Source organism: Rhodopseudomonas sp. P1 (assembly GCF_039642825.1).
Taxonomy (GTDB): domain Bacteria; phylum Pseudomonadota; class Alphaproteobacteria; order Rhizobiales; family Xanthobacteraceae; genus Rhodopseudomonas; species Rhodopseudomonas palustris_H.
The window spans coordinates 2,047,218-2,101,763 of the sequence record NZ_CP088006.1 but is presented as its reverse complement, the minus strand read 5'-3'; the positions used below and the strand labels follow the sequence as shown (position 1 = coordinate 2,101,763).

The 54,546-nt window shown below is 65.9% G+C and carries 60 protein-coding genes (2 of these 60 running past the window's edge); 11 read left to right on the top strand and 49 right to left on the bottom strand.

Translation table 11 applies throughout. The features are described 5' to 3' along the window. A protein-coding gene (locus tag LRC39_RS09770) for a cytochrome c-type biogenesis protein (protein WP_346297116.1) crosses the window boundary here: on the bottom strand, positions 1 to 76 show its 5' end (the start). Its footprint begins 389 nt before the window's first position; only the first 76 of its 465 coding nucleotides appear in the window; the start codon lies at positions 74 to 76; the stop codon falls past the left edge of the window. Positions 77 to 212: 136 nt separating this feature from the next. On the opposite strand from LRC39_RS09770, the gene LRC39_RS09765 reads away from it, so the two are divergent. Both LRC39_RS09765 and LRC39_RS09760 read left to right on the top strand, forming a co-directional pair. Then, the gene (locus tag LRC39_RS09765) at positions 213 to 455 is read left to right on the top strand and encodes a type II toxin-antitoxin system RelE family toxin (protein ID WP_107343890.1); all 243 of its coding nucleotides are present in this window, start codon (positions 213 to 215) and stop codon (positions 453 to 455) included. A gap of 9 nt (positions 456 to 464) precedes the next feature. After that, complete coding sequence (locus LRC39_RS09760; RefSeq protein ID WP_346297115.1) at positions 465 to 941, top strand: helix-turn-helix transcriptional regulator; 477 nt, start codon at positions 465 to 467, stop codon at positions 939 to 941. 1 nt (position 942) lies between these two features. Here the strand turns inward: LRC39_RS09760 and LRC39_RS09755 are convergent, their stop codons facing one another. The 14 genes from LRC39_RS09755 to LRC39_RS09690 form a co-directional block, all read right to left on the bottom strand. Next, positions 943 to 2,925 carry a heme lyase CcmF/NrfE family subunit gene (locus tag LRC39_RS09755; protein ID WP_346297114.1) on the bottom strand — a complete coding sequence of 661 codons (1,983 nt, stop codon included), beginning with the start codon at positions 2,923 to 2,925 and terminating at the stop codon, positions 943 to 945. Continuing rightward, the gene (gene ccmE / locus LRC39_RS09750; protein ID WP_346297113.1) at positions 2,922 to 3,425 is read right to left on the bottom strand and encodes a cytochrome c maturation protein CcmE; all 504 of its coding nucleotides are present in this window, start codon (positions 3,423 to 3,425) and stop codon (positions 2,922 to 2,924) included. The genes LRC39_RS09755 and ccmE overlap by 4 nt, the downstream gene beginning before the upstream one ends. 113 nt (positions 3,426 to 3,538) lie before the next feature. After that, on the bottom strand, positions 3,539 to 4,645 hold the full coding sequence (ccmI, locus tag LRC39_RS09745) for a c-type cytochrome biogenesis protein CcmI (protein ID WP_107355115.1): 1,107 nt from the start codon (positions 4,643 to 4,645) through the stop codon (positions 3,539 to 3,541). Positions 4,646 to 4,807: 162 nt separating this feature from the next. Next, positions 4,808 to 6,211 carry a hypothetical protein gene (locus LRC39_RS09740; RefSeq protein ID WP_346297112.1) on the bottom strand — a complete coding sequence of 468 codons (1,404 nt, stop codon included), beginning with the start codon at positions 6,209 to 6,211 and terminating at the stop codon, positions 4,808 to 4,810. Positions 6,212 to 6,436: 225 nt separating this feature from the next. Beyond that, on the bottom strand, positions 6,437 to 6,901 hold the full coding sequence (locus LRC39_RS09735; RefSeq protein ID WP_107343885.1) for an RT0821/Lpp0805 family surface protein: 465 nt from the start codon (positions 6,899 to 6,901) through the stop codon (positions 6,437 to 6,439). A gap of 96 nt (positions 6,902 to 6,997) precedes the next feature. Then, entirely contained in the window at positions 6,998 to 8,389 is a 1,392-nt protein-coding gene (locus tag LRC39_RS09730) for an ATP-binding protein (protein ID WP_346297111.1), read from the bottom strand. 15 nt (positions 8,390 to 8,404) lie between these two features. Then, complete coding sequence (locus LRC39_RS09725; RefSeq protein WP_011157420.1) at positions 8,405 to 9,079, bottom strand: response regulator transcription factor; 675 nt, start codon at positions 9,077 to 9,079, stop codon at positions 8,405 to 8,407. A 111-nt stretch (positions 9,080 to 9,190) separates the two neighbouring features. Continuing rightward, on the bottom strand, positions 9,191 to 9,763 hold the full coding sequence (locus LRC39_RS09720; protein ID WP_164634687.1) for a 3TM-type holin: 573 nt from the start codon (positions 9,761 to 9,763) through the stop codon (positions 9,191 to 9,193). A gap of 2 nt (positions 9,764 to 9,765) precedes the next feature. Next, positions 9,766 to 10,524, bottom strand: coding sequence for a glycoside hydrolase family 19 protein (locus LRC39_RS09715; RefSeq protein WP_346297110.1), 759 nt, complete (start codon positions 10,522 to 10,524; stop codon positions 9,766 to 9,768). A gap of 123 nt (positions 10,525 to 10,647) precedes the next feature. After that, on the bottom strand, positions 10,648 to 12,015 hold the full coding sequence (locus LRC39_RS09710; protein WP_346297109.1) for a DUF2793 domain-containing protein: 1,368 nt from the start codon (positions 12,013 to 12,015) through the stop codon (positions 10,648 to 10,650). 9 nt (positions 12,016 to 12,024) lie between these two features. Then, positions 12,025 to 15,897 carry a baseplate multidomain protein megatron gene (locus tag LRC39_RS09705; RefSeq protein ID WP_346297108.1) on the bottom strand — a complete coding sequence of 1,291 codons (3,873 nt, stop codon included), beginning with the start codon at positions 15,895 to 15,897 and terminating at the stop codon, positions 12,025 to 12,027. 120 nt (positions 15,898 to 16,017) lie between these two features. Further along, positions 16,018 to 16,563 carry a cytochrome b gene (locus tag LRC39_RS09700; RefSeq protein ID WP_346297107.1) on the bottom strand — a complete coding sequence of 182 codons (546 nt, stop codon included), beginning with the start codon at positions 16,561 to 16,563 and terminating at the stop codon, positions 16,018 to 16,020. A 26-nt stretch (positions 16,564 to 16,589) separates the two neighbouring features. Further along, positions 16,590 to 17,042 (bottom strand): hypothetical protein, encoded by a 453-nt coding sequence (locus tag LRC39_RS09695; RefSeq protein WP_346297106.1) that lies wholly within the window; start codon positions 17,040 to 17,042, stop codon positions 16,590 to 16,592. Beyond that, on the bottom strand, positions 17,043 to 17,516 hold the full coding sequence (locus LRC39_RS09690; RefSeq protein ID WP_346297105.1) for a MarR family winged helix-turn-helix transcriptional regulator: 474 nt from the start codon (positions 17,514 to 17,516) through the stop codon (positions 17,043 to 17,045). A 153-nt stretch (positions 17,517 to 17,669) separates the two neighbouring features. Between LRC39_RS09690 and LRC39_RS09685 the strand changes: the two genes are divergently transcribed. Continuing rightward, positions 17,670 to 18,137: a hypothetical protein gene (locus tag LRC39_RS09685; RefSeq protein WP_264076233.1), complete on the top strand. Its 468-nt coding sequence runs from the start codon at positions 17,670 to 17,672 to the stop codon at positions 18,135 to 18,137. Between the two features lie 36 nt (positions 18,138 to 18,173). Here the strand turns inward: LRC39_RS09685 and LRC39_RS09680 are convergent, their stop codons facing one another. The 4 genes from LRC39_RS09680 to LRC39_RS09665 all read right to left on the bottom strand — a co-directional run bounded on the left by LRC39_RS09680 (position 18,174) and on the right by LRC39_RS09665 (position 21,388). Beyond that, positions 18,174 to 18,599 (bottom strand): GFA family protein, encoded by a 426-nt coding sequence (locus tag LRC39_RS09680; RefSeq protein ID WP_107357462.1) that lies wholly within the window; start codon positions 18,597 to 18,599, stop codon positions 18,174 to 18,176. Positions 18,600 to 18,664: 65 nt separating this feature from the next. After that, a complete protein-coding gene (locus LRC39_RS09675) occupies positions 18,665 to 19,117 on the bottom strand; it encodes an NlpC/P60 family protein (RefSeq protein ID WP_346297104.1) in 453 nt (150 codons plus the stop codon). 39 nt (positions 19,118 to 19,156) lie between these two features. After that, positions 19,157 to 20,068, bottom strand: coding sequence for a DUF2163 domain-containing protein (locus tag LRC39_RS09670; protein ID WP_346297103.1), 912 nt, complete (start codon positions 20,066 to 20,068; stop codon positions 19,157 to 19,159). Between the two features lie 129 nt (positions 20,069 to 20,197). Further along, the gene (locus LRC39_RS09665; RefSeq protein WP_346297102.1) at positions 20,198 to 21,388 is read right to left on the bottom strand and encodes an anaerobic sulfatase maturase; all 1,191 of its coding nucleotides are present in this window, start codon (positions 21,386 to 21,388) and stop codon (positions 20,198 to 20,200) included. A gap of 492 nt (positions 21,389 to 21,880) precedes the next feature. Here LRC39_RS09665 and LRC39_RS09660 point away from each other — a divergent pair, with 492 nt between their 5' ends. The 3 genes from LRC39_RS09660 (at position 21,881) to LRC39_RS09650 (ending at position 25,716) form a co-directional block, all read left to right on the top strand. Then, positions 21,881 to 23,575 (top strand): arylsulfatase, encoded by a 1,695-nt coding sequence (locus LRC39_RS09660; RefSeq protein WP_346297101.1) that lies wholly within the window; start codon positions 21,881 to 21,883, stop codon positions 23,573 to 23,575. Positions 23,576 to 23,592: 17 nt separating this feature from the next. After that, positions 23,593 to 24,588 (top strand): HAD family hydrolase, encoded by a 996-nt coding sequence (locus tag LRC39_RS09655; RefSeq protein ID WP_346297100.1) that lies wholly within the window; start codon positions 23,593 to 23,595, stop codon positions 24,586 to 24,588. Positions 24,589 to 24,708: 120 nt separating this feature from the next. After that, positions 24,709 to 25,716, top strand: coding sequence for a SphA family protein (locus LRC39_RS09650; protein WP_430624930.1), 1,008 nt, complete (start codon positions 24,709 to 24,711; stop codon positions 25,714 to 25,716). 479 nt (positions 25,717 to 26,195) lie between these two features. Here the strand turns inward: LRC39_RS09650 and LRC39_RS09645 are convergent, their stop codons facing one another. From LRC39_RS09645 to LRC39_RS09605, 9 genes are all read right to left on the bottom strand, one after another. Then, complete coding sequence (locus LRC39_RS09645; protein WP_346297098.1) at positions 26,196 to 27,590, bottom strand: hypothetical protein; 1,395 nt, start codon at positions 27,588 to 27,590, stop codon at positions 26,196 to 26,198. A gap of 245 nt (positions 27,591 to 27,835) precedes the next feature. Next, positions 27,836 to 28,474: a TIGR02217 family protein gene (locus tag LRC39_RS09640; protein ID WP_346297097.1), complete on the bottom strand. Its 639-nt coding sequence runs from the start codon at positions 28,472 to 28,474 to the stop codon at positions 27,836 to 27,838. 154 nt (positions 28,475 to 28,628) lie between these two features. Further along, positions 28,629 to 29,216 (bottom strand): phage tail tape measure protein, encoded by a 588-nt coding sequence (locus tag LRC39_RS09635; protein ID WP_346297096.1) that lies wholly within the window; start codon positions 29,214 to 29,216, stop codon positions 28,629 to 28,631. Continuing rightward, positions 29,213 to 29,416: a rcc01693 family protein gene (locus LRC39_RS09630; RefSeq protein ID WP_346297095.1), complete on the bottom strand. Its 204-nt coding sequence runs from the start codon at positions 29,414 to 29,416 to the stop codon at positions 29,213 to 29,215. The genes LRC39_RS09635 and LRC39_RS09630 overlap by 4 nt, the downstream gene beginning before the upstream one ends. After that, positions 29,413 to 29,730 (bottom strand): gene transfer agent family protein, encoded by a 318-nt coding sequence (locus tag LRC39_RS09625; RefSeq protein WP_346297094.1) that lies wholly within the window; start codon positions 29,728 to 29,730, stop codon positions 29,413 to 29,415. Before LRC39_RS09625 ends, LRC39_RS09630 begins: the two co-directional genes overlap by 4 nt. 9 nt (positions 29,731 to 29,739) lie before the next feature. Continuing rightward, positions 29,740 to 30,147, bottom strand: a complete 408-nt coding sequence (locus tag LRC39_RS09620; RefSeq protein WP_264055059.1) for a phage major tail protein, TP901-1 family — start codon at positions 30,145 to 30,147, stop codon at positions 29,740 to 29,742. Positions 30,148 to 30,159: 12 nt separating this feature from the next. Next, complete coding sequence (locus LRC39_RS09615; protein WP_346297093.1) at positions 30,160 to 30,570, bottom strand: DUF3168 domain-containing protein; 411 nt, start codon at positions 30,568 to 30,570, stop codon at positions 30,160 to 30,162. Next, entirely contained in the window at positions 30,567 to 30,887 is a 321-nt protein-coding gene (locus tag LRC39_RS09610) for a head-tail adaptor protein (protein ID WP_346297092.1), read from the bottom strand. Before LRC39_RS09610 ends, LRC39_RS09615 begins: the two co-directional genes overlap by 4 nt. Beyond that, on the bottom strand, positions 30,884 to 31,453 hold the full coding sequence (locus tag LRC39_RS09605; RefSeq protein WP_346297091.1) for a head-tail connector protein: 570 nt from the start codon (positions 31,451 to 31,453) through the stop codon (positions 30,884 to 30,886). Before LRC39_RS09605 ends, LRC39_RS09610 begins: the two co-directional genes overlap by 4 nt. 65 nt (positions 31,454 to 31,518) lie before the next feature. On the opposite strand from LRC39_RS09605, the gene LRC39_RS09600 reads away from it, so the two are divergent. Together LRC39_RS09600 and LRC39_RS09595 are read left to right on the top strand one after the other, a co-directional pair. Next, positions 31,519 to 32,286, top strand: a complete 768-nt coding sequence (locus LRC39_RS09600) for a S1 family peptidase (RefSeq protein WP_346297090.1) — start codon at positions 31,519 to 31,521, stop codon at positions 32,284 to 32,286. A 178-nt stretch (positions 32,287 to 32,464) separates the two neighbouring features. After that, a complete protein-coding gene (locus LRC39_RS09595) occupies positions 32,465 to 32,776 on the top strand; it encodes a hypothetical protein (protein ID WP_107343860.1) in 312 nt (103 codons plus the stop codon). An 83-nt stretch (positions 32,777 to 32,859) separates the two neighbouring features. Here the strand turns inward: LRC39_RS09595 and LRC39_RS09590 are convergent, their stop codons facing one another. The 3 genes from LRC39_RS09590 to LRC39_RS09580 all read right to left on the bottom strand — a co-directional run bounded on the left by LRC39_RS09590 (position 32,860) and on the right by LRC39_RS09580 (position 35,550). Next, entirely contained in the window at positions 32,860 to 33,159 is a 300-nt protein-coding gene (locus LRC39_RS09590; protein WP_430624929.1) for a hypothetical protein, read from the bottom strand. A gap of 197 nt (positions 33,160 to 33,356) precedes the next feature. Next, entirely contained in the window at positions 33,357 to 34,517 is a 1,161-nt protein-coding gene (locus LRC39_RS09585; protein WP_430624940.1) for a DNA-packaging protein, read from the bottom strand. Positions 34,518 to 34,593: 76 nt separating this feature from the next. After that, entirely contained in the window at positions 34,594 to 35,550 is a 957-nt protein-coding gene (locus LRC39_RS09580) for a hypothetical protein (RefSeq protein ID WP_346297089.1), read from the bottom strand. Between the two features lie 173 nt (positions 35,551 to 35,723). Between LRC39_RS09580 and LRC39_RS09575 the strand changes: the two genes are divergently transcribed. Then, entirely contained in the window at positions 35,724 to 35,981 is a 258-nt protein-coding gene (locus LRC39_RS09575; protein ID WP_346297088.1) for a type II toxin-antitoxin system HicB family antitoxin, read from the top strand. A 232-nt stretch (positions 35,982 to 36,213) separates the two neighbouring features. On the opposite strand, the gene LRC39_RS09570 is transcribed toward LRC39_RS09575, so the two are convergent. The 14 genes from LRC39_RS09570 to LRC39_RS09505 form a co-directional block, all read right to left on the bottom strand. Then, positions 36,214 to 36,636: a hypothetical protein gene (locus tag LRC39_RS09570; protein WP_346297087.1), complete on the bottom strand. Its 423-nt coding sequence runs from the start codon at positions 36,634 to 36,636 to the stop codon at positions 36,214 to 36,216. Beyond that, entirely contained in the window at positions 36,611 to 37,105 is a 495-nt protein-coding gene (locus LRC39_RS09565) for a Panacea domain-containing protein (RefSeq protein ID WP_346297086.1), read from the bottom strand. The genes LRC39_RS09570 and LRC39_RS09565 overlap by 26 nt, the downstream gene beginning before the upstream one ends. Before the next feature lie 160 nt (positions 37,106 to 37,265). After that, on the bottom strand, positions 37,266 to 38,255 hold the full coding sequence (locus LRC39_RS09560) for a hypothetical protein (RefSeq protein ID WP_346297085.1): 990 nt from the start codon (positions 38,253 to 38,255) through the stop codon (positions 37,266 to 37,268). Then, complete coding sequence (locus tag LRC39_RS09555; protein WP_430624928.1) at positions 38,252 to 38,752, bottom strand: DUF6932 family protein; 501 nt, start codon at positions 38,750 to 38,752, stop codon at positions 38,252 to 38,254. The genes LRC39_RS09560 and LRC39_RS09555 overlap by 4 nt, the downstream gene beginning before the upstream one ends. A gap of 373 nt (positions 38,753 to 39,125) precedes the next feature. Next, the gene (locus tag LRC39_RS09550) at positions 39,126 to 40,379 is read right to left on the bottom strand and encodes a phage major capsid protein (RefSeq protein ID WP_346297083.1); all 1,254 of its coding nucleotides are present in this window, start codon (positions 40,377 to 40,379) and stop codon (positions 39,126 to 39,128) included. Between the two features lie 167 nt (positions 40,380 to 40,546). Continuing rightward, positions 40,547 to 41,221: an HK97 family phage prohead protease gene (locus LRC39_RS09545; RefSeq protein ID WP_346297082.1), complete on the bottom strand. Its 675-nt coding sequence runs from the start codon at positions 41,219 to 41,221 to the stop codon at positions 40,547 to 40,549. 86 nt (positions 41,222 to 41,307) lie between these two features. Next, positions 41,308 to 41,484, bottom strand: coding sequence for a hypothetical protein (locus tag LRC39_RS09540; RefSeq protein ID WP_346297081.1), 177 nt, complete (start codon positions 41,482 to 41,484; stop codon positions 41,308 to 41,310). 4 nt (positions 41,485 to 41,488) lie between these two features. Next, a complete protein-coding gene (locus LRC39_RS09535) occupies positions 41,489 to 41,689 on the bottom strand; it encodes a hypothetical protein (RefSeq protein ID WP_107355073.1) in 201 nt (66 codons plus the stop codon). A 25-nt stretch (positions 41,690 to 41,714) separates the two neighbouring features. Continuing rightward, positions 41,715 to 42,890: a phage portal protein gene (locus tag LRC39_RS09530; protein WP_346297080.1), complete on the bottom strand. Its 1,176-nt coding sequence runs from the start codon at positions 42,888 to 42,890 to the stop codon at positions 41,715 to 41,717. Positions 42,891 to 43,159: 269 nt separating this feature from the next. Further along, positions 43,160 to 43,483 (bottom strand): hypothetical protein, encoded by a 324-nt coding sequence (locus tag LRC39_RS09525; RefSeq protein ID WP_346297567.1) that lies wholly within the window; start codon positions 43,481 to 43,483, stop codon positions 43,160 to 43,162. Positions 43,484 to 43,582: 99 nt separating this feature from the next. Beyond that, positions 43,583 to 45,133 carry a hypothetical protein gene (locus LRC39_RS09520; protein ID WP_346297079.1) on the bottom strand — a complete coding sequence of 517 codons (1,551 nt, stop codon included), beginning with the start codon at positions 45,131 to 45,133 and terminating at the stop codon, positions 43,583 to 43,585. A 292-nt stretch (positions 45,134 to 45,425) separates the two neighbouring features. Further along, positions 45,426 to 45,590: a Flp family type IVb pilin gene (locus LRC39_RS09515; protein ID WP_263991294.1), complete on the bottom strand. Its 165-nt coding sequence runs from the start codon at positions 45,588 to 45,590 to the stop codon at positions 45,426 to 45,428. A 110-nt stretch (positions 45,591 to 45,700) separates the two neighbouring features. Next, on the bottom strand, positions 45,701 to 47,101 hold the full coding sequence (locus LRC39_RS09510) for a TAXI family TRAP transporter solute-binding subunit (protein ID WP_346297078.1): 1,401 nt from the start codon (positions 47,099 to 47,101) through the stop codon (positions 45,701 to 45,703). A 123-nt stretch (positions 47,102 to 47,224) separates the two neighbouring features. Next, positions 47,225 to 48,814 (bottom strand): MDR family MFS transporter, encoded by a 1,590-nt coding sequence (locus LRC39_RS09505; RefSeq protein WP_346297077.1) that lies wholly within the window; start codon positions 48,812 to 48,814, stop codon positions 47,225 to 47,227. Between the two features lie 208 nt (positions 48,815 to 49,022). Between LRC39_RS09505 and LRC39_RS09500 the strand changes: the two genes are divergently transcribed. Continuing rightward, positions 49,023 to 50,090: a linear amide C-N hydrolase gene (locus tag LRC39_RS09500; protein WP_346297076.1), complete on the top strand. Its 1,068-nt coding sequence runs from the start codon at positions 49,023 to 49,025 to the stop codon at positions 50,088 to 50,090. 70 nt (positions 50,091 to 50,160) lie between these two features. On the opposite strand, the gene LRC39_RS09495 is transcribed toward LRC39_RS09500, so the two are convergent. Continuing rightward, entirely contained in the window at positions 50,161 to 50,460 is a 300-nt protein-coding gene (locus LRC39_RS09495) for a BrnA antitoxin family protein (protein WP_346297075.1), read from the bottom strand. Next, the gene (locus tag LRC39_RS09490) at positions 50,453 to 50,704 is read right to left on the bottom strand and encodes a BrnT family toxin (RefSeq protein ID WP_346297074.1); all 252 of its coding nucleotides are present in this window, start codon (positions 50,702 to 50,704) and stop codon (positions 50,453 to 50,455) included. The genes LRC39_RS09495 and LRC39_RS09490 overlap by 8 nt, the downstream gene beginning before the upstream one ends. Positions 50,705 to 50,836: 132 nt before the next feature. Here LRC39_RS09490 and LRC39_RS09485 point away from each other — a divergent pair, with 132 nt between their 5' ends. After that, positions 50,837 to 52,012 (top strand): serine hydrolase domain-containing protein, encoded by a 1,176-nt coding sequence (locus LRC39_RS09485; RefSeq protein ID WP_346297073.1) that lies wholly within the window; start codon positions 50,837 to 50,839, stop codon positions 52,010 to 52,012. Between the two features lie 302 nt (positions 52,013 to 52,314). On the opposite strand, the gene LRC39_RS09480 is transcribed toward LRC39_RS09485, so the two are convergent. Together LRC39_RS09480 and LRC39_RS09475 are read right to left on the bottom strand one after the other, a co-directional pair. Next, the gene (locus LRC39_RS09480) at positions 52,315 to 53,607 is read right to left on the bottom strand and encodes an MBL fold metallo-hydrolase (protein ID WP_346297072.1); all 1,293 of its coding nucleotides are present in this window, start codon (positions 53,605 to 53,607) and stop codon (positions 52,315 to 52,317) included. Positions 53,608 to 53,632: 25 nt separating this feature from the next. Further along, positions 53,633 to 54,546, bottom strand: partial view of a S8 family peptidase gene (locus LRC39_RS09475; protein WP_346297071.1) — the 3' end only. Its footprint extends 1,126 nt past the window's final position; the window shows 914 of its 2,040 coding nt (coding positions 1,127–2,040); its start codon lies off the right edge, out of view; the stop codon is at positions 53,633 to 53,635.

Sequence of the window (54,546 nt, the reverse complement as noted above, 5' to 3'; positions counted from 1 at the left end):
CTTCCTTCGCGGGATCGGCCATCACCTCGTCGGGCTGCACCGCATGCGCCAGCGGCGCGGCGTATGCCAATATCATCAGGGATAGGGAAAAGGTGCGCAGGAACCTCACATCAAACTCCACCGGTTCGGCCGCAAGGATCTACCAGAATTTCGAGCCTCGCGGCAATCGGACCAGGACTGGACATCAATATCGCATTGTGCGATATTGATGCATGCGTCCCATTGCGTTTACGCCAACAGCGACGCGCCAATGGCTGAAGCTTGCTCCGCAAGTTCGGCTACGGATACGCGCCAAACTCGACGTTTTCGCGGCTTCAGGCCAGGGCGATATCAAAAAGCTCAAGGGCCAAGCCGGCGCCCGACTTCGGGTCGGTGATTGGCGGGTGATCTTCTACGAGGACGACGAACAGATCGTAATCGCCGCAGTCGGTCACCGACGCGAGATCTACGATTGAGAGGGATCGATGAAAGTCAAATTCAAGTCGACGGCGGAAGGCGAAGTGGCGATCCTGCCGCGCGCGGAGTACGAACGCCTCAAGGAGATCGAGCGCGAAAGCCTCGAGGACTCCGGCACCGCGCGGTTGGTCGCCCAAGCGAAGCGCGACGTCGCCGATGGTGCACCGATGCTGCCAATCGAAGTCGTCGAGCGATTGGCTTCCGGCGAAAACCCGATCCGTGTGCTGCGTCAGTTCCGTGGGTTGACTCAGACTGAGCTCGCCACAGCCGAAGGTGTCGGGATCACTCAGAACTATCTGTCCGACCTCGAAACCGGCAAGCGCAAAGGGCCGTTCGAACTGCATCGCAAGATCGCAGCCAGCCTCGGCGTCCCGTTCGATCTGCTCTCGTCAATCGCAGTTTCGATGCAGGAGGCCGACCCGCAGCGCGTTGCGACACAGAGGAAGGCCGTCACGGAGACGCGGCGAAGCCGAGGTCACGAATAGCCTACTCGGCCGGCTGCAGCACGCGCGGCGCCTTGGCGGGCTTCGGCGCGCCGACCCGCAGGCGGCGATCGGACAGCGACAGCAGGCCGCCGAGCGCCATCAGGATCGGGCCGAACCAGATCAGCAGCACCATCGGCTTGTGATAGATCCGCACCGTCACTGCGCCCTGCTCGTTGATGTCGCCGAGCGAGACGTAGAGCTGGCTGAAGCCACGGGTCAGCAGCGCCGCCTCGGTGGTCGACGAGCCGCGGGTGATGAAGCTGCGCTTCGACGGCGCCATGCCGCCGATCAGCCGGCCGTTTTCGGTGACGGTGAACTGGGTCAGCAATTCGCGGTAGTTCGGGCCCGGGCGCTGGTTGGCGCCTTCGAACTTGAACTCGTAGCCGGCGAGCTTGGTGCTGTCGCCCGGCTTCATCGCCGCGATGTATTCGCTGTTCCAGGTGCTCTCGCAGACGATGCCGATCAGCGTCACGCCGAGCGCCGCATGCGCGAACATCGTGCCCCAGGCCGAGCGCGGCAGGCCGGACGCGCGGCGCAGCGAGATCGACAGCGGACCGCGGAACAGCGCGATGCGCTCGGCGATATCGACCAGCGCGCCGACGATCACGAACACGGCGAGCCCGATCGCCAGCGGCGCCAGCACCGCGCCACCATGGACCCAGGCGTACACGAAGGCGACCGCCAGCAGCGCCACCACGCCGGCGGCGATCAGCCGCTGCGCGGCGCCGATCAGATCGCCGCGCTTCCAGGCCAGCAGCGGACCAAATGGCACTGCGACCAGCAGCGGCACCATCAGCGGGCCGAAGGTGAGATTGAAGAACGGCGCGCCGACCGAGATCTTGTCGCCGGTCAGCACTTCCAGCGCCAGCGGATACAGCGTGCCGACGAACACGGTGGCGCAGGCGGTGGTGAGGAACAGATTGTTCAGCACCAGCGAGCCTTCGCGCGAGATCGGCGCGAACAGCCCGCCCTGCTTCAGCGACGAGGCGCGCCAGGCGAACAGCGTCAGGCTGCCGCCGATGAACACGCACAGGATGATCAGGATGAACACGCCGCGCGACGGATCGGTGGCGAAGGCGTGCACCGAGGTGAGCACGCCGGAGCGGACCAGGAAGGTGCCGAGCAGCGACAGCGAGAAGGTCAGGATCGACAGCAGGATGGTCCAGACCTTCAGCGCGTTGCGCTTCTCCATCACCAGCGCCGAATGCAGCAGCGCGGTGCCGGCGAGCCACGGCATCAGCGAGGCGTTTTCGACCGGGTCCCAGAACCACCAGCCGCCCCAGCCGAGTTCGTAGTAGGCCCAATACGAGCCCATCGCGATGCCGAGGGTCAGGAAGATCCAGGCGATCAGCGTCCACGGCCGCACCCAGCGCGCCCAGGCGGCGTCGAGCCGGCCTTCCATCAGCGCCGCGGCGGCGAACGAGAACGAGATCGAGAACCCGACATAGCCGAGGTACAGCATCGGCGGATGCACTGCGAGGCCGATATCCTGCAGCACCGGATTGAGGTCGCGGCCTTCGGCCGGCGCATTGGCGATCCGCGCGAACGGGTTCGAGGTAATCAGGATGAACAGATAGAACGCGGTTGCGACCCAGCCCTGCACCGCCAGTACGTGGGCGCGGAGCGACAGCGGCAGGTTGTTGCCGAACGCAGCGACCAGGCCGCCGAACAGCGCCAGGATCGCCACCCACAGCAGCATCGAGCCTTCGTGGTTCCCCCACACGCCGGTGATCTTGTAGAGCAGCGGCTTCATCGAGTGGGAGTTCTCGTAGACGTTCACCACCGAGAAGTCGGAGGTGACGTGCAGCCACACCAGCGCTGTGAACGACAGGCCGGCGAACAACAGCTGCACCAGCGCGGTCGAGCGCGCCACGTTCATCAGCGCGCCGTCATTGAGCCGGGCGCCGAGCAGCGGAACGGTGGACTGAATCAGCGCCAGGGCCAGCGCCAGAACCAGTGCGTAGTGCCCGGCCTCGGCGATCATTTGCCGCCCTCCGCCGCATTCGCCGAGGTCTGGCCGGCGGTGGTCTCACCGGGCGACTTCTTGCCGTAGTCGTCCTTCCAGTGGCCGTCCTTCTTCAAGGCGTCGGCGACTTCCTTCGGCATGTACTTCTCGTCGTGCTTGGCGAGCACGGTGTCGGCTTCGAACACGCCGGCCTTGTCGAGCGAGCCTTCGGCGATCACGCCCTGCCCTTCGCGGAACAGGTCCGGCAGGATTCCCTTGTAGGCGACCGGCAGGGTGGCACTGCCGTCGGTGACCTTGAACGACACCTTCAGTTGCTCGCCACGCTGCAGCGAGCCGGGCTCGACCACGCCGCCGAGCCGGAACCGTCGGCCGGCCTCGATATGCTGTTCGGCGACCATCTTCGGCGTCGAGAAGAACACGATCGAGTCGCGCAGCGCATTGAGCACCAGGCCCACCGCAATCACGAGCACCACGCCCGCGCCCCCGATCATCAACAACCGCCGCTGTTTACGCGTCATGGTTCGTTCGCCTCGGCGTCCTCTACCGGATGTTCACAAGCGACGCTTCGCGGCGTCGCTCGAGGTGTTTGTCTGACGAAGATGTCGAAACCACATCGTTCGTGCTGCAATCGTCAGCCGTCGAGCCCGAGGCCCTTGAGGCCGTCGTTGAGCTGCTTCAGCCGGTCGGGCTTGTCGGCGACCGCCTGGCGCGCTTCGGTCTGCGCGCTCTTGGCCTTGTCGGTGTCGCCGAGCACCATATAGGCGCGCACCAGCCGCAGCCAGCCGTCGACATCGTCGCTGTTCTGCTTCAGCCGCGCTGCGAGCTTGGCGACCATGCCCTGGATCATCGCGGCGCGCTCGGCTTCGCTCATGTTCTGCACGGCAGCGGCCGCGCCTTCCGGCAGTGCCGGCTGCTTGGCGGTGCCGTCGACGCGGGCGAGCTCGGTCTGCAGCATCGGCCGCCACGGCGCGTCGGCCGGCCCCTTCTCCAGCATCGCGCGCCAGATCGTCGCGGCGTCCTTCGGGCGGCCATCCTGCTCGGCCGCAAGGCCGAGGAAGTAGCGCGCCTTGGCTTCATCCGGATTGAGCGCGACCGCACGTTCGAACTCGGTCTTGGCATCGGCAGTGACAACGCCGCCCGCCGCCGAGGTCAGCACCTCGCCGAGATCGGCGCGGCGGTCGGCGGTCTCGCCGGCGTAAGTAATCGAATTGCGATAGGCGCGCGCCGCATCGTCGAACCGGCCGGTCTTGGCCAGCACCGGTGCCAGCACGGTCCAGCCGCGGCCATCGGTCGGGTTCTTTTCCAGATGCGCCTCGACCTGCGCCACCAGATTGTCGAGCGGCTGCGAACTCGGCGGCGCCTTGGCACGCGCGGCCAGCGGTTCGTCCGGCAGCATCGGCGAGCCGAGCGGCAAATACACCGCGATCGCGAGCACCGGCAGTCCGATCAGCGCCACCACCGCGACCATGCGGCGCAGGCCGCGGCGGGTGGTGGTCGGCGTCGAGCGTTCGGCCTCGGCGCTGGCGAGCAGCCGGCGGCCGATCTCGACCTTGGCGGCGGAGGCTTCGGACGGGCCGATCAGCCCGATCGCGGCGTCGCGGTCGACCTCGGCAAGCTGGTCCTTGTAGACCGCCGCCTCGCTGCCATCGCGCTGCGCCTTGACGCTACGCCCGAGCGGCCACAGCACGGCGAACACCGCCACGGCCGTCATCATCGCGAACACAAACCAAAGCGCCATTCGAGCGAGGTTCCGGGTGAAGACTATGGAGCCGCGGCACCGGCCCGGCAGGTCGAAAATCCGGGCGGGTTACACCATGGTCGGACGATAGCCGCAATTGACATTTGCGGCACCGGATAAGGCGCCGCAGGGGACGAAACTTGATTTGAATCAAAGGGGAGTTCAGCCCGCCCGCGCCGCCGGCTTGCGTTCCACTACAACCATGGCGTTTTCGACCGCGCGACTCATCAGCGAGGCATAGTCGTGGCTGAACAGCAATTCGCAGAACCGGACCGCGGCCTGCGCCTGCTGATGCCGGAACGGCTTCACCCGCGCATCGGATCCGCGCAGCGACTGCACCAGCGCGTCGGTGGATTTCTCGACATATTGCTGCAGCTCGGAATAGGTCCGCTGCGTCACTTCGTTGATCGCCAGTTCGCTGGCATAGGTGCGGCACACCGCGACGAAATCGATCAGCGCGGCAGTCTCGTCGACCTCGAGCTGGTCGAGCCTGGCGCCGCTGGCGATGTCCTTGTCGGGACGCTGGCGCAGCAGCCGGCGCACCCTGCCCGGCACGCTCTCGATCTCCGACTTCACCGCGTTTGAGATGTCGACCCGGATCGCGGCAAGCTGCTTGCCCCACGACGAGTCGCTGCGGATGTCGAGCTCGGTGCGCAGACCGCGAATGCCGTCGTGAATCACTTTGAGATTCTCGGCGACGTTGCCGTAGTGGCCGCGGCGGATTTCCTCGCGCAGATCGGCGGTGAGCCGCGCCAGATCCTGAATCGCCATGGTGACGGCGACGCCGTAAGGCGTGGCGGCGACTTTGATCTCGTCGTCGGAGCCCGCGACCTTGATGGCCAACCGGACGATCTGCCACGGCTGGTTGAGGTGGTTGAGGATCAGCGTCAGCGCGAACGGCAGCAGGATCGGCGTCTGCAGTGCCGGCACGTTGAGCGCCGCGATCATCGAATTGACCTGGCTCTCGCCGAACACCCGCAGGTTGCTGGAGAGCTTGCCGTTGAAGGTGTCGATGGCGTCGCGGTTCTTCAGCACCGCACCGATCGGCGCCAGATCTTCGACCGCCGACGGCGGGCCGACACGTGACATCGTGCGCTGGCGGTCGACGCCCGCCTCGGGGTTGATCAGCTTGTCGATCGCAGCGGCGGCGGCCTGCTGCAGCTTGCGGACCAGTTGCTCGACCTGCGACGCCGGCGCGCCGCGCAGGCCGATCAGCCCGGCTTCGAATTCGCGGATCTGATCCGGAATGCCCTCGCGCTCCAGCCACTGCCAGACCGAGGTCAGCGACGAGCGCCGGAGCTGGCCGGGCCGCGGCGTTTCCTTGGGATCGATCAGGAACGGTTCCAGCACCCGGAACATCAGCCGGGCCGGATCCTCGGAGCGAGGCTTGTTGTCGTCCTCGGAGCCGCGAACGATCTTGCGCAACTCCTCCAGCACGAAGCTGGCGACCGCGACATCCTCGCCCCGTTCGAGCGCGCGCTCGAATTCCCGCATCAGCAGCGCTTGGGACTGCGGCGGGAGCTGGGAGAGATAATCTCTCAGCCGTTCGGTGGGTGTCTGGCTCATGCGCCCAATGGTTTGCAGGCTGTCGGCACGCGTGGAATTGCGCACCGCTCGCACGGTGCCGTTCACGCCACGGCGCTACCCTCCAGAGATAGCCACGGCGATGTTAAGAAGGGGTTGAGGTGACCGCGTCGAACGCTGGATTCACACTCTTCTGACACTGCCGCTCATGCAGATAAGGTGCTGGAAATTTTCGTTTTCCAGCACGTCAACCGGCGGACGCAGGGGCTAGCTTTGCGCGGTCCAGGGCGCGCCGTCATTGGCGCGGCAGGCGGTGCCGCGGGAAATCTCGATCTGCTGGCCGATCGTCACTGCGTGCGAATAGCCGCGGCAGGTCGAGCCCTGCTTCATATAGACCGGACCGGGCACGATGTTGCCATAGCGGCCTGAGGACGCGTTCTTCCAAGCCACCGGCGCGCCGGATTCGCCGCGATCGAGCGCCTCCAGCTCGGCCGCATAGGCCAGCCGGCGGTCTTCGGCATTGAGCAGCGCGCCGATCTTCGGCCCGATCAGGCCGCCCATCGCGGCGGCATCGACCGCGGCGCTGCCGTCATTGCGGCCGAAATCCGAGGTCGCGGTGCTGGTGAAGGAATCCACCCGGGCCACCAGCCCGGACGTGCGATCGCACCCGGCCAGCGCTAGCGCGCCGGCGAGCAGCAACAGCGGCTTCACCCCCCAAGACGTCATGGTCATCCCCAACGGCTCCCCGAAGGCCAACAGCCTACATCCATAACCGTTAAGGAAAACAAGATGCAAATTCTGGCGCCCCTGTGGCAATCGCGGGGCTCGTTATGCCGCAGGCAGGGTCAGCTCAGCGCGCAGGCCGCCGATCGGGGCGTTGTCGAGCTTCAGCTCGCCGCCGTAAAGCGCTGCAAGATCAACGACAATTGCCAGGCCAAGACCGGAGCCGGGCTTGCTCTCATCAAGCCGTTTGCCGCGGCGGGCGACCAGCGCGCGCTGCTCGGCCGATAGCCCGATACCGTCGTCATCGACCACGATCCGCAGTTTGGGCGGACCGCCGGGCTCGTCGCTCTTCTCGCCGGTGACCGCGATGAACACCCGTCCCGCCGCCCATTTGCAGGCGTTGTCGACCAGGTTGCCGACCATCTCCTCGAGGTCCTGGCGCTCGCCGCGGAACTTGAGGCCGGCGGCGACCTCGGCGCGGACCTGGATGGCGCGGTCGCGGTGGATCTTTTCCATGGTCCGGCGGAGCGCCCCGATCACCGGCTCGACCTCGGTGATGGTGCCGACCACGGTGAGCCGGGCTGCGATCCGGGCCCGCTCCAGATGGTGGGTGACCTGGCTGCGCATCAGCTCGGCCTGCTCCATCACCTTCGCGGCCAGCGGGTCGCCCGGCCGGGCGCCCGCTTCGTTGACCAGCACCGACAGCGGCGTCTTGATCGCGTGCGCCAAGTTGCCGACATGGGTGCGGGCGCGCTCGACGATCTCACGATTGGCCTCGATCAGCGCATTGGTCTCGCGCGCCAGGGTGGCGATTTCGACCGGGAACTGGCCCTCCAGCCGCTCGGCGCGGCCGGACCGGACGTCGGCGATCGACTCCGAGATCCGCTTCAGCGGCGCGAGGCCGAACCTCACCTGGAAGATCGTGGTCAGCACCAGGCCGATCGACAGCGCCACAAAGGTGCCGGCAAGGTAGTAATCGAAAGTCCGGGTCTCTTCGAAGATCTCGGTGGCGTCGCCGGCGACGGTGACGACGAACTTGCCGTCGAGACCGAGATCGACCGGCCGCTCGACCATGCGCAGGGTCTGGCCTTCCGGGCCGTCGACATAGCCGTGCCGTACGCCGGACGGACCGAGCTCGATGCCCTGATCTTCCAGCCGGGGCAGCTTGCGGTCCCACAGCGACCGCGAGGCGCGGGTTTCCGGCTTCTCGCCGTCGGTGCGGACCACCTGCCAGTACCAGCCGGACAGCGGCAGATCGAACAGCGGCTCGCCGATCGACTGGAACGCCTCCTGGGTGGTGTCGGGGGTGGCGACCTCGGCGATGATGGTGCGGAGATAAAGGTTGAGCCGGCGATCGAACGCGCGCTCCGAGGCGCCGCGATACACCGACGACAGCGCGATGCCGGTGATCGCCAGGATCACCACCACCCACGCGGTCGCCGACAGGAACAGCCGGGTGGCGAGCGAACTGCCGCGGCGGGAGGGTTTGGCGGTCACCGCGTCGCCGGCGCGCTAATGCGCGTCCGCGGCCGGCGGCGACAGCAGATAGCCGAGCCCGCGCACGGTCTGGATGATGTCGACGCCGAGCTTCTTGCGGATGCGGCCGACGAACACTTCGATGGTGTTGCTGTCGCGGTCGAAATCCTGATCGTACAGATGCTCGACCAGTTCGGTGCGCGACACCACGCGGCCGGAGTGGTGCATCAGATAGGCGAGCAGCCGATATTCGTGGCTGGTCAGCTTCACCGGATTGCCGCTGACGCTGACCCGGCCGGTGCGGGTGTCGAGCACCACCGGGCCGCAGGTCAGCTCGGATTGGGCGTGGCCGGCGCTCCGCCGCAGCAACGCGCGGATCCGCGCCAGCACCTCCTCGAGGTGGAACGGCTTGGCGACGTAATCGTCGGCGCCGGCGTCGAAGCCCTGCACCTTGTCGCTCCAGCGGTCGCGCGCAGTGAGGATCAGCACCGGCATCGCGCGGCTGTTGCGCCGCCACGCTTCCAGCACCGAGATGCCATCCATCTTCGGCAGGCCGATATCCAGCACGACGGCGTCGTACGGTTCGGTGTCGCCGAGGAAATGCCCCTCCTCGCCATCGAAGGCCCGGTCGACCACGTAACCGGCATCGGTCAGCGCGGTGGTGAGCTGGCGGTTGAGATCGGGGTCATCTTCGACGACGAGCAGACGCACCTTCAACTCCGGTCGTTTGATGCACTGGCAGGCGAAGCGCTGACAGCATGACGGATGTGAAGATGAGCGGCGGCGGGGTGAATGCGCGGTGAACGACGGCGCGGCGCCGGATTACTTTTTCTTCACGACCGCTTTGACCAGCCTGTCGATCATGCCCGGGCTGTCCTGCCCGGTGGCGGCACAGACCTTTTCACGGGTCCGACCGCTGACATAGACGCCTAGCACGCCGAATCGGAAACCCCAATAGGCGACCAGGAGCGCGGTGGCACCGATCAGCGCGTTGATGGTGGCGACGTCGCCGGTCCAGAATTCGTGCACCAGCACAGCCCACAGCGCGGCGCATTCGGCGGTCAGCTCGAAGGCGTACACCGGCCGCCACCAGCGCTGCACCGGGTCGCTGGCGGCGAGCTCGGCCCGGATCGTCGCCTGGGTCTCGGCGATCGCGGTGCGCTGGGCTTCCGCCTCGGCGCGGACCGCCTCGCACCACCTGGCCTCGGCCTCCGCGATCCGCTCCGGCGCGGCCGCCGGCAGCGACGCCTGCACCACCTCCGGGGTCGGCACCGACGCGCCGAGCGCATCGGACAGGATCTTGCCGGCCGCTCCGCCGAGCGGTCCGCCGAGTGCGGTGCCCAGCATCGGCGCGCCGAGCGCAATCACCTGTTTGGCGAGATCGGCCCAATCCATGGTCAGCTCCTCCGGAAGGCCGCGCGCAGCACGGCGACGAATTGGCTCCACCGCGACCGCGGCGGTTGTGTTTGCGATTGAGGCGGCACTTCGGTGCGCGGCGGCGACGGCTGCGGCGATGCGATCACCATCGGCGCTTCGGTCAGCGCCGCTTTCCAGTTCGCCAGCCACGCCTTGCGTTCGGCGAGCCCGATGGTGCCGCCGTTGAGCCGGCGGGTGACGCCGACGATGTCATCGGCCTGCGCGAACGGCAGACAGCCGCAGGCGACGAAGTCAGCGACGCCGCACAGCAGGAAGTAGCGCGGATCGATTAGCAGCTCGGGATTATTGACCAAGTCGAGGCCGGTGAGCGCGGCGAGCCTCGCGTAGCCCTCGCGCCCGGTGGTCTGCGCCGCGCCGCGGCCGCGATAGCTCCAGCCGTCGTCGGAGCCGGCGCGATTGCCCATCCGGCCGTTATAGACCTTGTTGGCGAGCGCCCGCGGATCGTGGGCATAAGGCGCAGCGCTTGCCAGCGTCGGAAACCGCGACGGCCATACCTGCATCATCCGCGCCGCGGTGTAGTCGAGATTTTCGACGACCTCCTGCCCGGCCCCGCATTCGTGGCTGAGCTGCGCCATCACATGCGCCACAAGTCCGGGGGTGGTGATGCCAAAGCGTACAAACACGCTCTCCGACGCCGCCGCGGTGCCGGCAATCAGTCCCGCCACGCGCCGATCGCCCCGCGGCCACAATCGCCGCAGCAAGGATTCGTCGATTTTCATGGGATTGCCTCTCAGGCGGAGCGTCATTGCGAGGAGCGCAGCGACGAAGCAATCCAGCTTCAGTGCTCGGCGCTCTGGATTGCTTCGCTTCGCTCGCAATGACGATGTTGAATGACTTGATAGTTACCCAATCGCGCCGCGCGAGCCGAGCAGCGCCGCCGGCTCGGCGTACATCTGGAACAGCGCGACGTTGACCGAAGCGGCGGTGCTGCCGTTGTTCATCCACAGATGCGGAGTGAGGAATTGCGTGGCGACCGGCAGATCGCTGGTGACGACGCCGGTCGTGACATCGCCGGAGTTCAGCCGCTCGACGCGGTAGCGGATCTCGCCGCCGTTTGGCTCGGCCGACAGTAACAACTCATACAGATCCTGCCCGCCGGTGGTCGGGAAGCCGGCGCCGAGACTGGTCTTGGTCGCCACACCGCTGCCGTCGTTGCTAAGCAGCGACAGCGTGGTATCGCCGGACTCGAAACCGACGCCGATCAGGTTGAGCAGCGTGCTCGGAGCGACGTTGCCGATCGGACTCGCCGAGCCATACAGCCCGGCGAACAGCCGGCAACTGGTCTGAAACCATTCGATGCCGAACCGCATCAGCAGATAGAAGCCACCGAGGCTCGCGGCATTGCCGCGCCACAGCGTCAGCGCCGAACCGCTCACCCCGGCCGATGCGCCGCTGGTCGCGGCGGAGACGAGATCGAGCCGCGGCGACGACAGGAACAGATTGCCGGCCGACGGGCTGACCGCGGTCGCGGTGCCGGTGAGCGTAGCGCCGAGGCCGACCATATCGAGCGTCGTACTCCCCGGCCGCGGCGACCATTGCAGCGGCTGCCGGCGCCGCGCGTCCTTCAGATCGAGCCGGCCGTGCAGCGCCGACCATCCGCGCAGGCTCGCGTAGTAATTCGCCGCATCCGGCGTCAGCTTGACGACGAAATCGTCGCTGCCGAGCAGGCCGAGCAGCGCCCGCGAGCTCCAATTGTCCTGCAGGATCAGCCCGGCGTCTTTCGCGGCGGCGCTCTTGTTGATGGTCACGCGCATATGGCCGCTGCCGGGCGTGACGTCGTCATTCGACAGCAGCACGTTGTCGGACTTCACCGACAGGCGACGGCTGGAATCCGCCGTGGTGTTGACGCCGAACAGCGGCAGGTTCTGAAACGCCGCCAGCGCGTTGACCCACGCCGCGCCGCTCCAGGCGAGCAACGTTTGCGTCGACAGATCATAGGCGAGCCAACCCGGGTTCGGTGCGAAGAACCGCCAGTCGCTATCGTAGTAAGCGGCGACCTGCCCGCTCTTTCCGGCCCAGACGCCGCTGGCGCCGGCCGCGACGATCCAGCGCTGACCTTCGCTTGGCGACGACGGCGGCGTACTCAGCGCCGACGACAGCACCGCGAGTTGCACAAGACCGTCGAGGCTGAACAGCGCCTCGTTGTGGGTGACGTGCTTCTGCGCCTGGCTCGCCTCGATCAGAGGCAGGCCGAGATTGGCAGTGGTCATGATCAGTCCTCACAGCGCGAAAGTGGCGGTGGCGGCAAAACCCGGGCCCACGGTGGCGGACAACTGCGCGACGCGGAGCGTGAGCGAGGCTTGTGCCGCGCCGAAATCGGTGCGCTCGTCCGCGGCCGCGTACAGCGTCTGCGGCACGGTTGTTTGCATCGTCCGCACCACCGCGCCGCCGCTGCCGAGGATGTCGATCGCATAGGCTTCGCTGTCTTCGCCGAGCGGCACCTCGACGCCCCAGCCGTCGCCGTCGATCCGGGTGCGGCGGATCCAGCCGATGCGAATGCCATCGGCGGTGCGGCGCGCGGTCAGATGCACCGGCGCCAGCGGCCGTAGCGCGGTCAGCCCCGGCGCCACGGTCAGGTCGACAGCACTCGCATCGTCATGGCTGCGCCCCGCCGCAACGACACGCAGGCGCAGGCTGCGGCCGAGCGCCGACAGCCCGCGCGCGATCGGCACCAGATGGGTATCGAGCAGCACGAACCGCGCGCCAGCCGGCACCAGGTCGCGCATCGCGCTGTCGCTGCCGGCCTGGCCGCGCAGCAGATGCGACAGCCGATAAATGTTGCCGTCGATCAGGTCGGCGCCGGCGAATTGCAGAATCTCCCAGCCGCCGTCGGAAGTCTGCACCGCCGCCGCGTTGCCGCCGGCCAGCACCCGCAGCTCCGACAGCGACGCCAGCGCGCCGCCTGCGATCTGGACGCGCAACGTAGTGACGCGGTCCCACCGCGCCAGCGGCCCGCGCGGCAGCGGATCGAGCGTGGTGCCGATGATGCTCCGCGCCGCCGCGCTCGCCAGCGGCTGATAGCTCGCGCCATCGGCCGAGACGTAGATCGCCTCCGCCACCGGCCACGGATTGGCGAACACCGCGAGCCGCGTCAGCACGTCGGGCGTAGCCGCATCGATCGCCGGCAGATCGAGCGCGATCACTTCAGCGGGGCCGAGCGCGGCCGGGATCGTCACCGCGGCCGGGCGCGGCATCCGCTGCGGCAGCGCGAATACGTCGGGATCGATGCTGCGTGCCGTCACCTGCCGCATACTGGTGTCGACCAGTTCGTCGATCTCGAACAGCCGCCGCCGCCCGGCAAGCGTCAGCGCCACGACGTCGCCAGGCGCGAGCCGCAGATGCCGCAGGCCGAGCGCGAAGCTGGCGCGCTCGCGGCCGGCCCACAGATCCTGCAGCACGATCTCGGCGCGCCGCGCCGCCGCCGCATCGTTGGTGACGACCGCAAGATCGGCCTTCACCATCCGCGCCGCGCCGCCGACCAGCCGGCGCGAGCCAGCGGCGGCGCGGCGATAGTCGGCCAGCGCATCGCTGTAGGCGATCGCGGTTTCGCGCGGCAGCTCGGTCTCCTGCGCCCGCGTCAATCGCCATGGCGCGCCCTTGTCGGGCAGCACCAGCTCGTCCTCGTTCAGTTCGATCACCGGCGCCGCGCCACGCTGCACGAAGCGCAGCACGCCGCCGGCAGCAAGCGCATCGAAACTATAGGCCAGCGCCAGCGGCTCGATCATCGCCCGCGGTGCCATCGGCCGGTCGACCACATAGCCGTCGCAGCCTTCGCGCAGATCGCGGCTGTCGACGCCGCCGACACCGGCATCGGCCAGCAGCGCGGCAATCAGCGCATCGAGCGGCGCACCGCCGAGCCGGCCGGTCAGCCAGTGCCCGCTGGTCCAGTTCGGCGCATCGCTCCACACCTCGTCCGCTGCCGGAAACACCGGATAGGGCCGCGCGTCCCAGGTCCACAGATGGATCGCCGACAGGTCGATCATCCGCCCGCCGTATAGCGGCGACACCGGATTGCGGGCGTCGGCGCTGAACGCCGTGATCAGGCATTCGAGATAGCGGCGCTGGATCAGATCATCGCGCTCGCCGCTGGAGAAATACGGCGCGTAGTTCTCGCTCGATTTCGGATCGGGAAACACGCTCGGCTGATTGGCGCCCTTGTCGACCGCCGGGCAGCCGACCTCGGTCAGCCACACCGGCTTGCTCATCGGCACCCAGCCGGTCGGCGATGCCAACTCGGCGCCGCCGACCCGCTCGTGATGAGGCTGCGACCAGAAGCTGCGGATGTCCTTGACGCGATGGATCCACGGCTTGCCGAGCCCGTCGGTGATCGGCACCCGCGCCTGGGCTGTGCGCGCCGCCGCGTCCGGATAGTACCAGTCGTAGCCCTCCCCGGCTTCGACATTGCCGGCAAGATAAGCGCGATCGTAAGTGGTGGCGGCGATCGCCGAATCCAGATGGCCGGCATCGTCGCGCCAGTCGGCCAGCGGCGCGTAGTAATCGATCCCGATCGCGCCGATCGCCGGTGACGCCCACAGCGGATCGAGCGGAAACCGCACCTCGGACGCATCCGGCGTCACCACGTCGGCGCCGTATTCGGTCCAGTCGGCTCCATACGTGACCAGCGTGCCAGCGCCGACGATCGCCTTGACGTCTGCGGCGAGTGCGACGAGCTGCTGCACCGCCGGATACACGCCGGGCGCCGAGCGCACCCGTGTCAGCGAGCGCAGCTCCGAGCCGATCAGGAACGCATCGACACCGCCGGCACTGGCGCAGAGCTGCGCGTAATGCAGGATCATGCGGCGATAATTCCAGGCGCCGCCGGCGAAGAACTGCGCCACCTGCGCGGCGGCCGTCGCGGTGCCTTGCGGTGAACCCGGCACGCCGGGCGCCGGATCGCAACTGATGCGGCCGCGCCAGGGATAAGGCGGCTGCGGCGCCGCGCCGGTCCATGGATTGGCAAGGCCATTGCCGGCCGGCACGTCCATCACCACGAACGGATAGAACGTGATCTTCAGCCCGCGCGCTTTCAGCTCGCCGATCAGATGCGTCACGGTGTCGTCGGACGGCGTGCCGCCATAGGCGGGCCGTCCATTCACCTGCGAGATCAGCCGTGCGCTGGCGCGGGTCGCGCCGGCCACCGACCAGGAGCCCTGATCGAGCCTCTTGTCGCGGCGCTCGACGCCGGGCTCGACCGTGCAGGCCTGCGCCCGCAAGTCAGTGCCGAACCACGCCACCACCAGCGCGACGCGCTGCAGCCCGGGGCAGACGCCCTGCAGATCGTCGAGCGAGGCGAGCACGTCGGACGGCGCATAGGCAACGTGGCGGTTCTCCGGCGCCGCGCTGCCGGCGCCGAGCACCTGCACCCGCGTCGCCGGCTCGTAGCCGAATTCGGTGGTGCCGGGGATCAGCGTCACCGCGCGGGCGATCTGTTCGAGCTCGCCGATCGGCCGCACGATCTCGAACGACAATTGCGGAATCCGGTTGCCGAAATCGGCGAGCGGCAGCCGCTCGAACACGACGTAAGCCAGCCCGCGATACGCCGGCGCATTGCCGGCGCCTTCCTTGGCGACGATCAGCCCGTCCGGCGCCTGATCCTCAGTGCCGCGATGAACGCGAATGTTGAGCCCCGACAGATCGAGCGGCTTGCCGTCGGCCCAGATCCGCGCCACCCGGCCGATCGGTCCTTCGCACAGCCCGACCGCGAAATTGGCGAAGTAACTGTAAGTCGTGGTGGTGGTCGTGGTCTGCCCGCCTCCGCCGCCGCCAAAACCCTTGCCGCCGCCTCCACCGCCGGTGGTGCTCTGCTCGACGCTGATCACCTCCTCGAGCGCGGTCGCCCAGATCACCTGGCCGGCGAGCCGGGCGCGGCCATACACCCGCGGGATCGGCGCGCCTTCGGTCGAGGCCATCACGTCGAGATCGGCGAGCCGCGGCCCCTCGACCGAACGCGAGGTATCGCTGCTGCCGCCGAACAGCGACTGATCGAGCGCATTGCCGATCAGCGCGCCCGCGATCCGCCCGGCGATCGCGCCGACCGGACCGAACAGCGCGCCAGCCGCAGCGCCGGCGACGGAAAGAACGAGAGCTGCCATGGGATTGACTTCGATCGAGGGCGTAAACGTTGGTCAAAAACGAAGATGCCCGGCGCAAGGCCGGGCACGATGTCGAGAGAGTGAGCGCTGAATTCTCAGGATCGCGTTTCGCGCGAACCTCTAAGGCTGCGAGCCCCGCGGAAACCAGACCCGGCCGAACACGCGGTCGCCGCGCAGATGGTGATACAGCGCCGCCGCGACATGCACGATCAGCAGAAGCACCAACAGCCGTGCACCGAACCCGTGCGGGATACGCGGCCGGTAGTGCCAGAACTCCGGCAAGGCTGTTACCTCGTGCGAGAAGATCGCCGGCGCTGCTCCGCTCGCCAGCATCATGCCGATGCCGCTCGTGATCATGCCGAACACCACCACGTAGAACATGAGATGCACCGCGCGCGCGATCCACTGCTGCAAGCGTGGCGCGCCGTCGATCGGCTCCGGCTTGTTGTCGATACCGAGCCACCACACCACGCGGACGACGGTGAGAACCAGCACCAGCGCGGCCGCCGGCAGATGCATCCGGAGCAACGCCGCCTTGGTGGCGGCCTCCTCGGCCGCCGCAGCGCGAAAGCCAGTCAGCAGCGCGATCAGGATCAGAACCGCGGTGAGCCAGTGAATCGTCACCGCTACGGTGCCGTATTGATCGGATGAACTATGCAGCGCCATCGAGATCGTCCTGGTTGCTGACGATTTTACCGCGTCGCAGCCGACAGGCCGAACTGCCGTGTCAGCCGGAAACCGTCGCGGATACTGAGGCCGATCAGCGTCAGGTTGATCGCGCCGGCGATCAGCTCCACGGCCTGCACCACCGTGAAGATCTGGTCGAACTGGCCGGCGGCGGCACGCTGCTGCAGCAGGACCGCGCATGGCACCAGCACGGCGATGCCGTTGAGCGCGATGAACGGCATCCGCCAGCGCTTGGCGGCGACGACCGGATGCGGCGACTTGCCGCCGAGCTTGAAGCCGCTGGCGCCGGCGAGCGCGATCGCCGGGATCAACACCGCGAGGCCCCACAGGATGCGGAGCTTCACAGCGGCAATCGCAGCCTCGTCGCCGCCGAGTTCGACCACCACCGTCGAGCTCCAGAACACCAGAATGGTGAGAAACGCGATAATGCCCGCGATCGGGTGAAGCTTCCTGATCATTTACGCACTCCTGTCACTGAATTGCTCGTCGAGCCGTTGGCGCAGCGCGATCAGCGCGTCGCGGGTCTTGCGCAGCTGGCGCGGATCGGCGCCGGCGATCATCGCGTCGGCGACCGGTGCCCATAGCTCGCTCGCCTGCTTGAACACCCGCTCGCCGCGCGGCGTCAGCAGCACCAGCTTGGCGCGCTTGTGCGCCGGGTTGGGCGCGAAGCCGACCAGCCCCGCTTCGGCCAGCTCATCGACGATCCGCTGCACCGACTGCCGCGCGAGGCCCATGTTGTCAGCCAGCCGCGCCACCGAGAACGTGCCGCGGCCGTGCGCAACCGAACCCAGCACCTGCCAGCGTGCGCTGGTCAGCCCGAGCGGCTTCACCAGCGCGTCGCCGAACCTGATCAGCGCGCCGTTGAGCCGGAAAACCTCCAGCACGAGGGCGTTGGCGGGATGGTCGAACGGGGCGTCGCTGGCTTGCGTCATGACAGTATCCTGTCATTTTGACAGCTTACTGTCAATTCGCCGAGCACCCTTGCACGCCCGGACGCGACGGAAGTTCAATGCCGGCGGCGTTGACGGCGTGCACGACATTTGCATCGTACCCGGCTTGGGCGAGGCGGCCGGCAGGATCAGGCGATGGAATTTCTAGCGAGCGTAGTCGTGGCGATCGTCGCCTATGGCGCGGTGTATTTCATCGGCAAGCCGGTGGTGGCGCTGCAGGCCAAGCGGATCGAAGTGCTCGACGTCGCCGAGCGCTACTCCGGCGTCGAGGCCGGCGCGCCCGAGGAGACCCGCGATGCCGCGGTCAAGGCGCTGTTCGAAGCCGGCACCTCGCTGCGCGCCTACGAGCGCGGCTGGTCGACCGCGGTGCGGCTGTGGTGCTGGGTGTGGGGCTACGATCTCGATCTCGCCGCCCAGGCGCTGTACGGCCTCGCCGAAGGCCCGCGCGCCAAGATGGTGATCCCGCCGGAGGCCCGCCGCAACACGCTCAACGCGCTATACGTCGCCCTCGGCGCCGCCAAGCATTTGCCGCCGGAGACGGTCGACGCCATCAAGCGGATGATCGTCGAGACCAAGGCCGCCCGCGCCAAGGCGTCGGCCTGAAGCTGATTGTGCTGTCGTGCCGCGCCGCGCGCGCGGTCACTCCGATGCGATGAAGCGCAGCGTGCCGGCGCGGCGGGTCGGCTGGCCGGTGTCGTTGGTGTGGTTGACGCCGTCCATCACCGGCACTTCGGTGAAGTCGAACGGGCTGACGCCGTCGAGGCAGGCGACGTTGACCGCGTACAGGTTCGTATTGGATCGCCGCTGATGATGGGTGTAGATGCCGCAGCGTGAGCAGAAGAAGTGCTGCGCCGTGCCGGTGTGGAAGCGATAGGTCGTCAGCACGTCCTCGCCCTGCAGGATCTTGATCCCCCCCATCTCCGCCATCGCCACCACCGCGCCGCGCATCCGGCAATACGAACAGGTGCAGCGCCGGATCGAGTCGAAGCCGTCGCTCAGCGTCACCTCGAAGCGCACCGCGCCGCAGTGGCACCCGCCGGTCCGCACGTTGCTGTCGTGATCCATCCCGCAGGCCTCCAGGTTGGTCCGTTCGACACTCGGCCGGACCTGACCAGACAGCCTCTGCGTCGTCAACGCAGCGGATCTGCAACGCCGGGAAACGTGAACGCATAGGCGAGCCGGCGCCGCCACCACGGCGTGATCGCGACCTCGCACACCGCCGCGCCATCATGGGCGTGGATCATCGTCGTCGCCGAACTGGCGATCGCCGCGTGCTTGGCGACGCAGCCGTCGCGCCAGCGGAACAGCAGTACGTCGCCGCGATCGAACGCATCGCACGGCACTGGCGCCAGATGGCGCAGCGCGGCCGCCGCCAGCGTCTCGTCGCCGCCGGCTTCGGCCCAATCCGGCGCATAAGGCGGCGGCGCTTCCGGCTCCGCGCCGAGACAGGCGCGCCACACCCCGCGCACCAGGCCGAGGCAATCGCAACCGACGCCCTTCACCGAGGCCTGATGCCGATAGCTGGTGCCGATCCAGCTTCGCGCTTCGGCGACCAGCGCATCGCGACCCAGTGGCTGATCCATGGTGCTCTCGCTCGAACGAATGGGTGGATATGCCGACCGTCAGACGTCGCCGCGCAGCACCGGGCCGATCGGCGCGCCGGTGTTGCCGGGCGCACCGGGCACCGGATAGCTGACGACGAAATCGTTGCCGGGGATCTGCGGGAAACCGCGGAAATTATCGCTGTTAGCAAAGCGGTCGCGGCAGGTCGCAAACAGCTTGTCGCAGCCGGCGGTGACGACGAAGCTGTCGCCGGCCGCGATCGGCTCGGCCATCGCCTGCCACAGCGACAGCCGCACCTCGCCGCCGACGATGCGATGCTGCTTGATCTCGACCGCCGCGCCAGCATTGGCGCCGCTGCGCCAGCTCAGCCGGCCGGCGCTGAACAGCCCGGGCACAAAGCCGTCGAGACCCGAAACCGTGAGGGTCGAGGTCCCTGGCGCCGCGACGACCATCCCCTCGCCGCGCCGCGCCGGACTGCCGAGATCGACGCGGCAGCGCGCGTCGCCGAGATCGGCGCTGCACGCCGCGGTGTAGAGCCGGCCGGTCTCCTGCGACAACAGATCGGCGAGCCCGCGCAGTTCCGCCGTGAAGGCCGAGCCCTCGCGCCGCACCTCGCCGAGCGTGCCGCGCGCCATCAGCACCCGCAGCTCGGGCGCGCTCCAATCCACCAGCCAGCTCTCGATCACGGCGGCATCGTAGCGCCCGGCGGCCAAATCCGCCTCGCGCAGCAGCGCGTCATCGAGCGCACCGGAAATCTCCGCGCCATCGACCGACAGATCGAACCGCTGCGACGCCTCCGACGCCGAAAACCCGGTGCCGGCGCGGCAGTTCACGCCCTCGATCACAAGGTCGCGGTCGTGATCGGTGAAGCCGAGCACAGCGCTATCGCGCCGCCGTACGATCCAGCATTGCGCCAGCGTAGTCACACCGGCATCGAGCTTGGCCTGCAAGGCCGACGGAATGGTGAGCATGAGGGACCTGTCCTGGAGCGCGAATAGCGCGTCGCTTGAATCACAGACGGATCGTAAGCTGGCTGCGACCGGTCGAGGTCGACACGAGACCCGCTCCGCATCATCGGCGCCTCGGCCCTGCGGTCCCGGCTAGCCGTTCTGCTTCCGGATCGCGGCCGCAATCTCGTCGATGGCTGGCCGTGCGTGCTTGAAGAATTTCTTCAGTCCGCTGCACAGATAGTTGAGTCCTGGCTCGCCTGACGGCGTCCGCAGAAGACGATTTCCAGGACATTCTCCCCAGCAGTCCCGCAAATACTCGCAGGCGCGACAGTCGTCCGGCAGCATCTCCGACTTGGCGTAGCCGAATGCCATTTGACGCTCAGAGAAGACCATCTCCGATAATGACGTCTCGCTGAGATTGCCGAGCAGATATTGGGGGTACACATAGTGGTCGCAGGCATAGACGCCGCCATCGTGCTCCAGCGCCACGCCCTTGCCGCAGAATTGATGATAGATGCAGATCTGCGCGGGCAGCCCGAGATGCTGAGCGACCAGCGTTTCAAAGTGATTCACCAGCACCCTGCCGAGATCCCGCCGTCGCCACTCATCGAATACGCGTGACAGGAAATAGCCGTACCGGTCAGGATCGACCGACCAGTCGGTGACGATCGATTCCGGATGATCGGGCTTCGACCGCGCGCTTCCAATGATCGGCATACGTCCGGTGTCGTAGACAGCCGGCGCATCGGTCTCGAAACCCCTCGCCTGCACGATCGGAATGAACTGGATGTAGGTCGAATCCAGCTCCCGCCGGAGAAAGCGATAGACATCCAGCGGGCGCTCGGCATTGAAGCGATGTACGCAGGTGAGCGTATTGAACGGCACCCCTGCCTTCCGCAACACCGTCGCCGCAGCCATGACCTTGTCGAATGTCGGCGCGCCTCCCTTGTTCACCCGGTAGCAATCATGCAGTTCGCGCGGACCATCGATACTGAGTCCGACCAGGAACCGGTGCTCCTTCAAAAACTCGGCCCATCCGGCATCGAGCAAAATTCCATTTGTCTGAAGGTCATTTTCGATACGCTGACCGGGCTTCGCGTATCGTCTTTGCAGCTCGACGACCTTCTGGAAGAACTCCAGGCCGAGCAGCGTCGGCTCACCGCCCTGCCACGAGAACACCACCTCCGGCCCGGTATTCGCCTCGATATACTGCCGAACGAACAGCTCCAGAGTCCGGTCCGTCATTCTCCCGGTACCCGGCCCTCGCGGAAGCGTCTGCTTACTTAGATAGAAACAATATCTGCAGTCGAGATTGCAGGACGAGCCCGCAGGCTTGGCCATGACGTGGAATCGGCGTTGAACGCCAACCTGCGATAACTGCCGTTTGTCGGGCACGAGCAGCACTCACTCGGAATTGGTGATCTGGTACTGATCCCTCAGTGGCATACCATTATTACACGAAACCCGACACAGCATCGCAATTGACGAGCCTCAACGATTTGCACGCCGATTAGCTGCATCCTTATCATATTTCGTAGTGCGATCCTGCAACGCAGTGCAACTCCATTCCAGATTGATTGCACGACAGATGGTTAGCACGACCACACAATCATGGTGGATGAACGCTCCTCATGACTCGCTGGAGAACGGCTCGTACCGACCAGTGATCGCACCGCGCCTCAACGCCGGTCGCGCTCCACCCCAAACGCGATCCCATCCTCTGCCCAGCCAGATCATCGGACTTCACTCCGCAACGCTCGTTCCGCGCGCCGCCCCCCTCACGGGCGGATCGCCGCAGCCGAATGCACACCGGATCACAATCGGGAGTGTCAGATGAACAGCGAAGACAAGCACCAGCGCGTGCCCAATGGCGCCATTGATCGTCGGAATCTCCTGCTGGGGACATCAACCCTGGTCGCTGCGGCGGCACTAACGACCGGTGCATTCGCACAAGCCGCCAAGAAAGCTCCGGCCTCTCCCGTCGCAGGCGGAATCGCCGGATCCAAACCGAACATCCTGTTCATCATGGGCGACGACATCGGCTGGTTCAACATCAGCGCCTACAACATGGGGATCATGGGCTATCGCACGCCCAACATCGACCGGATCGGCCGAGAAGGCGCCACCTTCACCGACTGGTACGGGCAGCAGAGTTGCACCGCGGGCCGCGCCGCGTTCATCACCGGGCAATCCCCCATTCGCACCGGGCTGACCAAGGTCGGCCTGCCCGGGGCCGAGCTCGGGCTCGGTCCGCTCGATCCGAGCGTCGCGGACGTGATGAAGTCGTACGGCTATGCCACCGGGCAATTCGGCAAGAACCATCTCGGCGACCGCAACGAGCACCTGCCCACCGTCCACGGCTTCGACGAGTTCTTCGGCAATCTCTATCACCTCAACGCCGAGGAGGAGCCGGAGAACCCGGACTATCCGAAGGATCCGCGTTTCCGCGCCAAGTTCGGGCCGCGCGGGGTCTTGAAGTGCAAAGCGAGCGACCGCGACGACCCGACGATTGATCCGACCTACGGCCGCGTCGGCAAGCAGGTGATCGAGAACACCGGCCCGATGGACACCAAGCGCATGGAGACCGTCGACGCGGAGTTTCTCGCCGCGGCCAAAGACTTCATCAGCCGGCAGCACAAGACTCAAACGCCGTGGTTCTGTTACTTCAACACCACGCGGATGCACGTCTTCACGCATCTGAAAAAGGAATCCCAAGGCAAGACCGGGCTCGGACTATATCCGGACGGGATGGTCGAGACCGATGGCCATGTCGGCGAGCTGCTGCAACTGCTGGACGACCTCGGAGCCGTCGACAACACCATCGTGGTCTATACGACCGACAACGGCGCCGAGGTGTTCACATGGCCCGACGGCGGCACGACGCCGTTCCGGGGCGAGAAAGCGACCAATTGGGAAGGTGCCTTCCGGGTGCCCTGCCTGATCCGCTGGCCGGGCGTGATCAATCCCGGCACGATCGTCAACGATATTTGTGCGCATGAGGACTTCATCCCGACCTTTGCGGCCGCGACCGGCGACACCGGCATCGTGGATCGTCTCAAGCAAGGCACGACCCTGAACGGTAAGCCGTTCAAGGTGCATCTCGACGGGATCAACCTGCTGCCGTTCTTCAAGAATGAAGTGAAACAGTCACCGCGCGAGGGCTTCCTGTATTGGAGCGACGACGGCGAACTGATGGCGATCCGAATCCGGAATTGGAAATTCGCTTTCCTGGAGCAGAACACCGAGGTCTCGCCGCAAACGCCCGCCGGCGTTTGGCAGGGCCAGTTCACCAAGCTTCGGGCCCCCAACATCTACAATTTGCGGGCCGATCCATTCGAAAGAGCCACCGCCAGCCTGAACTACGGCGACTGGATGGATCACCGCATGTTCCTGATCATCCCGGCGCAGGCCCTGGTGGCGCATTGGGCTGAGAGCTTCAAAGAGTTTCCGCCGCGGGCCAAGGCCGCGAGCTTCACCATCAGCGACGTGATGGAGAAGATCACGACGGCGAGACCGAACGAGAATTGAGGTCCCGGAGAACGGCCATGATCACCCGACGCAGCCTGCTCGCTCTCTCGGCCGCCGTGTTCGGCTCGCCCGTCGTCAGCTTCGCGACCGGCGCCTCCGATCCGTTGCCGTCATGGACGAACGGGACCGCGAAACAGGCGATCCTCGCCTTCGTCGCGCGCGTGACGACGGAGCAAGGTGCGGATTTCGTGCCAACAGCCGAGCGAATCGCCACGTTCGACAATGATGGCACGCTGTGGGCCGAGCAGCCCTATTACTTCCAACTCGCCTTTGCGTTCGATCGGATCAAGGCGATGGCTCCGCAGCATCCGGAATGGAACGATCACGAGCCGTTCAAGGCGCTGCTTCAAAACGACAAGGCGGCATTCGCGTCATCGGGCGAAAGTGGCCTGCTCGAGGTCGTCGCGGCAACTCATGCGGGGATGACGACGGACGAGTTCACCGATGCGGTGCGGGATTGGATGGCAACCGCACGGCACCCGCGCTTCGGGCGGCCCTACAACCAACTGACCTACCAGCCGATGCTGGAGCTGCTGGCATATCTGCGCGCGAACGGCTTCAAGACCTTCATCGTATCGGGCGGCGGTGTCGAATTCATGCGGCCGTGGGTGGAGAAAGCCTACGGCATACCGCCCGAGCAGGTGGTCGGCTCGTCCGGCGTGGTCAAATTCGAGACTGATGCCACCGGCAAGCCGCGCTTGATCAAGCTCACCCAGGTCGAATTCGTCGACGACGGCCCCGGCAAGCCGGTGGGCATCAACCGGTTCATCGGGCGCCGGCCGATCTTCGCATTCGGCAATTCGGACGGCGACCTCGAAATGCTGCAATGGACCGTCGCCGGCGCCGGTCCGCGGTTTGCGGGGCTGGTCCATCACACCGATGCCGAACGGGAATACGCCTACGACCGCCAGTCCAAAATCGGCAAGCTCGACAAGGCGCTCGATGCGGCGGCCGCAGGTGGCTGGACGGTCGTCGACATGAAGAACGACTGGAGCCGGATCTTTACGGAATGACGTCTGCGCCGATCGCCCGGGCCGGCGATCGGTGGATGGTCTCCGCGCAATTGTCCGGCGCCGGTTTTGGCGCAGACGTGACAACGGTCAGAGGCTGACCAGAACACATCGGAACGTGGCATGTCGCAATATTCGCATCGTATCATCGGCGGATTGGCAGCCGTAGCGCTGCTGGCCCTACAAGGCCCGCAAGCGGCATCGGCCGACGAAGGGGGCATCAGCTTCTGGGTCCCTGGCTTCTTCGGCAGCCTTGCAGCGGCACCGGGCACGCCAGGGTGGTCCTGGATCTCAATCTACTATCACACAGACGTCAGCGCTGGCGCCGGCATGCAGTTTCCCCGGGGCGGACGGGTCGACGTCGGCATCTCCGGCAAGGGCGACCTCGGCCTGTACGGCCCAAGCTACGTGTTCGCGACGCCGGTTCTCGGTGGCCAATTGTCCGCGACCCTGCTCGGCGTTGCGGGCCGCAACCAGGCGGCGGCTGAAGCGTCGCTGAGCGATTTCTCCGGCCGCACCATCGCGCTGGGCCGGACGCAGGATCTCACCTCATACGGCGACGTGATTCCGCAGATCGCACTGAAATGGAACGTGGGCGTCAATAATTTCATGGTGTATGGCACCGGCGACATTCCGGTCGGCGACTACGACCGGCACCGCCTCGCCAATCTCGGCATCGGCCACGGCGCAATCGACTTCGGTGTCGGCTACACCTATTTCAATCCACTCGCCGGCAACGAATTCTCGGCGGTCGCAGGCGCGACCTACAACTTCAAGAACACATCGGCGAACTACCAGAACGGCGTCGACTTTCACGTCGACTGGGGCGCGTCGCACTTCCTCACCAAACAATTCCAGCTTGGGCTGGTCGGCTATTACTTCCAGCAGATCAGCGACGATTCCGGTGCGCCGGCGCTGCTTGGCGGATTTCGGTCGCGTGTCGCCGGCGTCGGACCGCAGCTCGGCATCCTGTTTCCGGTCGGCGACATGCAGGGTTATCTGAACCTGAAGGGCTACAAGGAGTTCGCCGCGCAGAACCGGCCGGAAGGCTGGAACGCCTGGCTGTCGTTCGTCGTATCGCCCGCACCACCGCAGCCGGCAGCCGCGGGGCCGATGCCGCGAAAGCCTTGAAGCAACGGCTGAGGCTCGAACCGCGGCCTCCGGGAGAGTCCGCTCACACCCTGATCTCGACCAGCGGGAGATTCGGAATCGCGCCCGGTAGCGAGCTTCGCCTGCAAGGCCGACGGAATGGTGAGCATGAGGGACCTGCGTGCGACTTTGACGATCCACGAGTGGGTCTCGGCCCGATCAAACACGGTGCCGACCGGGCGTTCATAACCTGACGCGCCGGTCGTCCAGGCCGGCTGGTGAGTTAGCTAATGTCCGCTTCGTCGAAACGTCACTTCACTGAGTTTTCAGCAATTCTGGCGCGATCAATCATGCCCACGAATTGCCCAGGGCAATCGGCCCCACTGCGAGGGCGTTAGCGATCGATTGAAGCGTTCTTGGCTGCTCCAAGGCACGGCGTGCTCATCCTGAAGCGCCCCAGCAAAGCCGGAGGTCTCGAAGCATGAGGAGACAGAACCCGCGTTGCAGCGGCGGGCTCGTCCTTATTTGTCGCCCAGCTCTCGCGTGTCGAACACGAGTCGCGCATGATTGGAGCGAACCGAATCCCCGATGATGTCACAGCCTCTGCCGCGCCGAGGGGCCGCGCCGGTCAAAACGACCAGCTCCCGCTTGGCGTCTCGATATCCGCGCACTTCGTAGGGCGCGGGCGCACAACCGTCTCGAAACGTGAACGCCGTTCCCTGATATTTCGAACCGCTACGCGTGCCACGAAACAACAACGTCCCCTGCACCACGGGCAGTGTCTGCTTCGGAACGTCATAGGCGATCTCGACCGATCCGTCTTTCCACTCTCGAATGAGCATCTGGGAATCGTTGTGAAGCGCTGAATCAACGCGGATCGGCTCCGGCCTGTCTTTTGGCTGCGCACGAAGGCGACGATGGACCTCGAGATAAGCCTCGGGGTTCGAACCCGGCGGGGCATTGTCAAGGAGTGCCGTCCGCTCGTCGACCTGCGGGATGGAGAACCGTTCTCCGCAGGCGATGAACGTCCTGTTATCAGGCGAGAACCCGTGTTTTGTTCTGTCGGCACACACCATGATTTCCAACACGACCCGGTGTTGTGCATTGATGAAGCGCGCCGGACATTTGGGGGTGCAAACCGCTGGTGCCTGCAGCAGCGACACCATCAACGATCGTCCATCCGGTGAGGCAAACGGCCAATTGAAGATCATCCCTTGCATGGCACCGCGTGGCTTCCAAGGAATGAGGTCGATCTTGTCCTTCCAGTATGCGTTGAGAACGTAATCCCGCTTACTCACGAGCTCCGAACCGGAATCGTAGATCCTTTTGGCGGGCAATTCGCCCGCCTGCGCCTCCTGATCCTCGGCCTGCGGCAAATCCCGGATTTCCGACAGCGGTGCAAAATCGAGCTTGCGGGTTACAGCGTCCCATTTGAGGGGACGCTGACACGCGCGCATGTCCGCTGTCGACAGACCATCCGTGTTCTGACCACAGAGCGCACCGCCAACGTTCAACCAAACCTTGTTGGTGTCGCTGCTACGCTCCAACGTCACTCCAAATGCTCCATGTTCGAAAGCTTGGGTTGCGTGCCCATCGTTGGTTTCGACGAAGATGTGGACCCCTGCCCCGTGATTGGTGGAAAACAGCGTTGCCGCTCCATCGCAAGCGAACGTGGCGTCGTCGATCGCCCAGAAAACAGGACCATCCGGAAAACGTCCCTGCTGAATGTCAGGCCCCGATCGTGGCGTCCCACCCACGGAACGGCACATGTCAGACATTTCGCGGGCCTGCGTCGCAACTTCGACCGGTGTCGACGTGCAGTTCTCACACCGATGAGGTATCGCCGGAGCGGCGTCGTTCGCATCTGCGGCCATTGGCAGGAGAAGACCGAAAACCAAAAATATGAGTCGCTGCATGAATGGCTCGACGTCGTTATGAACAGTCTGACTGCGCAGGCGCTTCCGCGCGGGTCGCATGAAGGCGCTGAGGATCCGCACTGCCTGATTGCCACTGGGTAAATTCAGAGGTGTAAACTGTTCTGATCAGATGCGCGTGTCGCCCAACGATCATGCCGGTTTCAGCAAAGGATTAATGATCTAACTATCTGACTGCATCCAAGGGTAAGACAGACTCGCAGCTTCGGCTCAGGCCACGTTCGAACTCACACCCTGATCTCGACCAACGGGATCTTCGGGATCGCGCCGGCGGCAAACGCCGAGAGATCGACTTCGAGGTAGTCGGTGTCGAACCGTACCGGGACGTCGAACTGAAAGCCGGCGGTCACCGCTGCGCCGGACGGCGGCAGGTGGCCAGGTGCGAAGGTGACGATGCCGGTGGCCGGATCGCAGGCGAAGCTGGCGGCCGCGGCTTCGACGCCACCGACTGCAACGCGGACGCTGCCGGCGACCGGCTTGGTGATCGTGCGCACATAGGGCGCGAAGCCGGCGCCGTAGGTTTTCACGAGTTGATAGTTGGCGCGCGTGCCGTCGCCGATGCCGATGCCCTGGTCGAGCGGCGACACACCAGCACCGGGCACGGCGGAGCTGCAATCCAGCCGGTCGCGCCAGCGGAAGCCGGTGAGCGGGCCGCGGCGTTCCTCGAAGAACGCCACCACCTGCTGCAGCGCCTCGAACGTCTTGACGCCGTAACCGGCGTCGTAGCGCCGCCGCGAGTCCGCCCAACGCGCGTTGCGCTGCTCGCGGCCCGAGCCGAAGCCGACGATCTCGGTGCGCCGCTCCGGCCCGCCGGCGCTCTTCAGCGCGACATCGAGCGGAAACAGGATTTCGTGGAATGCGGTCATGCGATAAGTCTCTCATCGTCATTGCGAGGAGCACCCGGATCGGTGCGACGCGCCGTCCGGGCACAGGCTCCGCGACGAAGCAATCCAGGCTTAGGACATCAAGTACCTGGATTGCTTTGCTGCGCTCGCAATGACGTCGATGCAAGGCTGCGAACTACAAGGCCCGCTGGCCGCGCGCGACGGCGCGGGCGATCTGGCCGGTGAGATACGTCTCGGAGCGGCGGAAGCTGTCGGCGTCGGGCGTGGCGATCTGGATATTGACGGTGGTGGCGCCGCCGCTCGAGGCGACGCCGAGCCGGCCGTCGGCGCCGCGCGACAGCGGCAGGATCGCCTCGGGACCGGCCTCACCGGCGAGGCCAACGCCGCCGCCGAGCATCGGGAAATAGGTCGGCGTGCCGATCACGCCGCCCGATGCGAACGGCTTGATCGCGCCGTTGGCGTTCTTGAGCAGCGAGCCGCCGAACAGGCCCGAGAACAGGCTGTCGAAGCCGGTCGCAAGGCTGGTGGTCAGCGGTTTCAGCGCCGCTTTCAGCGCGAGATCCGAGACTTTCAGCGCCAGCGACTTCAGCACGTCCTCGAACTGCTTGCCGCCGGTGACCGCCTGCGAGAACGCCGAGGTCATCGCCCGCGCGAAGCCTTTGGCTTCGCTGCTCAGCGCCTGGGTCTTGGTGGTGAGTTGCTCGACCTTCTGCGACGCCTCGTCGGTGCAGCTGCAGTCGCACTCTTCGCAATTGCCCGTCATCGCGCCTGCTCCTGGTGATCCGGATAGCGCCGCATCAGTTCAGCAAACGCGGCGCGGCCGAGCGGCGGTGTCGCGCCGCCGCGCAGGCCGGTGATCGCGGCGGCGAGTTCACGCGGCGTCATCCGCCAGAACTGATCGGGCGGCAGCCGCAGCACGCCGAGGCCGAGCTGCATCGCCTCCGCCCACGGAAACGGCGTCACGCCGCGGCCTCGCCGAACGTCGCCGCCAGCAGCTCCGCCGCGATGCTGGCATAGCCGGCGGCGCCGCCGCCCACCGTCATCGCCGCGACTTCGTCGTCGCGCACCGCCTCGCCGGCGCCTCGCAGGCCCGCGGCGATGATCCGGACCAGATCGCGCGCCGACAGATGCCCGCTGCCGAACCGCTGCGCCAGCGCGACGAGATCAGTGGCGGCGAACGCGGCTTCGAGTTCGGCGAGCGCGCCGAGCGTCAGCACCAGCGTGCGGGTCTGGCCGCCGAGTTCGGCTTCGATTTCTCCGCGATGTTTGTTGGCCATGCTGTCCTCTCACAATGCGACGAAGCCGAGCGCGCCGGCGCTCTCCAGCGTCAGGTCGAAGGTGACTTCGCCGTTGTGCTCGCCGGCGAATTCGAGGCTGGCGATCTGGAACGGCCCGGTGATGCTGCCGAAATCCGGCACCACCACCTGGCAGTCGCTGATCAGCCCGCTGAAGAACGCGCTGCGCACCAGCGCGTCGGAGCTGGAGTCCTTGAACAGGCCGCGGCCGGAGATCGACGCGCGGCGCACCCCGGCGCCGGCCAGCAGCTCGCGCCAGCGGTCGGCGGATTCGGCGTGGGTGATATCGACCAGTTCGGCGTTGAACGCGATCTTGCGGCTGCGCAAGCCGGCGACGGTGACGTAGTTCGTGCCGTCGTGGATCTTGAGCAACAAGTCCTTGCCCTTTTGTGCGCCCATGCGCGGCTCCTGCTAACTGATCGGTTCGGTGACGGCGCGAAATCGCACCAAGGCGTGATAGGTGCGGCCGTCGGGCTCGCGGCGGATGTCGGCGAGCGCGAACCGCAGATTGACCAGGCGATGGCCGGACGGGGCGAGCGGCGCATCATCCAGCGCCTGCAGCAGCGCGCCGGTGATGAGGTGCGCCTCCTTGTGGCCGCCCTGCCGCGACCAGGCGTGCAACGTCAGCTGATGCTCCTGGGCCGGCGCGTCGTCGGCGGAGACATCGCTGATCCGCGCCTCGCCGAGGGTGACGAACGGAAACGCCGCCTCGCGTGGCGGTTCGTCGTAGATCCGCGGCCCGCCGAGTGCGGCGAGCAGCGCGGTGTCGCTGGTGAGCGCGTGGTGGATCGCCGCGCGCAGCGCAACGCTGGGAGGGGTCATGTCTGCTCCGTCTCGGCGTCAATTTCGAGCAGCGCGCCGCGCGCGCGGCTGCGCCAGGCGATGATGCGATACACGCTGTCGCCATCGGCGAGCCGATGCGCCCGCGACAGCGCCACGCCGGCGCGCAGCGTGATTTTTGCGCGCAGCACCGCGCGGCTGTCATCGGCCGCAACACCCTCGCGCGCCGCGAGCGGCACCACGCTGGCCCACAGCACGGCCTGCGCCACCAAACTCCGCACCACGCCGCCCTGCCCGTCGTCGGTTTCGACCGGCGCCAGCAGCGTCAGCCGGCGGTTCAACCGGCCAGGATCGATCACAGCGCCACCGCGCGATAGGAGGCGATCATCGCAGCGACGCCGCCGGGCAGCACCGCGGTGCCGGCTCCAGACGCGGCGTCGACGCGGTTGTCGTACCACTGCGCCACCAGGGTGCGGACCGCATGGCGCAGCGGCGCCGGCACATCGTCCGGCGCGGTGCCGTAGCCGAGTTCGAGGTCGAGCTCGATGCCGGCGACGTCGCGCCCGGGCTCCGGCAGCGCCCAGGGCGGCGACGCGATCACGCCGCCGGCGAGGTCGAGCACGAAGCTGTCGAGATCGAGGCCGTGGGCATAGCCGCGCTCGTCATAGCTCCGCACCGCGATCAGCGACCGCAGCGGGCCGCCGCGCAGCACGATGCGGCCGTCGCGCGGCCAGGCGTCCAGCACCAGCCGCCAGCGCTGCGCCAGCAGCATCTTGCCGGTCCAGGCTTCGATCTGGGCCCGCGCCGCCGTCAGCAGCGAGGCGATCACCGCGTCGTCGGCGTCGTGCTCGACGCGCAGGAAGCTCTTGAGATCCGTGATGGTCCACGGCTCGGCGGCCGGCCCGGCCAGCAGCAGCATCGGCATGGCGGTTCCTCGTAGGTGATGATCGGCGATTGACAGCGCCGCGGCGGCGGGCGAAACGCGCCGCCATGATCCGCTCGCTCACATTCGGCTGTCTGCTCGGCGCCGCGCTCACCTCACCGGCCGCCGCGATGGTCGGCGGCGCCCCGGAGGCGACCGGCGCGCTCGGCCGCGCCCTGGTCACCATCGTCGGCTCGCGCGGCAATTTCTGTTCGGGAACGCTGATCGCGCCCGATCTGGTGCTGAGCGCCGCGCACTGCGTCGGCCCCGGCGCGGACTACAAGGTGGTGCATTACGACGCGCAGCGGCAGCCCAGCCTGCGCGACGTCGCCCGCGTCGCCGCGCATCCGGAGTTCGACATGGGCGCGATCCTCGGCCACCGCGCCAGCGCCGACGTCGCGCTGCTCAAGCTCGCCGCGCCGCTGCCCGGCAAGGCGCCGCTGCCGATCGCAGCGCCGGAGGATCCGCTCGCCGCCGGCCAGGATTTCACCGTCGCCGGCATCGGCGTCACCCGGCGCGGCGACGGCAAAAGCGGCGGCACCGCGCGCAGCGCGACGCTGACCGCGACCGGCCGCCCCGGCCGGCTGCAGATCCGCCTGACCGATCCCGCCGCCACCGGCGGCAGCGCGGGCTTAGGCGCCTGCACCGGCGATTCCGGCGGCCCGGCGCTGCAGGCGCAGAACGACCGGCTGGTGGTGATCGGCGTAGTGTCGTGGTCGACCGGTCCAGGCAACAGCGCCGGCTGCGGCGGCCTCACCGGCGTCACCCCGCTGACGCTGTACCGCGACTGGATCGCCCGCACTGCGCAAAGCTGGGGCTCGGCGCTGGCGCGGTAGCGGCTCCCTCGTCGGCTTCGTCATCGCGAGGCGGCGAAGCCGACGACGCGATCCAGAGGCTCGGTGCAAGGCGCCTGGATGGCTTCGCTGCGCTCGCAATGACGGGGAAAACGCCGTTGGTTAATCTTTATTAACCATAATCGCCCACCCTCGTGGCATCTCACTCCGGAGTGCCGTCATGTTGCGTGTCGTGCTGTTATTGCTGATCGCGTTGCCGCTGGCCGGGCCGGCGCGGGCGGCCGATCTGCCGATGCACAGCAAGATCGGCAAGATCTTCGCCGAGCCGCAACCGAAGCCGCGCGGCGTGCGGCAATCGCTGGAGATGGAAAGCGGCTCGCCGGTGTATGCGCCGGAGGTCGACGTGCCGCCGATCGTGCACGGTTACTACGGCAAGCCGCGGTCGTATCTGTACCGCAGCTATTACGGCACCAATCCGGACCTGATCTTCGGCCGCCTGCCCTACGCCTGCGGCTGGTACGGCTACTGCTGAGCGCGCGCCGCTCTCGTAGGATCGGGAGAGCGCAGCGAAACCCATTACCCCGCAGCAGAACCCAGCGCGCGCCGCGCGCCGGCTCAATGCCGCGGCGCGCGGTGCCGCCGCTTTGGCCCCGGCCGACGCTCGGGATGCGGATAAGCCACCGGCGGCGCGGCGAACGGCTGCGCCATCGTCGGCCCCGGCTGCTGCTGCAGCCGCTTGCGGGATTCCTGCAGGGCGCGCTGATAGCCCGGCGAGTCCATGATGTTGGCCGCGCCGCCGCGGGCCAGCGCCGCGCCGCTGCCGGCGATCAGGCCGGCGCCCAGTGCCGCCAGCCCCAGCGCCATCGTGATCGTGATCGCCACCGTGCGCGGCGTCCTCGTGATCGAACGGCTCATGCGTCACCCTCCCGCGTTGATCGTCCAGCAACCCGGCGTGCCCCGCGATGGTTCCGCCGCCATGCCGTCGCACCATACACCTGCGACACGCCGTAGCCCCAGGCCGTAGGATGGGTTGAGCGTCAGCGAAACCCATCATCCACGAAGCACAGCTGCGATGGGTTTCGCTTCGCTCAACCCATCCTACAGACTCGCCCTCACAACACCCGCATCCTTGGTCCCCCGGCATGGGCACCGCCGATCAGCGCGGTGATCGCCCACACCAAGGCGTCGAGCCGGTCCGGCGAGTGGCCGGAGGAGAGCCCGGTGGGTGCGAAATCGCACATCTCGTCCTCGAGCAGCGGAAAGCAGCCGACGTGCCGCACCCGGCCCTGTTCGTACAGCGCCGCCACCGGCTCGGCGCGGACGAATTTGCCGCGGCTGGCGCGCACCTCGCGCACCGGGATCGCGGCGTCGGTCTCGTGCAGCACAGCGCGCACCATCTCGCCGCCCATATTGACCTCGGCGATGATCGCATCGGCCTCGAGCCGGTGATACAGCGCGATCGCGCGCGCCGCCCACGCCGCCGGCGACAGCCGGTCGCTGGAGACGTCCTCCAGCACGTAGTAATCGCCGGCCGCGCTGCGCCCCGCCGCGACGATGCCGCAGGCATCCGCCCCCGGCCGCGACGAGCCCGGCGGATCGATCGCCACCACGATCCGCACCATTGGCGGCGCCGCCGCGACGCGGGCGCGCTCGATCCGGTCGCGCGACCACAACGCATCGGGGCGGTCCTCGATCAGTTCGCCGTCGAGCTCCTGCCGGCCCTGCCTTGTGCCGGCATAGCGCGCCACCACGGTTTCGAGAAACGCCGGCGACAGATGCGCGGCGTTGGCGCGGGTCGGCGCCCGCGTCACCCTTGTATGCGGATCGCCGAGCAGCCGCTTGATCAGCGGCAGCGGCCGCGGCGTCGTGGTGATCAATTGCCGCGGCCGAGAGCCGAGCCGCAGCCCGAATTGCAGCATGTCGAAGCTGGCTTCGGCGTAGCGCCATTTCGCCAGCTCGTCGCACCACGCCGCCTCGAATTGCGGGCCGCGCAAACTATCCGGATCGTCGGCGGAGAACACCTCGCCGACCGCGCCGTTCGGCCATTCCAGCCGCTTGCGGGTGGCGATCCATTCCGGGCGTTCGCGGCGCGGCGTGATCCGCAGCAGGCCGGATTCGCCTTCCACCATCACCTCGCGGGCGTCGTGCCAGCTTTCGCCGACCAGCGCGATCCGGCCGTGCGGCCGCGTCGCATAAGGCGGCGTGCCGGCCACCATCGCCCGCACCCATTCGGCGCCGGCGCGGGTCTTGCCGGCGCCGCGCCCGCCGAGCATCAGCCAGGTGGTCCACGGCGCGCCGTCATTGCCGGCATCCGCAGGCTCCTGATGCGGATGCGCGAAGGTGGCGAAATCATCCTGCAGCCGGGCCAGCGTCTGGAGGCTGGCCTGACGCAGGAAGCGCTCGGTCAGTCCCGCCGCCGACAAACGTTTCAATGCGGCGCGCAAGCTCCAGACGGAATCCATCGGCATCGGCGGGCATCTCGTCATCGGCGGCGCTGAGCGCGCGTTCGGGATCGCGAAGCTGGCGGACCTTGAACAGCGTCTGCGTCAGCGCCGCCAGCGTGCGGGCGATCCGCTCGGCCTCGACCGCGCGGTGGCCGCCGAGCGTGGTGTCCTCGCGCAGGTTTTCGACCTTGCGCAGCTGGGTCTCGACCGCGCGCTCCAGCCGCCGCGCCAACGACAGCGCCGCTTCGGGCGACGCCTGGTCCGCCGGCGTTGCGGCCGATGCCTCGGTCACGGCCTCGGCCGCCGACCCGGCCTCGAGCACAGGCGACGCGGCGTCCGTGTCGCCCACGGCCTTCGTGTCCACCGCGGGCGGCGGCACCCCCGGCAGCGGCGCGCCGGCGGCGATCGCGCGGGCCTGCTGCAGCGCCGCGGTCGCTTCGCGATTGATCTGCAGCAACACCGGCATGTCGCGCGGCGGCCGATCCTTGCGGCGCGGCCACCCCTCCTGCATCGCCAGCCGCTCCAGCGTGTTGCGATGAATGTGGTAGTCCTCGGCGATGCGCTGCACCGGCTCTTCGGTCTCGACGTAACGCCGCCGCAGATCGTCGAGCGCCTGCTGCGAAAACCCGCGCGCCTGGCGGACCGGCAGCGGCGGCCGCGGCCCGACCCGGGGGCGCTCCAACCGCGGCGTCCAGCCCTCGGCCTCCGCCACCTTGCGCAGCGTGTGCCGACAGATCTCGAACTGCGCCGCCACCTCCGTCAGCGGCTCGTCGGTCTTTTCGTACAGCCGCTTCAGCTCCGCGACCGCCTCGGGCGTCAGCCCGCGCGGCAAATAGCGGGGCGGCGGAGGATTGTCGGTCATGAGAGAGCTCCCTATCGGGCGGACCTCGGCCCGCACCGCCGAGCAGGCCGCCATGCATTTCGGCGATCAACGGCTCCACCGTCATGCCCGGCCTTGTGCCGGGCATCCACGCCTTGCGGCGCCGGCCAGCGGAGTAGTGAGCGTACCAGTTGCGGCAGCCTGAAAGCGCTGCCATGCTTGCTGCCAGCCGCACCGCCACCGAGGCGACCGCAGCGGCGCGCACGGACTCGGCGCCAGCCATGACCGCGATGACCTACAAGGGCTATACCGCCACGGTCGAATACGACCCCGACGCCGGGATTTTCCACGGCGAGGTCGCCGGCACGCGGGACGTCATCACCTTTCAGGGCAAATCCGTCGCTGAACTGAAGAAGGCTCTCGCCGGCTCTATCGAGGACTACCTTGCGTTCTGCAAGGAGGACGGCGGGTAGCCCGACAAAGTGTTTCAGGCTAACTCGTGGTGCGCACTCATCCAGCGCTGAAAAGGACGTGTCGCAGGACGCGCGATGCGTCCGGGGATTGGCGATGCCGCCCCCAGCTGGCGCTCCTGGAACGACTTCTCGGCACCAGAGAGCGGCACGACAGCCCCCTTCTCTAATCGGAATTTATTCGTCGAATGGGATCATGATTGGCCCAAACTCCTCATAAGGGACGGCCCCGCGATCAACTTCCATGATCATAAACTTCGAATGAGTGATCTACCCAAAGAATGTGAAATATCTGTCCAACGCGGTATCCGACAAATCTTTTCTTGCCGGAAAAATGGAGCGACGAAAACGAATCAACGTCCTCCGTCACCGAAGTTGGAATGGGTCTCTTAATCCGCTTTCGTGGAATTTGCTCTGAACCCAACCCGCTAGATGGAGCCTGTCTAATCTGCTTCCAAGGCATACGACTAAGCATGAAGATCCGCTTAGCGAGCGCCAGCCGATCTTCATCTTGACAGCAATTGAAAGAGTTTCCTGACCCATCCTGCATCTTCTCAAACGAGAATGCGGGAGGACGGTCATCATCACTTTGCAACGAATGCGGCACGGTACCGCCGCGAAGAAACTCAGCCTTATTTGGCCCCTTGAACTTGCCCATAAATGCGCTTCACATATTCATCATCTACCATTGGCCGGAAATAATCGACCATCGATTCAACGGAAATTTCAGTGCCGGGCGCTTGGTTATAAGCATTTGCCCAAGGCGGTTCGTTATGAGTCATTCCGCGCAACCCCCAAGCTGAGTACTGCCCGAAATGTTCGACGATATCGGCGATCGCCTTCTGATCTGCTCCGTCAAAAATGGACGGATCAAAGCCCTCCACAGGTGGAATCGGGTCCGCCTTGTGCATCTTGTATTGGTGATAGAGCGCCTCGACTACAGGGCCATGATCCCAAGCGGCGATTCGCTCCTTAAATAAAGGGACGCCCCGCATGCTCGTAGCAAGCCCCTGCGCGTAATAACAAAGCTTCTGCAACTTTAAATTGGAGAAGTCATTCTCTTCGGGATTAGCCATAGAGAGAATGAACTTAGCAACGTCGCTAGCTGCGTAGGTCTTCAATGTCATCTGCTCACCTCTGTTTAGACGCCATCCCGACTATCGGCGCGGAGGGAACGACCATAGACATATATGCATTCTACCAGCTCGGAATAAGACCCTTAAGATATCTTTTCGCCAGGGACGGACAGCCCACCATCTTGCACCACAGCAACGGTGCGGCAAGCACTCAGTTTGGCGGTTTATCGAGCGGAGCTATACCGACCAGAGTGTAGAACGTGCGAACATCGCCCGTGACCGTTTCGTCAATTTCAACCTTATCGAGCGTAGCAGAGCACTGACGACCAAAGTACTCCCGGAGGTGTGGCTTCACATCGCGCGCCAATTTGCCTTCGATCAGAGCGCGATTGACATCGTACAATTCAAACCGATCGCGCAGCAGGCTGGCACCAAGTAGCACAGCTGGTATTGTGATCAATGTACTGCGCCGAGTTCTAAATTTTGAAACTGTTTGGCGAAGCGAATAGATCTGATCGTTGTCAGCAGACCAAGCAAATTGAGTTCCCGACATATCGGTCCACTTCAGCGAGAACCCAGAATTCGAACGAGCCAGATCGTCGAGCACATGCCGCAAATGGCCGACCGCACGCGGGCCAAGCTCACCAGACAGACGCGAGATTTCATTTTCATGCTTAGTAGCAATCAACAGCGAAAACAGGGTTTGAAGGGAAGATGAAGCCGTACTCTCCCCAAAAACATCGAATCGCGGCCGAACGAAAATCTCCATTCCGAAAGACGAGGGAAACACATCGGCGAAACGCAAAGCAGTCGAACTAACAACCTCCTGAGAAAATGGCCCTCTTCTGGTGGGCCCAGTGGTAATAGCTTGAGCTATGCTAGTGAAGAGTTTTTGCAAGCGAATCAGAAAAAATCCAAGCTCGCCAACACTTGCAGTGTGATCCCTGAAGGAGCTGCCACTCAAGGCGACTTCCAAGCGCTCCCTTGTTCTGAATTGGACAAGCTGGATGCGCTCCTCTTCGAGCCGCCTTTGCATATGAGTCAAGCTGTCGAGGCTGAGCTCGGCAGAAAAACTCTCTGGATTTTGGGCCCTGATGTACTGCGCAGCTTTGAGGGCATCGTCCAAGTCAGCAAGTCGACGCTGCAAACCACGCATGCGTGCTTCCGCTTCCTCAGGATCAATTTGTTCCCAAAGATTCATGTCGCAGTTGTCTTCGCTGAACTTAAAGTGACGTGCACGATTCCCTTAGGGACATCAAGCCGATCGTATCCGAACTCTCCAAGCCAGTATTTGCGCTGCTGACGTGCCATATCATGGAGAGCATGTCCGACCGGGTAAACCGGACAAAAATACGCGTCACATGAATACGCCGTCTTGGTGAGCGGCCCGGAAACAAGCGCCTTTAGCTTGAGTTTTTTATCCGGAGCGAGAGCATCGATTTTATCGGGATCGGCAAGCACCACGAAATCGATGTCGCCTGGATCATTCTTTGACGTAACAAAGCTTCCGTCTAGATATTCTTCGCATTCACCGAGAACTGCCAAGAGGTCCTTCGAATGATTTTGATAGCCGTCGAGAATGGTTTTCCTCGTAGTCGAGTGAGGAAAGCTTGCCACGAAGTGCCCATCAATTTCTGAGATATCCAACACGTGTAATCCGGGCTCCAAGTATCCGTGGCGATTAAAATTCCAACTCACAGTGCCCCCCGCCGACGCAGCTCAACCATTACGGGAGACAGTATCTGACTACATCTGGTTGTAAAGGCCACCATATAGCCTTTTGGCTTGACTTTCGTTGGAAGGCCCGCGCGCAAGCTCGCGATGCATTTCTGCCGGACCCGTCCGGCAAGTCGACCGACTAAACTTGTCGGAGCCTGCATAATCTCCACGGAAAGAGGCAGGGACGAAGGCCTTACTCGGATGTGCTTCGCTGGGCTACAGCTCCGGGCTGGCGGCTCGGCCGGTTATGGCACAGCCCATCAACCCAACCGTCCCCTGCCAGCGCCGTGCGTGGGTCGCCCTCACCCCGGCCCTCTCCCGCAGGCGGGAGAGGGAGAACCGGCGCTGCGCCTCAGCTCGCCGCGAACTTCACCAGCTTGATGGCGTCGAAATCCTGGACGCCGCCGCCGACGCGCTTGGTGGTGTAGAACAGCACGTAGGGCTTCGACGAATACGGATCGCGCAGCACGCGCACGCCCTGGCGATCGACGATCAGATAGCCGCGGCGGAAATCGCCGAACGCGATCGACAGCGAATTGGCCGCGATGTCCGGCATGTCCTCGGCATCCGCCAGCGGGAAGCCGGCGAGGCTGGCGCGGCCGCCGGCGGTGACCGGCGGCTGCCACAGATAGGCGCCGGAGGAATCCTTGAACTTGCGGATCGCGGCTTGCGTCCGCCGGTTCATCACGAAGCTGGCGTTCTGGCGATAGCCCGGCCGCAGCGCGTAGATCACGTCGATCAGCACGTCGCCGGGCGCGGTGGCGGCGAACGCGCCGGCGGCGCCGGTCGAGATGGTGCCGAGCTTGCCCCAGCTCCAGGCGCTGTTGGCCGCGGTCGGCACGCTGAGGAAGCCCTTCGGCTTACTGACGCCGTCGCCGGACACGAAGGCGATGCCCTCCTGCTCGGCGAACGCCTGGTCGATCTCGCCCGCCAGCCAGTCGTCGATGTTCACTGCAGAGTCGTCGAGCAGCGTCGCGGTCGCGGCCGGCATCGCGTACAGCTCCATCGCCGGAAACGACAGCGCATCCAGCGACGGCGCAGTGGTCTGCGGCCGGGCGTCGCCCTCGCCGACCCAGCCGGTCGCAGGCCCGGCGGTGACGAACGGCTTCTTGTACACCCCGCCGGAGATCTCGCGCACGGTCGACAGCGAGCGGATCGGCGAGATCGCGGCGAGCCGCGAACTGATCGACTGCTCGAGCTCGGTCGGCACCAGATAGCCGCCGTCGGGCGCCGAGCCCGCCGACAGCGCCTTGGTCTCCAGCCGGCGCAGGCTGGCGGCCTCGCCGGTGCGCACATAGACCTCGAACGCGCTCTTGTGCTCGCGCTGATCGGCGGCCGGCTGCGGCCGCTCCGCCGCAAGCTGCGGCCGCGCCGCCTTCAGCGCGAGTTCGTCGAGCCGGCGCTGCTGATGATCCAGCGCGGCGTCGATCCGCGCCAGCTTCTCCTCGGCCAGCACGTCGCCCTTGCCGGTCTCGATCGCCTTCAGCCGCGCGTCGTTCTCGGCCTTGTAGTCCTCGAACGCGCGCATCAAGGCATCAAACACCTGCTGCGCATCGTCGCCGGCAAAGCCGGCCTTGGTCTCGGGAGCGTGGTCGAACGTGGTCATCGGCTGTCCTTCGTGGGGGATGAAGTGTGTGTTGCGATCGGAAGCGCCGCCCCGCGCCGCAGCCGTCCCCCTCTCCCCGCCTTGTTGCGGGGAGAGGGCTGGGGTGAGGGGCAAGGCACGGCGGTCGTAATTGGTCGACGGATCAGTAGTCGGGCCCTGCGCGCGGCTCAGCTGCGCCGGCTGATACTCGCCAGCGCCTGTTTGCGGCCGGCGCGGGTGGACAGCGTCGCCGCGATCCTCCCGCGCCGGGTCGGCGATGCCGGTGCCTCCGCGGCATCGTCCGAATGGGTCGTTGCGTCGTGGACGCGGCGCCAGGCCGCCTCCGCCGCGGCGCGCTGCGGCGAGGGCCGCGGCGTCTGCTTGACGGTGGCGATGCGCGCGCCGTTGAGCAGCGGAAAGGTGACGATCGAGATCTCCCAGAGATCGACCTGGTACAGCCGCCGCACCCGCGTCCTCGGATCGATCTGGCCGCGCACGGTGCGATAGCCGATCGACAGCCCATCGATCGCGCCGGCGCGGAGTAGCGCCAGCAGTTCACGGCCGCGCGCCACATCCGGGATCAGCCGGCCGCGGGCGCGCAGGCCGCGCAGATCTTCGGCCAGCTCCAGCCAGACGCCGACCGGCTCGGCGGGATCGTGCTGGAACAGCATCGGGATTTTTCGCAAGCCGCGCTGCTTCAGCGTCTGGGTGAAAGCGCCGGGCATCACCATGTCGCGGGCCTGGTCGATCTCGCCGAACAGGCTGGCATAGCCGTCGATGCTGCCGTCCTCGGCGAGCGACAGCCGCGCCGGCAGCGGCGCAGGCGAAGGGGACGGGGCGAGCGCAGGCAACGGGGCAAGCATGAGCGGCCTCGCAAGATACGCGTGAGTGCGGATGGCGGTGGTGAGAGGTGGCGTGTGCGGCGGAGTCGCCGCGGGGTGCGCGGTGGTTACTTCGCGCGCTTGGCCGACCGCTTGCGCGGCGGCTTGGGCGCAGCACGCCGCGGCGCCGGCTTGCGCAGCGCGCCGGACAGATGCGCCAGGAATTCACGGAAGATCGCCTGCGGATCGCGCGCCGACTTGGTCTCGGCGCGGACCCGGCTGAGCACGCTGGACAGCCGCTGCATCGCCCTACTCCTCGTCGTGCGCCCGGCGCCGCGCGCGGCGGTTGAACAGATCGAGCGCGTGGACGAAATCATCAAACCGCCGCACCGCCGCCGCCCACTCGCGAAGTACAAACCACAGCCCGAAACTGGCCCCGATCGCCCACAGCAACAGCGCCACATGAGCGAGGTCCCCGCGCTCGGAGAACATCTTGATCAGATCGGACATCGGCACGCTCCGTGGCCCGAGTGGCTCACCCCAACCGGTCCCCGCCGTCGATCGGCGCATAGCCGACCGCTTCGCGCTTTTCGTTCAGGGTGAGGAACGGTGCGCGGGTGACGCGGTCCCACAGCGCGGTGCGGTCGGGTGACAGCGCGTCGATCCGGTCGGTATCGATCACCAGGCGCACGCCGTCTCCGAATTGCGGCGACAGCCACTGCGCCAGCGCATTGCCGACGCGCGTCGCCAGCGGCAGCACGGTCTGGCGCACGAAGCTGCGGTTGGCTTCCTGGTAGTTCGAGAATGTGTTGTCGCCGGGAATGCCGAGCAGCATCGGCGGCACGCCGAACGCCAGCGCGATCTCGCGCGCGGCGGCGTGCTTGGCCTCGAGAAAGTCCATGTCCTTCGGCGTCAGCGCCATCGCCTTCCATTCCAGTCCGCCTTCGAGCAGCAGCGGCCGGCCGGCATTGGCGGCGCCTTCGTAGGTGAGCTCCAATTCGCGCTTCAGCCGCTCGAACTGGTTCTCGCTGAGCACGGCGCCTTCCGGGCCGGCGTACACCAGCGCGCCCGACGGCCGCGCGGAATTGTCGAGCAGCGCCTTGTTCCAGCGCGCCGCCGCGTTGTGGGTGTCGACCGCGACCGCGGCGGCTTCGAGCGGCGCCAGGCCGTAATGATCATCGAGCGGATGGAAAAACGTCAGATGCAGGATCGGCGGAACCGGCGCGGCATGCTGATCGAACCGCACGGTGCGGCCGGCGACGCTGTAATCATACGCCTCCGCCCAGCCATCGGCGCCGGGGATCAGTTTGATGCGATCGGGCCGCAGCGCGTAGAGTTCGTGCACCGCCTCACCGAGCGTCACGGTCTCGATATAGGCATTGCCGGCGAGCAGAAGATGCGCGTACAGCGTCTCCAGCAGCGCAGTGCCGTCCTGGCGAGGATTGGGGCGCGCTAACAAGGCGGCGAGCGGATGCGCCTCCTTCTCCTGCGCGCCGTCGAATACGCCGAACACGCAGGCGGCGGCATTCTCCGCCACCAGCCTGACGCAGCGATGCACGATCGCATTGCGCACATAACCTTCGCGCGCCAGCCCGGCGTAGTCGCGCGGCGTGAACCGCGCCACACCGCTGCGCTCAAACGCCAGCAGCGTCGCGGTGCGCGAGGTCTTGATCTCCGGAGGAGCGAGAAAGGCCTTGAGCCGATCGAACATCGCTTGCGTCCTCGCTTCAGCAGCCATTGAGCGCGAGACAAAGGGCCTCGCACTTCAGCGCTCAGATACGTTTGAGGGAATTGAATTGAATGGCGCTGTGAGCGCGAGATGTGCCGAGTTGATAGGACGTTGTGGCACTTCCGGTCGCCACAACGCAAAGACCCGGCCCTGTCGGGTCGCCCCCCAAAAGCGAAGCGCCGAGACTTGCTCGGCGCTTGTTCGACGCTTCGTGGTCGATGTGACCAGGGTGCTGAGCAGAAATCCCGCTGCTACACCCTGAACCACACAAACCAGATCACGCCCAACACCAGCACGGCCAAGCCCGTGCTGATTGTCAGCAGAGCCAGCACCGAGGGGCCACGTTCGCCTTGTCGGGCCTCGACCGGATTTTCGATGATTCGACCTTCATCACGAGTCGCCATGACCCCTCCTCGTTGTTGAGCGCTAATCGACATTGCTATCGATGCGCCAACGCACGATCGAAAATCCTGTTCCGAGATGTTCGGCTGGCAAATGGCGACGCGGGAACTTCGATCGCGCGGCTCAGCTGCGGTGAGTGCCGCCGCAATGGCCGCGTTCGAGGCCACGACCATCGCGGTCGCCTGTCCGCCGAAACGTTTTCAGCGGGGCCGTCAGAACCCAATTGTGGAGCATGGCCGGAAGCTACCGGGGCAGCGTGACGCTGTCAAGGATTATTTTCTTAACACCGATGATCCCGGCATTTGCTCCTGGCGGATCTGGCTGCCGAGCAATAGCCCGGCCAGCAGCATCATGAAGCCCATCGCCGGCGGAGCGAACAGCGCCTCTTCCTGGAACAGGCCGTTGGTCAGCACCACCAAGATGCCGAATGCAGCCATGCCGAGCAGCAGGATGCCGGAACGAGCGTAGAGCCGCCAACACCACCACGCCACGACGGCGTAGAAGCCGAGCGGAACCAGAGCCGCCACGCCCATCTGATACAGCAGCACGCCGACCGAGCTTTCGGCGGCGCCTTCGACCGCGCCGGCCTGTTGCGCGGCCTGCCAGTTGATGCCTGAGAATCCTTCAGTGAGGTTGCCGCCGGATCCCAGCCCGCGCCCCAGCGGCGCCGCCAGAAATCCGTTCCATCCGCCCATCAGGCCGATGACGTGATAATCGCCGATCTTGAGGCCGCTGTGGATCACCAAGACGGCATAGAGCGCCAGCACGCCGATGGCGCCGAGCAGCACCAGCACCGGGCCGATCACGACAGTGCCGATCCAGGCGGCGCCGACGAACAGCACCATGATCGCCGCGCCTTTGACGCCGCAGAGCAGCATCAACACGAATGCCAATGCGCCGAGACCGGCACGCCCAATCGCGAACAGGAACAGCGAGAAGAACCCGATTCCGTAAGCGAAGCTGACCGGGCTGATATTCGGTCCGTACAGCCGCAGCATCTGGCCGAGGCCGAGACCGCTGAGCAGCGAGGTGTTGAAGAAGTCGACGACGAACAGATCCTTGATACCGACGATCACCTTTCCGGTGGTGCGCATCTCGCGCTCCCAAACGCCGGATTTCGCCGCCTTGATCTCTTCGAGCCGCCAATAGGCGTGCCCATTGGTGAGAGCGAGCCAGGTATCGCGGAACAGGAATTCGACGGCGCCGCAGATCAGGATCATCACCGCGATGATGACGAGATAGGGCGTCACCCGAATCCGATGGTTCGCGGCCGCTAGCAGCGCGAGCTGGAACAGCAGCAGCGGCAGCCCGATGTTGCGGAGATAGATCGCCGATGCCTTCGGCTCACGGCCGAGGCCGATCACGAAGTAGATCCCCATCACCGCCAGCACGGCGGTGCTCGCCAGCAGCATGCGGTTCAGACCGGGCGATCGCCGTGACAGGATCGACTGCACGAACGCGACCAGCCACATCACCGCGCAGATCAGAAAGTTATAGCCTTTCAGAATCTCGAGCTCGGACGGGTCCGTCAGCAGCGACGAATACAGCGAGACGAAGACGTTCTGGAACACCAGCACGAAGATCGCGATCACCGGCCCCTGCGCAGGCATCAGCAGAGCGATCGCAACCGCGATCAGCGTCTCGACCGCAATAGCGAGAACCGGACTGGCGATATGCAGCAGCGGCGAGAATGCAGTCGCCCCGAGCGCGACGGCAAAGGTCAGGAGAATCCGGGCCAGCGGTTCGCCCGACGGATCGGCGGCGGACCAAGATCCCGTTCCGGATCGTGCATCGCCTAAGGCCGATGTGCCGGCGAGCCGCATGCTTCAGACCTTCGGTTGGCTGTCGGACGACGAACCCAAACGGTTAGCCGCGAACGCCGAAGAAGCGGTTAACCATCGCGGCGTCCGACGAGGCACCGGAGTTCCCGGCGCGTGAGGTTAAGCATTCGGTAAGGATAGACGCCTTCGGCAAGCGTAATGAAGCTTGCTGACAGCTCACGCGCCCGCCCCCGCTTCAGCGAAGCCTGATTGGGCTGACGCAGACCGACACTCGAAAATTGGACGGCCGGCGGCCCCCAACATCCCGCCGACCAAACGGGGCGGAGACTGAGAGTTACTTCATCGCCTCGCTGACCGAGGTGTACTTACCCGCCAGACTGTTGCCGAGCGTCGTCACCACGCCGACGATCACGATGCTGAGGCCCGCTGCGATCATGGCATATTCGATCGCAGTGGCGCCGCGCGTGTCAGCCCAGAAGCGGGAAATCAGACGTCGCACGGCACTCTCCTGGGTTCGCGACCACATCGCCCGGGTTCTTCCGGAGCCGGCTGGAACCGTAGAGGTGACAAGTTACAGGAATCTTGACGGCATCCCGCTACTGCGAGCGATCAGGCCCGGGCGGCCGGCAGCGCCGCCGCATCAGCGGGAACCAGGCCGGGGCCGGATGCACTCAGTGCGGCGCGGCGGTCGAGCACCGCGTGGTGGAACTGCTCCAGCACCAGGCTGAACGGCTCAAGATCCTCGATCGCGCCGTCGTCGTAACAATCCAGCGTGTCGCGCAGGATCTTGTCGATCTCGTGCTGCAAGGCGTCGAGCGCCTCAAGTGACTCCGCTTTCCGGGCCTTGGCGACCATCGCCAGCGCACGGTCGCGCATCTTGGCGCCGGCTTCGCGCTCGTCGCGGGTCAAATAACTGCGGAACCAGGCACCGGCCGAGCCGAGGCCGGACAGCAGCAGCACCAAGCCCCAGATGTAGTCGCTGTTGCGCTCCATGAAGGTGCGGTCGGTGCCGTCGATGAACGCGGCGGCGCCGGGGTGGGCCGGCAGCGCCGCGTCCTTCTCGGTGTCCGGCGCTTCGATCTTGCCGGCGAGCGGCATCTCACGGGCGATCTGCTGCCGGGCGGCGAAGATCTGCCGGGTCAGCTTGGTCACCGTGACGGAGGACAGCGATTGCCGCGCGATAATCAGGTGGTTGACGCTGACGGTGTCGACCTTGTCCTCGGGCCGCGCCGGCTGGGTCGAGAAGATGCTGCCGGGAATCTCTTCGGAGTCGTAGATCGGGTACTTCTTGGCGATGGCGTCACCGACATCGACCGGCAGGAACCGCGGCTCGCCCCGCGCCTTCGCGGTCGCGGCGATCGCTTCGCCGGTGATCTTGCTGTCGAGCGGCCCGACCGCCAGGAACGCATCGAGCGCGGGATCGCGCGCCATCTCGGCGAGCTGGCCGGTGGCGAACTGCTCCTTCTGGACCTTGTCGGGCGCGACGCCGGACTCGGCCAGAATGATGTCGAACAGTTTGACATTGGCCGGCGTCCGCCCGATCACGCCGACCCGGCGGCCGGCGAGATCGGCAATCGTCTTGACCGACTTCTTGCCCTTGCCGGCCGACGACGGCGCCCACAGCACCACCACGTTCTTGCGCAGCACCGCCACCGCCTGCGCGTCGGCAGGCAAGTCGAGGTCGGCGCGTGTCACCGCAAGGTCCGCCTTATGGTCGCGAAACGCCTCGATGCTCGGCGTCGCGCCACCGGTCACCAACGGCACCAGCCGCACCGCCGCCCGATCCCGCGCAAAACTCTGCGCCAGCGCCTGCACCAGCTTCAGATCGTCGCCGCCGCCCGGCCCTACCGCAATCTTCAGGCTGACGGGCCGCAACTCGTAGAACACCAAGGCGAGCACGCCGACCGCGACCAGAATGAATGTCAGCACCGCCGCCAGCACAAAACGCTCGCGATTGCGGCGCCGCCGCTTGCGGAAACTGTCGCTGCCACTGCCGTCCGGGGATGCCATCCCGTCACCCGCTTCTCGCGCCGGCGCGGCGCCGGCTCACGCCCTGCGCCGAGCTTACGGCCATTGTGCGGCAGAGTACTCAATTTTCGATTGCGGGGTATCGGCAAATCCGACCGTCGACGCCTACTCCGAAAGCGCGAGCGTCGGTTCGGGTCCGGCCAGCTTGCGCTCTTCCATCACGACGATGCACAGTGCCGAGGCCGTCAGCATCAGCGCCGCCGCGCCGAACACCCAGCGGAACGCCGCGATCATCTCGGCGGACCCGACGCTGCCGACGACATGGCGATGCTCGGCGCCGCCAAGCTGCACGTCGCCGCCGAGCGCGATCAGCAGGATCGCCGTGAATCCGGCCACCGTGAACGAGGCCATCAGCGCCCGGAAGAAGTTCATCGCGCCGGTCGCGGTGCCGATCTGCGGCCGAGGCACCGCGTTCTGAATCGACACCACGCTGACCGGAAACACCGTCCCGAGGCCGAGCGAACACAGCGACAGCAGCGCCAAAAAAAGCCACAGCGGCAGCGGCGTCAGCACAGCGATCGCCGCGGCCATCAACGCCGCAAAACCAGTACCGGTGATCGCGATCCGCTTGTAGCGCTCGACATGCACCATCGCTCGGCCGGTGAACGCCGCGCCGAACACCGAGATCGCCGCGATCGGAATCAGCGCGAGGCCGGATTGGCTGGCGGTCAGATGGTACACCGCCTCGTAGTACAACGGCATGTGCACGGTGAGCGCGATCATCGCCCCCATGGTGAACGCGCCGCCTGCCATCGCCCACGGCACCACCGTCCCGCTCATCAATTGCAGCGGCAGGAATGGCTCACGCGCCCGTAGCGCGTGCCAGACGAAGCTCACCGCCAGCAACACAGCCGCGCCCGACAGCGCCAGGATGGTCGGCGACAGCCAGGAGAAGCGGTTGCCGCCCCAGGTCAGCACCAGCATCACCGCCATCGCAGCGGCCATCAGCAGCATGCCGCCGAGCCAATCCACCTTCCGGCGGCGGTGATACACCGGGATCTTCGCCATCTTCGGCAGCAGGAGCGCCAGCGCGCCGATTGCGAGCGGCAGGTTGATCCAGAAGATCATCGACCAGTGCAGATGCTCGGCGAAGAAGCCGCCGAGGATCGGGCCGCCGATCCCGGCCGACACCCACACGCCGGAGAAATACGCCTGATACTGACCGCGCTCGCGCGGACTGACGACATCGGAGATCACTGTCTGCACGATCGGCATGATGCCGCCGCCCCCCAGGCCTTGCAGCGCACGGCCAAGGATCAGGACGAGCAGACTCGGCGCCAGCGCGCACATCACTGAGCCGGCGACGAACAGGCTGAGCGAGACGATGATCATCATGCGACGGCCATAGATGTCGGCGAGGCTGCCGAACACCGGCGCCACCGCTGTCGATGACAGCAGATAGGCTGTGATCACCCAGGACAGGTTTTCGACATCGCCGAACTGACGCCCGATCGTCGGCAGCGCAGTGGCGACGATCGTCTGGTCGAGCGCTGCGAGAAACATCGCCAGCAGCAGGCTCAACAAGATTGCGCGAACTTCCCCCTGCGTCAGCGCACCGGCCGGCGCCAACGGCGGCGCGTCGCCGAGATTGATCACTTCGGTCGGAATGCTGGAGAGCTCTGCGGCGGCTTCGTCGGACAGCAGATGGTGGGGCGGGCCCGCAGGTTGACGGCTCTGGCGTTCGGACATGCTCATGCGGGCGCGGAATCTCGTCAGCTGACACAATGCGGGGGAAATCGCTAATATATCCTACTAATGCATCCCCTGCTGGAACGACAGCAACGTCAGCGCATGGGTGCACCGCGTACCGCTGCTGCTCCGTGGACTCGGGATATGATCAGCGACTGGCGGAATGTTCCGCATGGCAAAATACGCCCCCGCTTAGTGGGGATTGGAGTCAGGCATGATCGGGTTCAAGCGACGTCTCCTCGCCACCTGCGCCGGCGCAGCTGCCATCGCGGGATTGTTATTGCCGCCGGTCGCCGACGCCTGCACGCGCCTGGTCTATCTCGGCGCCGACAATCAGGTGATCACGGCGCGATCGATGGATTGGGCCCGTGACATCGGCACCAATCTCTGGATCTTCCCCCGCGGCATCAAGCGATCCGGCGAGGCCGGCCCGAATTCGGCCCAATGGACCGCACGCTACGGCAGCGTGATCGCGTCCGCCTACGATGTTGCAACTTCGGACGGCATCAACGAGGCGGGGCTGGTCGCAAACGTGCTGTGGCTGGCGGAATCGCAATATCCGCCGTTTGACGGCTCCAAGCCGGGGCTGGCGCTGTCGCTGTGGCCTCAATATGCGCTCGACAATTTCGCCACCGTCACCGAAGCGGTCGAGGCGCTGGCGAAGGAACCGTTCACGGTCGTCACCGACAAGATGCCAGGTGAGCAGCGCCTTGCCACGGTGCACCTGGCGCTGTCGGACGCCTCCGGTGACAGCGCCATCATCGAATACATCGACGGCAAGCAGGTGATCCATCACGGCCGGCAATATCAGGTGATGACGAATTCACCGACCTTCGATCAGCAGCTCACGCTCTATTCGTACTGGCAGCAGATCGGCGGCACGGTGATGCTGCCCGGCACCAATCGCGCCGCCGACCGCTTCGCGCGGGCATCGTTCTATGTCGGGGCGATTCCGAAAACGCCCGATCCGGTGGAATCGATCGCCGCCGCTTTCAGCGTGATCCGCAATGCGTCGGTGCCGTTCGGCATCTCGACGCCCGACCAACCGAACATCTCCTCGACCCGCTGGCGCAGTGTCGCCGACCACAAGCGCAAACTGTACTTCTTTGAGTCCGCGCTGACGCCGAACGTATTCTGGGTCGATCTCACCAAGATCGAGTTCGCCGCGGACAAGGGTGTCGTGAAGAAGCTCGACCTCGGCCCCGGCCAAAGCAACATCTTCTCAGGCGAAGTGCACGATCGCTTCAAACCCTCAGAGCCGTTCAAGTTTCAAGGGCTGTGAGGTCGGCCGACAGCACAACAGATTCGAACTGCAGTCTCCGAGAGCCTCTCTCGGAGACGAAACGTCGGGTTCACTTGATCTTGTTGATACGACGCAGATCGGCGTCGATCCGCGACTGCCAACCGGGACCTCCGGCCTTGTAGGTGTCGATCACCTCGGGCGACAGCCGCAGCGACACCAGCCGCTTGGTCGGCGCCTTGTTCGGTCCGCGCCCGCGGCGGATCGAGGCGGCGAGATCGGGAAACACTTCGGCGAATGGGCGAAGCTCTTTGATCTGCTCCGCCGTCAGTTCCGGACTTTCAACATCGTCCCAATCCTGCTTGCTGTAACCTCGGCCGGGCTGAAACGTCTTCGAGAGCTTTTTATTCATCGATCAGTCTCCCCTCCCTGCGACTTGCAGGACGCATACTGATGACGCTGACGCCCTCAGTGCCGAGCTTGAGAAATACAACGACGATGACTCCGTCGAACAATTCTCCGACCGCGATCATTCGGTCGAGCTTTGCTGGAACGATCGCCGACCGTTCGAAGAACGCTTCATCGAGATCGGCGAAGTTCATCCCATGCCGGTCGATATTGACGAGCCGCTTGTGCTCGTCCCAGACAATCCGCATCGCGATCAACTCATTATAATGTATCTACAATAAAATCGGCGTCAAGCTGGGCGAGCGGCAGCAGACGGGCCGCCAGCATGGACCATCGGCGGCCGAGCGCCTACATACTCCGGGTCCCCACCTGGAGTTCATATGTCCCCTTCCGATCTCGCCGCGCCGGAGGACGCAGTCGGCGCCACGCTCGCCAACTGGCGCGAACTGCCGTTCAGCCGCTGGTCGTTCCGCAACATCGAGGCCCTGATTCCGACCGAGACGATCGCCAACGCGCCGGACGATATCTGGTCCCTGCCCGCGGCACCGCTCGATTTGGCTGACTTTCGCGTCCGGCCCCAAGGCGGCGGAACGCTCGACCTCGACGGCTTCCTCACCGCCACCGAGACCGACGCGCTGGTCGTGCTCAAGGACGGCAGGATCGCGGTTGAGACCTACGCCAACGGCACCACCGCCACGACGCCGCATATCATCATGTCGGCGTCGAAATCGATCACCGGGCTGATCGCCGGGATCCTCAGCGAGCGCGGCCACCTGCAGCTCGACGCCGAGGTGACGACGCTGATCCCGGAAGTGGCGGGCACCGCCTATCAGGGCGCGACGCTGCGCCAGATGCTCGACATGCGGACCGGCATTCTGATCGACCTGGACGCCCAGCGCGCCTATTCGGCCGCCGCCGGATGGGATCCAGTCCCTGGGGACCTGCCGCCGACCGATCTGAAGACGTTCTATCGTAGTCTCTCGATTAAGCCTCAGCCGCATGGCGGGCCGTTCCGCTACGTTTCCGCCAACACCGATCTGCTCGGCTGGGCGATTGAGCGCGCCACCGGTACCCGGTTTGCGACGCTGGTCTCCGACCTGTTGTGGCGGCCGCTCGGCGCCGAACAGCCCGCCTCGATCACCACTGACCGGCAGGGACAGGCTCGCACCACCGGCGGTTTCAGCATGGTCGCACGCGATTTCGCACGTATCGGCCAGATGATGCTCGACGACGGCTACCGCGACGGCCGCACCATCGTCCCGCCATCATGGATCGACGATCTATGGACGGCTGGTGACCGCGACGCGTGGCGGCAGGGCGAGTGGCAGAAATTGTTCCCGTACCGGAATTTCAGCTATCGCGGCGGCTGGTACGTGATTCACGATCAGCCGAAGACGATGTTCGCGATGGGAATCCACGGCCAGAATCTGTTCGTCGATCCGGAGAACCGCCTGGTGATCGCCAAGCTATCGTCGCAGGGCGCGGCGGTCGACAATGCGGCCTGGGCGGTGACACATCGTGCGCTGCCGGAATTTCGTCGCTGCCTCGCCTCGTAAAATTACTGACTGGGCGTAGCGGAATTCGTGGCACCTGAACAGGTGCGCGGCTGATACAATTTGAAAACAAATAAAGAGGCCCGGTCGCCATTCGGCGCCCGGGCCCAAGTCTAGGGAGGAAACGCCCCAAGGAAGGGGACCGCGACGAACCGCATCGCGGATGTTCAGTATGTGACACACTTCCTGCGTGCGTTCTATTTGGGCAAATCCCGAGTCCGGGAATGTCCCAGCCGTAGTTTTACGGAGGCGGCTTAGCATCCCGGCCCAGCGACGGTAGGATGTCCGCCGCGCCGGCCGCCCTGTCAGACCGCGACCTTATCAAGCAGATCGATCAGATGCGGTTTGCCGTCGGCCACGATCTTCACCTTGGCAGCCAACTCCGGGTTATCGGCGAAGAACGCCGCCAGGCCCTGCTCATCGGCCGACCAGTCCGGCCGCACACCACCCTTCGGCGGCTTCGCCCGGCCCGCTTCCTTGGCCTGCTGCTTGACCCAATCGGCCTCGCGGCCGGCATCGATCTCGTCGATCGGATAGGTCAGATGGATCGTATAGTCGTCGGCCACGCCCCTCGCATCGAGTAGCATCTGCAACGTGGCACGCTCCGGATTGCCGTAGTCCCCGTTGCCGGAGAACACGTAGTGATCGGCAGTGACGCGTTCGAAGAACGAGGTCTCCATGTTGTTGTCGCTGCCGTGATGCGGCACCTTGAGGATGTCGACGTGCAGCGTCTCGTTCTCGGCCAGCTTGCCGGACGTTTCCAGCCCCTCGATGATCTTGTCGCCTCGCGCATCGCCGGTCAGCAACATGGTCTTGCCGCCGCATTCGGCGAGCAGCACGATGCTCGACAGGTTCGGCACTGATTTGTCGACAAAAGCTGCGAGCATCGCCGACGCGGTAGGACGGGTGCCGTCGGCCTTGCGTTGCCTCAGCCACTGATCGTGCATGTCCTGCAGCGCCTGCAGTTCGTCCTGCAGCGGGCCCGCGACGGTGATGGTCACACCGTTGAGGTCGACCGGCGCGGCGTCGGGAGCGGTCAGGATCAGCTTGCCCTTGAACTTGTGGTTCGGCTTCCAGCCGAGATCGGCAGCGTCATCGCGCAGCGTTCGCCCCTGCGGCACGCTGGCGAGCACGGCTTGCGCGGCGGCCTCTTCCTCGCTCTCGCCGATCTCGACGCCGGCGAACATGTTGGTGTCCGCCCCGGCGAGGATCGAGGCAGTGCCGAAACCGCTCGCCAGTTCATCCGGCTTGGTCGATAGCAGGTCGTCGAAACTATTGTGCCACAGGCTGGTGACGGCCAGCCGGATGCCGGCGGCCTGACTGCGCTGCTCGCCGGTCAGATCGAGGATACCGTGGATGTGGTCGTCGTCGATATGACTGACCAGCACCACATCGACCGGCAGCGGGTCGGCCGTATCGAGCAGTTCGGCCTTCTCGCGTGCCGCGCGCAGTTTCTGCAGCCGCGGCTTCAGGTACTTCGCATACACCGTCGCGGGACCGCCGTCGATCAGCATCAGTCGGGGCCTCTCCGCTGTGCCGTAATGCAGCATCAGGCAATCGCCCTGCCTTGCCCTCAGCACGTCGAGACTGAAATACATCGTCCTGCTCCACCTTTGTGCAGCGTCAGATCGACTGGAAGGCGCGCAGCACATCCAGCATGCCGTGGCCCTGAAAACTTCGTTCGCGGCCGAGATCGGTGGCGCTGGCGCAGAGGATCTGCTTGACCCGCCGCGGCTGGCCGATCAGTTCTTCATAGCGCGCCAGCAGCATCGCGGCCGCCCCGCTGACATGCGGCGCCGCCATGCTGGTGCCGGATTCCGGCGCCCATCCGTGATCCAGCACGGTGGAGTGCACCCGCTCGCCGGGCGCGACCAAATCCGGCTTCAGCCGGCCATCGCCGGTCGGACCACGGCTGGAGAAGAAGCTGATGCCGTAGGTCTGCGGCCAGTTGCCGTGGGTCGAGCCGACGGTGATGACGCCCTCGCCGTTGCCCGGATCGGTGATGCTGAAGGCGGCGTAGTTCTCGAACGGGCCATCGGCCGTCTGGAACTTCTGGTAACCGCGGTTGCCGGCGGCGGCGACCACGACGACGCCGCTCTCCACCAGCCGTTCGCATTCGTTGCACACCGGCGTTCGCCCGCAGGCGTAGTTGCGCACATTATGTGGAATCGACAGGCTGAGATTGACGCCGTGAACCGTGATATAGTTATGTCGCTCGTTGATGTAGCGGATGTATTGCAGCGCCGCGATCACGGCAAATTCGGTGTCGGCGGTGGTTTTGCCGATCACCCGGAAATCGTACAGCCGGATGTCCGGACACATGCCGCTGTAAACTGAGCCGGCGAAATCGCCATCGGCGCCGATGATGCCGGCAACGTGGGTGCCGTGCGGATTGGTCGGCACCTTTGGGTTCTTCAGCGTGATCAGCTTTTCAACGTCGGCCCAATTGATCGGCCGCCGATTTTCAGCGTCCGCGGAAATCCGTTCGAGGCATGCCTTCGCTGAGCCGATGTCCAACCCAGCTCCGGCTGCCAGTT

What these genes read in the sequence shown, in the direction of transcription:
- LRC39_RS09765 (WP_107343890.1), top strand. Translation starts at nt 213, where the DNA reads ATGCGTCCCATTGCGTTTACGCCAACAGCGACGCGCCAATGGCTGAAG.
- LRC39_RS09760 (WP_346297115.1), top strand. Translation starts at nt 465, where the DNA reads ATGAAAGTCAAATTCAAGTCGACGGCGGAAGGCGAAGTGGCGATCCTG.
- LRC39_RS09755 (WP_346297114.1), bottom strand. Translation starts at nt 2,925, where the DNA reads ATGATCGCCGAGGCCGGGCACTACGCACTGGTTCTGGCGCTGGCCCTG.
- ccmE (WP_346297113.1), bottom strand. Translation starts at nt 3,425, where the DNA reads ATGACGCGTAAACAGCGGCGGTTGTTGATGATCGGGGGCGCGGGCGTG.
- ccmI (WP_107355115.1), bottom strand. Translation starts at nt 4,645, where the DNA reads ATGGCGCTTTGGTTTGTGTTCGCGATGATGACGGCCGTGGCGGTGTTC.
- LRC39_RS09740 (WP_346297112.1), bottom strand. Translation starts at nt 6,211, where the DNA reads ATGAGCCAGACACCCACCGAACGGCTGAGAGATTATCTCTCCCAGCTC.
- LRC39_RS09735 (WP_107343885.1), bottom strand. Translation starts at nt 6,901, where the DNA reads ATGACCATGACGTCTTGGGGGGTGAAGCCGCTGTTGCTGCTCGCCGGC.
- LRC39_RS09720 (WP_164634687.1), bottom strand. Translation starts at nt 9,763, where the DNA reads ATGGATTGGGCCGATCTCGCCAAACAGGTGATTGCGCTCGGCGCGCCG.
- LRC39_RS09715 (WP_346297110.1), bottom strand. Translation starts at nt 10,524, where the DNA reads ATGAAAATCGACGAATCCTTGCTGCGGCGATTGTGGCCGCGGGGCGAT.
- LRC39_RS09710 (WP_346297109.1), bottom strand. Translation starts at nt 12,015, where the DNA reads ATGACCACTGCCAATCTCGGCCTGCCTCTGATCGAGGCGAGCCAGGCG.
- LRC39_RS09705 (WP_346297108.1), bottom strand. Translation starts at nt 15,897, where the DNA reads ATGGCAGCTCTCGTTCTTTCCGTCGCCGGCGCTGCGGCTGGCGCGCTG.
- LRC39_RS09700 (WP_346297107.1), bottom strand. Translation starts at nt 16,563, where the DNA reads ATGGCGCTGCATAGTTCATCCGATCAATACGGCACCGTAGCGGTGACG.
- LRC39_RS09695 (WP_346297106.1), bottom strand. Translation starts at nt 17,042, where the DNA reads ATGATCAGGAAGCTTCACCCGATCGCGGGCATTATCGCGTTTCTCACC.
- LRC39_RS09690 (WP_346297105.1), bottom strand. Translation starts at nt 17,516, where the DNA reads ATGACGCAAGCCAGCGACGCCCCGTTCGACCATCCCGCCAACGCCCTC.
- LRC39_RS09685 (WP_264076233.1), top strand. Translation starts at nt 17,670, where the DNA reads ATGGAATTTCTAGCGAGCGTAGTCGTGGCGATCGTCGCCTATGGCGCG.
- LRC39_RS09680 (WP_107357462.1), bottom strand. Translation starts at nt 18,599, where the DNA reads ATGGATCACGACAGCAACGTGCGGACCGGCGGGTGCCACTGCGGCGCG.
- LRC39_RS09675 (WP_346297104.1), bottom strand. Translation starts at nt 19,117, where the DNA reads ATGGATCAGCCACTGGGTCGCGATGCGCTGGTCGCCGAAGCGCGAAGC.
- LRC39_RS09670 (WP_346297103.1), bottom strand. Translation starts at nt 20,068, where the DNA reads ATGCTCACCATTCCGTCGGCCTTGCAGGCCAAGCTCGATGCCGGTGTG.
- LRC39_RS09665 (WP_346297102.1), bottom strand. Translation starts at nt 21,388, where the DNA reads ATGGCCAAGCCTGCGGGCTCGTCCTGCAATCTCGACTGCAGATATTGT.
- LRC39_RS09660 (WP_346297101.1), top strand. Translation starts at nt 21,881, where the DNA reads ATGAACAGCGAAGACAAGCACCAGCGCGTGCCCAATGGCGCCATTGAT.
- LRC39_RS09655 (WP_346297100.1), top strand. Translation starts at nt 23,593, where the DNA reads ATGATCACCCGACGCAGCCTGCTCGCTCTCTCGGCCGCCGTGTTCGGC.
- LRC39_RS09650 (WP_430624930.1), top strand. Translation starts at nt 24,709, where the DNA reads ATGTCGCAATATTCGCATCGTATCATCGGCGGATTGGCAGCCGTAGCG.
- LRC39_RS09645 (WP_346297098.1), bottom strand. Translation starts at nt 27,590, where the DNA reads ATGCAGCGACTCATATTTTTGGTTTTCGGTCTTCTCCTGCCAATGGCC.
- LRC39_RS09640 (WP_346297097.1), bottom strand. Translation starts at nt 28,474, where the DNA reads ATGACCGCATTCCACGAAATCCTGTTTCCGCTCGATGTCGCGCTGAAG.
- LRC39_RS09635 (WP_346297096.1), bottom strand. Translation starts at nt 29,216, where the DNA reads ATGACGGGCAATTGCGAAGAGTGCGACTGCAGCTGCACCGACGAGGCG.
- LRC39_RS09625 (WP_346297094.1), bottom strand. Translation starts at nt 29,730, where the DNA reads ATGGCCAACAAACATCGCGGAGAAATCGAAGCCGAACTCGGCGGCCAG.
- LRC39_RS09620 (WP_264055059.1), bottom strand. Translation starts at nt 30,147, where the DNA reads ATGGGCGCACAAAAGGGCAAGGACTTGTTGCTCAAGATCCACGACGGC.
- LRC39_RS09615 (WP_346297093.1), bottom strand. Translation starts at nt 30,570, where the DNA reads ATGACCCCTCCCAGCGTTGCGCTGCGCGCGGCGATCCACCACGCGCTC.
- LRC39_RS09605 (WP_346297091.1), bottom strand. Translation starts at nt 31,453, where the DNA reads ATGCCGATGCTGCTGCTGGCCGGGCCGGCCGCCGAGCCGTGGACCATC.
- LRC39_RS09600 (WP_346297090.1), top strand. Translation starts at nt 31,519, where the DNA reads ATGATCCGCTCGCTCACATTCGGCTGTCTGCTCGGCGCCGCGCTCACC.
- LRC39_RS09595 (WP_107343860.1), top strand. Translation starts at nt 32,465, where the DNA reads ATGTTGCGTGTCGTGCTGTTATTGCTGATCGCGTTGCCGCTGGCCGGG.
- LRC39_RS09590 (WP_430624929.1), bottom strand. Translation starts at nt 33,159, where the DNA reads ATGAGCCGTTCGATCACGAGGACGCCGCGCACGGTGGCGATCACGATC.
- LRC39_RS09585 (WP_430624940.1), bottom strand. Translation starts at nt 34,517, where the DNA reads ATGCTCGGCGGGCGCGGCGCCGGCAAGACCCGCGCCGGCGCCGAATGG.
- LRC39_RS09580 (WP_346297089.1), bottom strand. Translation starts at nt 35,550, where the DNA reads ATGACCGACAATCCTCCGCCGCCCCGCTATTTGCCGCGCGGGCTGACG.
- LRC39_RS09575 (WP_346297088.1), top strand. Translation starts at nt 35,724, where the DNA reads ATGCTTGCTGCCAGCCGCACCGCCACCGAGGCGACCGCAGCGGCGCGC.
- LRC39_RS09570 (WP_346297087.1), bottom strand. Translation starts at nt 36,636, where the DNA reads ATGGGCAAGTTCAAGGGGCCAAATAAGGCTGAGTTTCTTCGCGGCGGT.
- LRC39_RS09565 (WP_346297086.1), bottom strand. Translation starts at nt 37,105, where the DNA reads ATGACATTGAAGACCTACGCAGCTAGCGACGTTGCTAAGTTCATTCTC.
- LRC39_RS09560 (WP_346297085.1), bottom strand. Translation starts at nt 38,255, where the DNA reads ATGAATCTTTGGGAACAAATTGATCCTGAGGAAGCGGAAGCACGCATG.
- LRC39_RS09550 (WP_346297083.1), bottom strand. Translation starts at nt 40,379, where the DNA reads ATGACCACGTTCGACCACGCTCCCGAGACCAAGGCCGGCTTTGCCGGC.
- LRC39_RS09545 (WP_346297082.1), bottom strand. Translation starts at nt 41,221, where the DNA reads ATGCTTGCCCCGTTGCCTGCGCTCGCCCCGTCCCCTTCGCCTGCGCCG.
- LRC39_RS09540 (WP_346297081.1), bottom strand. Translation starts at nt 41,484, where the DNA reads ATGCAGCGGCTGTCCAGCGTGCTCAGCCGGGTCCGCGCCGAGACCAAG.
- LRC39_RS09535 (WP_107355073.1), bottom strand. Translation starts at nt 41,689, where the DNA reads ATGTCCGATCTGATCAAGATGTTCTCCGAGCGCGGGGACCTCGCTCAT.
- LRC39_RS09530 (WP_346297080.1), bottom strand. Translation starts at nt 42,890, where the DNA reads ATGTTCGATCGGCTCAAGGCCTTTCTCGCTCCTCCGGAGATCAAGACC.
- LRC39_RS09525 (WP_346297567.1), bottom strand. Translation starts at nt 43,483, where the DNA reads ATGGTCGTGGCCTCGAACGCGGCCATTGCGGCGGCACTCACCGCAGCT.
- LRC39_RS09520 (WP_346297079.1), bottom strand. Translation starts at nt 45,133, where the DNA reads ATGCGGCTCGCCGGCACATCGGCCTTAGGCGATGCACGATCCGGAACG.
- LRC39_RS09510 (WP_346297078.1), bottom strand. Translation starts at nt 47,101, where the DNA reads ATGGCATCCCCGGACGGCAGTGGCAGCGACAGTTTCCGCAAGCGGCGG.
- LRC39_RS09505 (WP_346297077.1), bottom strand. Translation starts at nt 48,814, where the DNA reads ATGAGCATGTCCGAACGCCAGAGCCGTCAACCTGCGGGCCCGCCCCAC.
- LRC39_RS09500 (WP_346297076.1), top strand. Translation starts at nt 49,023, where the DNA reads ATGATCGGGTTCAAGCGACGTCTCCTCGCCACCTGCGCCGGCGCAGCT.
- LRC39_RS09495 (WP_346297075.1), bottom strand. Translation starts at nt 50,460, where the DNA reads ATGAATAAAAAGCTCTCGAAGACGTTTCAGCCCGGCCGAGGTTACAGC.
- LRC39_RS09490 (WP_346297074.1), bottom strand. Translation starts at nt 50,704, where the DNA reads ATGCGGATTGTCTGGGACGAGCACAAGCGGCTCGTCAATATCGACCGG.
- LRC39_RS09485 (WP_346297073.1), top strand. Translation starts at nt 50,837, where the DNA reads ATGTCCCCTTCCGATCTCGCCGCGCCGGAGGACGCAGTCGGCGCCACG.
- LRC39_RS09480 (WP_346297072.1), bottom strand. Translation starts at nt 53,607, where the DNA reads ATGTATTTCAGTCTCGACGTGCTGAGGGCAAGGCAGGGCGATTGCCTG.